General features: G+C 32.9%; 61 protein-coding genes and 4 pseudogenes (1 of these 65 running past the window's edge). 20 read left to right on the forward strand and 45 right to left on the reverse strand.

Features of this window, described 5'->3' with window-relative positions; translation table 11 throughout:
- The 11 genes and pseudogenes from MHB70_RS29985 to MHB70_RS30035 all read right to left on the reverse strand — a co-directional run.
- A pseudogene (locus MHB70_RS29985) lies at window positions 1-763 on the reverse strand (hypothetical protein); the annotation flags it as partial.
- Window positions 764-778: 15 nt separating this feature from the next.
- Window positions 779-1,864 (reverse strand): hypothetical protein, encoded by a 1,086-nt coding sequence (locus MHB70_RS29990; RefSeq protein WP_061529833.1) that lies wholly within the window; start codon window positions 1,862-1,864, stop codon window positions 779-781.
- 259 nt (window positions 1,865-2,123) lie between these two features.
- Window positions 2,124-2,423, reverse strand: coding sequence for a hypothetical protein (locus MHB70_RS29995; RefSeq protein WP_230306518.1), 300 nt, complete (start codon window positions 2,421-2,423; stop codon window positions 2,124-2,126).
- A gap of 43 nt (window positions 2,424-2,466) precedes the next feature.
- Window positions 2,467-2,775 carry a hypothetical protein gene (locus MHB70_RS30000; protein ID WP_033666312.1) on the reverse strand — a complete coding sequence of 103 codons (309 nt, stop codon included), beginning with the start codon at window positions 2,773-2,775 and terminating at the stop codon, window positions 2,467-2,469.
- A 24-nt stretch (window positions 2,776-2,799) separates the two neighbouring features.
- Complete coding sequence (locus MHB70_RS30005) at window positions 2,800-3,024, reverse strand: hypothetical protein (RefSeq protein WP_061529835.1); 225 nt, start codon at window positions 3,022-3,024, stop codon at window positions 2,800-2,802.
- Between the two features lie 29 nt (window positions 3,025-3,053).
- Window positions 3,054-3,497: a hypothetical protein gene (locus MHB70_RS30010; protein WP_061529836.1), complete on the reverse strand. Its 444-nt coding sequence runs from the start codon at window positions 3,495-3,497 to the stop codon at window positions 3,054-3,056.
- Window positions 3,498-4,051: 554 nt separating this feature from the next.
- Window positions 4,052-4,300, reverse strand: a complete 249-nt coding sequence (locus MHB70_RS30015; RefSeq protein WP_000514061.1) for a hypothetical protein — start codon at window positions 4,298-4,300, stop codon at window positions 4,052-4,054.
- A 103-nt stretch (window positions 4,301-4,403) separates the two neighbouring features.
- The gene (locus tag MHB70_RS30020; RefSeq protein ID WP_061529837.1) at window positions 4,404-4,979 is read right to left on the reverse strand and encodes a hypothetical protein; all 576 of its coding nucleotides are present in this window, start codon (window positions 4,977-4,979) and stop codon (window positions 4,404-4,406) included.
- Between the two features lie 34 nt (window positions 4,980-5,013).
- Window positions 5,014-5,472 carry a hypothetical protein gene (locus MHB70_RS30025; protein ID WP_061529838.1) on the reverse strand — a complete coding sequence of 153 codons (459 nt, stop codon included), beginning with the start codon at window positions 5,470-5,472 and terminating at the stop codon, window positions 5,014-5,016.
- Between the two features lie 158 nt (window positions 5,473-5,630).
- A pseudogene (locus MHB70_RS30030) lies at window positions 5,631-5,894 on the reverse strand (adhesin); the annotation flags it as partial.
- 102 nt (window positions 5,895-5,996) lie between these two features.
- Window positions 5,997-6,200, reverse strand: coding sequence for a helix-turn-helix domain-containing protein (locus MHB70_RS30035; RefSeq protein ID WP_061529840.1), 204 nt, complete (start codon window positions 6,198-6,200; stop codon window positions 5,997-5,999).
- Window positions 6,201-6,392: 192 nt separating this feature from the next.
- On the opposite strand from MHB70_RS30035, the gene MHB70_RS30040 reads away from it, so the two are divergent.
- On the forward strand, window positions 6,393-6,890 hold the full coding sequence (locus tag MHB70_RS30040; RefSeq protein WP_061529841.1) for a helix-turn-helix domain-containing protein: 498 nt from the start codon (window positions 6,393-6,395) through the stop codon (window positions 6,888-6,890).
- 327 nt (window positions 6,891-7,217) lie between these two features.
- Window positions 7,218-8,219, forward strand: a complete 1,002-nt coding sequence (locus MHB70_RS30045; protein ID WP_061529842.1) for a hypothetical protein — start codon at window positions 7,218-7,220, stop codon at window positions 8,217-8,219.
- A 474-nt stretch (window positions 8,220-8,693) separates the two neighbouring features.
- On the opposite strand, the gene MHB70_RS30050 is transcribed toward MHB70_RS30045, so the two are convergent.
- Window positions 8,694-9,314, reverse strand: a complete 621-nt coding sequence (locus tag MHB70_RS30050) for a DUF3967 domain-containing protein (RefSeq protein WP_061529844.1) — start codon at window positions 9,312-9,314, stop codon at window positions 8,694-8,696.
- Between the two features lie 278 nt (window positions 9,315-9,592).
- Here MHB70_RS30050 and MHB70_RS30055 point away from each other — a divergent pair, with 278 nt between their 5' ends.
- Together MHB70_RS30055 and MHB70_RS30060 are read left to right on the forward strand one after the other, a co-directional pair.
- On the forward strand, window positions 9,593-10,816 hold the full coding sequence (locus tag MHB70_RS30055; protein ID WP_061529845.1) for a ParM/StbA family protein: 1,224 nt from the start codon (window positions 9,593-9,595) through the stop codon (window positions 10,814-10,816).
- Between the two features lie 20 nt (window positions 10,817-10,836).
- Complete coding sequence (locus MHB70_RS30060) at window positions 10,837-11,193, forward strand: hypothetical protein (RefSeq protein WP_061529878.1); 357 nt, start codon at window positions 10,837-10,839, stop codon at window positions 11,191-11,193.
- A gap of 581 nt (window positions 11,194-11,774) precedes the next feature.
- On the opposite strand, the gene MHB70_RS30065 is transcribed toward MHB70_RS30060, so the two are convergent.
- Window positions 11,775-11,912 carry a Phr family secreted Rap phosphatase inhibitor gene (locus tag MHB70_RS30065; RefSeq protein WP_154698701.1) on the reverse strand — a complete coding sequence of 46 codons (138 nt, stop codon included), beginning with the start codon at window positions 11,910-11,912 and terminating at the stop codon, window positions 11,775-11,777.
- 1 nt (window position 11,913) lies between these two features.
- On the reverse strand, window positions 11,914-13,008 hold the full coding sequence (locus tag MHB70_RS30070) for a Rap family tetratricopeptide repeat protein (RefSeq protein WP_061529846.1): 1,095 nt from the start codon (window positions 13,006-13,008) through the stop codon (window positions 11,914-11,916).
- Between the two features lie 197 nt (window positions 13,009-13,205).
- Here MHB70_RS30070 and MHB70_RS30075 point away from each other — a divergent pair, with 197 nt between their 5' ends.
- Entirely contained in the window at window positions 13,206-13,409 is a 204-nt protein-coding gene (locus MHB70_RS30075; RefSeq protein WP_061529847.1) for a hypothetical protein, read from the forward strand.
- A 38-nt stretch (window positions 13,410-13,447) separates the two neighbouring features.
- On the opposite strand, the gene MHB70_RS30080 is transcribed toward MHB70_RS30075, so the two are convergent.
- Complete coding sequence (locus MHB70_RS30080; RefSeq protein WP_061529848.1) at window positions 13,448-14,659, reverse strand: replication initiation protein; 1,212 nt, start codon at window positions 14,657-14,659, stop codon at window positions 13,448-13,450.
- A gap of 1,001 nt (window positions 14,660-15,660) precedes the next feature.
- On the opposite strand from MHB70_RS30080, the gene MHB70_RS30085 reads away from it, so the two are divergent.
- Window positions 15,661-19,119 (forward strand): hypothetical protein, encoded by a 3,459-nt coding sequence (locus tag MHB70_RS30085; RefSeq protein WP_061529849.1) that lies wholly within the window; start codon window positions 15,661-15,663, stop codon window positions 19,117-19,119.
- A 193-nt stretch (window positions 19,120-19,312) separates the two neighbouring features.
- Here MHB70_RS30085 and MHB70_RS30090 read toward each other — a convergent pair whose 3' ends face one another.
- Window positions 19,313-19,477 (reverse strand): hypothetical protein, encoded by a 165-nt coding sequence (locus tag MHB70_RS30090; protein ID WP_000447319.1) that lies wholly within the window; start codon window positions 19,475-19,477, stop codon window positions 19,313-19,315.
- Between the two features lie 232 nt (window positions 19,478-19,709).
- On the opposite strand from MHB70_RS30090, the gene MHB70_RS30095 reads away from it, so the two are divergent.
- The 4 genes from MHB70_RS30095 (at window position 19,710) to MHB70_RS30110 (ending at window position 22,030) form a co-directional block, all read left to right on the forward strand.
- On the forward strand, window positions 19,710-20,006 hold the full coding sequence (locus MHB70_RS30095) for a hypothetical protein (protein WP_061529850.1): 297 nt from the start codon (window positions 19,710-19,712) through the stop codon (window positions 20,004-20,006).
- 1 nt (window position 20,007) lies between these two features.
- Complete coding sequence (locus tag MHB70_RS30100; RefSeq protein ID WP_061529851.1) at window positions 20,008-20,193, forward strand: hypothetical protein; 186 nt, start codon at window positions 20,008-20,010, stop codon at window positions 20,191-20,193.
- 99 nt (window positions 20,194-20,292) lie between these two features.
- Window positions 20,293-21,474, forward strand: a complete 1,182-nt coding sequence (locus MHB70_RS30105; RefSeq protein WP_061529852.1) for an FtsK/SpoIIIE domain-containing protein — start codon at window positions 20,293-20,295, stop codon at window positions 21,472-21,474.
- Window positions 21,413-22,030: a replication-relaxation family protein gene (locus MHB70_RS30110; protein ID WP_061529853.1), complete on the forward strand. Its 618-nt coding sequence runs from the start codon at window positions 21,413-21,415 to the stop codon at window positions 22,028-22,030. Before MHB70_RS30105 ends, MHB70_RS30110 begins: the two co-directional genes overlap by 62 nt.
- Window positions 22,031-22,069: 39 nt before the next feature.
- On the opposite strand, the gene MHB70_RS30115 is transcribed toward MHB70_RS30110, so the two are convergent.
- The 7 genes from MHB70_RS30115 to MHB70_RS30140 all read right to left on the reverse strand — a co-directional run bounded on the left by MHB70_RS30115 (window position 22,070) and on the right by MHB70_RS30140 (window position 31,098).
- Window positions 22,070-22,294, reverse strand: a complete 225-nt coding sequence (locus tag MHB70_RS30115; RefSeq protein ID WP_000676638.1) for a helix-turn-helix domain-containing protein — start codon at window positions 22,292-22,294, stop codon at window positions 22,070-22,072.
- A gap of 793 nt (window positions 22,295-23,087) precedes the next feature.
- Window positions 23,088-23,351, reverse strand: coding sequence for a hypothetical protein (locus MHB70_RS31240; RefSeq protein WP_445684678.1), 264 nt, complete (start codon window positions 23,349-23,351; stop codon window positions 23,088-23,090).
- A gap of 466 nt (window positions 23,352-23,817) precedes the next feature.
- Window positions 23,818-24,090, reverse strand: coding sequence for a CRISPR-associated endonuclease Cas2 (cas2, locus tag MHB70_RS30120; protein WP_080451837.1), 273 nt, complete (start codon window positions 24,088-24,090; stop codon window positions 23,818-23,820).
- A gap of 874 nt (window positions 24,091-24,964) precedes the next feature.
- Entirely contained in the window at window positions 24,965-25,825 is an 861-nt protein-coding gene (gene cas7c / locus MHB70_RS30125; RefSeq protein ID WP_061529856.1) for a type I-C CRISPR-associated protein Cas7/Csd2, read from the reverse strand.
- 2 nt (window positions 25,826-25,827) lie between these two features.
- On the reverse strand, window positions 25,828-27,741 hold the full coding sequence (gene cas8c, locus MHB70_RS30130) for a type I-C CRISPR-associated protein Cas8c/Csd1 (RefSeq protein ID WP_061529857.1): 1,914 nt from the start codon (window positions 27,739-27,741) through the stop codon (window positions 25,828-25,830).
- Window positions 27,742-28,461: a type I-C CRISPR-associated protein Cas5c gene (gene cas5c, locus MHB70_RS30135; protein WP_061529858.1), complete on the reverse strand. Its 720-nt coding sequence runs from the start codon at window positions 28,459-28,461 to the stop codon at window positions 27,742-27,744.
- 207 nt (window positions 28,462-28,668) lie between these two features.
- On the reverse strand, window positions 28,669-31,098 hold the full coding sequence (locus MHB70_RS30140) for a CRISPR-associated helicase/endonuclease Cas3 (protein WP_061529859.1): 2,430 nt from the start codon (window positions 31,096-31,098) through the stop codon (window positions 28,669-28,671).
- A gap of 218 nt (window positions 31,099-31,316) precedes the next feature.
- Between MHB70_RS30140 and MHB70_RS30145 the strand changes: the two genes are divergently transcribed.
- The 6 genes from MHB70_RS30145 (at window position 31,317) to MHB70_RS30170 (ending at window position 36,402) form a co-directional block, all read left to right on the forward strand.
- A complete protein-coding gene (locus tag MHB70_RS30145) occupies window positions 31,317-32,588 on the forward strand; it encodes a Y-family DNA polymerase (protein WP_061529860.1) in 1,272 nt (423 codons plus the stop codon).
- Window positions 32,589-32,603: 15 nt separating this feature from the next.
- A complete protein-coding gene (locus MHB70_RS30150; protein ID WP_061529861.1) occupies window positions 32,604-32,933 on the forward strand; it encodes a YolD-like family protein in 330 nt (109 codons plus the stop codon).
- A 512-nt stretch (window positions 32,934-33,445) separates the two neighbouring features.
- Window positions 33,446-34,312, forward strand: coding sequence for a phosphoribosyltransferase-like protein (locus tag MHB70_RS30155; RefSeq protein WP_061529862.1), 867 nt, complete (start codon window positions 33,446-33,448; stop codon window positions 34,310-34,312).
- A 3-nt stretch (window positions 34,313-34,315) separates the two neighbouring features.
- A complete protein-coding gene (locus MHB70_RS30160) occupies window positions 34,316-34,615 on the forward strand; it encodes a winged helix-turn-helix domain-containing protein (protein WP_061529863.1) in 300 nt (99 codons plus the stop codon).
- A 288-nt stretch (window positions 34,616-34,903) separates the two neighbouring features.
- Window positions 34,904-35,920: a retron St85 family RNA-directed DNA polymerase gene (locus MHB70_RS30165; protein ID WP_061529864.1), complete on the forward strand. Its 1,017-nt coding sequence runs from the start codon at window positions 34,904-34,906 to the stop codon at window positions 35,918-35,920.
- Between the two features lie 302 nt (window positions 35,921-36,222).
- Entirely contained in the window at window positions 36,223-36,402 is a 180-nt protein-coding gene (locus MHB70_RS30170) for a hypothetical protein (protein WP_080451838.1), read from the forward strand.
- A gap of 348 nt (window positions 36,403-36,750) precedes the next feature.
- Here MHB70_RS30170 and MHB70_RS30175 read toward each other — a convergent pair whose 3' ends face one another.
- The 3 genes and pseudogenes from MHB70_RS30175 to MHB70_RS30185 form a co-directional block, all read right to left on the reverse strand.
- Window positions 36,751-37,509, reverse strand: a complete 759-nt coding sequence (locus MHB70_RS30175; protein WP_061529865.1) for a phospholipase D-like domain-containing protein — start codon at window positions 37,507-37,509, stop codon at window positions 36,751-36,753.
- 143 nt (window positions 37,510-37,652) lie between these two features.
- Complete coding sequence (locus MHB70_RS30180; RefSeq protein WP_061529866.1) at window positions 37,653-38,513, reverse strand: TIR domain-containing protein; 861 nt, start codon at window positions 38,511-38,513, stop codon at window positions 37,653-37,655.
- Between the two features lie 113 nt (window positions 38,514-38,626).
- Window positions 38,627-38,795 (reverse strand): annotated as a pseudogene (locus MHB70_RS30185) (transposase); the annotation flags it as partial.
- A gap of 256 nt (window positions 38,796-39,051) precedes the next feature.
- On the opposite strand from MHB70_RS30185, the gene MHB70_RS30190 reads away from it, so the two are divergent.
- Window positions 39,052-39,465 carry a hypothetical protein gene (locus tag MHB70_RS30190; RefSeq protein ID WP_061529867.1) on the forward strand — a complete coding sequence of 138 codons (414 nt, stop codon included), beginning with the start codon at window positions 39,052-39,054 and terminating at the stop codon, window positions 39,463-39,465.
- 117 nt (window positions 39,466-39,582) lie between these two features.
- Window positions 39,583-40,074 (forward strand): hypothetical protein, encoded by a 492-nt coding sequence (locus MHB70_RS30195; RefSeq protein WP_061529868.1) that lies wholly within the window; start codon window positions 39,583-39,585, stop codon window positions 40,072-40,074.
- Window positions 40,075-40,221: 147 nt separating this feature from the next.
- Here the strand turns inward: MHB70_RS30195 and MHB70_RS30200 are convergent, their stop codons facing one another.
- From MHB70_RS30200 to MHB70_RS30245, 10 genes and pseudogenes are all read right to left on the reverse strand, one after another.
- Window positions 40,222-41,109 (reverse strand): DUF4238 domain-containing protein, encoded by an 888-nt coding sequence (locus MHB70_RS30200; RefSeq protein ID WP_061529869.1) that lies wholly within the window; start codon window positions 41,107-41,109, stop codon window positions 40,222-40,224.
- Between the two features lie 63 nt (window positions 41,110-41,172).
- On the reverse strand, window positions 41,173-41,349 hold the full coding sequence (locus tag MHB70_RS30205) for a hypothetical protein (protein WP_195911795.1): 177 nt from the start codon (window positions 41,347-41,349) through the stop codon (window positions 41,173-41,175).
- 147 nt (window positions 41,350-41,496) lie between these two features.
- Window positions 41,497-42,069: a tyrosine-type recombinase/integrase gene (locus MHB70_RS30210; RefSeq protein WP_061529870.1), complete on the reverse strand. Its 573-nt coding sequence runs from the start codon at window positions 42,067-42,069 to the stop codon at window positions 41,497-41,499.
- A gap of 713 nt (window positions 42,070-42,782) precedes the next feature.
- On the reverse strand, window positions 42,783-43,232 hold the full coding sequence (locus MHB70_RS30215) for an NUDIX hydrolase (RefSeq protein WP_061529871.1): 450 nt from the start codon (window positions 43,230-43,232) through the stop codon (window positions 42,783-42,785).
- A 130-nt stretch (window positions 43,233-43,362) separates the two neighbouring features.
- The gene (locus tag MHB70_RS30220) at window positions 43,363-43,932 is read right to left on the reverse strand and encodes a nucleotidyltransferase domain-containing protein (protein WP_061529872.1); all 570 of its coding nucleotides are present in this window, start codon (window positions 43,930-43,932) and stop codon (window positions 43,363-43,365) included.
- Between the two features lie 146 nt (window positions 43,933-44,078).
- Window positions 44,079-44,669 carry a histidine phosphatase family protein gene (locus MHB70_RS30225; protein WP_061529873.1) on the reverse strand — a complete coding sequence of 197 codons (591 nt, stop codon included), beginning with the start codon at window positions 44,667-44,669 and terminating at the stop codon, window positions 44,079-44,081.
- A gap of 345 nt (window positions 44,670-45,014) precedes the next feature.
- Entirely contained in the window at window positions 45,015-45,866 is an 852-nt protein-coding gene (locus MHB70_RS30230; RefSeq protein ID WP_061530491.1) for a hypothetical protein, read from the reverse strand.
- A 642-nt stretch (window positions 45,867-46,508) separates the two neighbouring features.
- The gene (hfq, locus tag MHB70_RS30235; RefSeq protein WP_061529875.1) at window positions 46,509-46,697 is read right to left on the reverse strand and encodes an RNA chaperone Hfq; all 189 of its coding nucleotides are present in this window, start codon (window positions 46,695-46,697) and stop codon (window positions 46,509-46,511) included.
- 79 nt (window positions 46,698-46,776) lie between these two features.
- Window positions 46,777-47,100 (reverse strand): annotated as a pseudogene (locus tag MHB70_RS30240) (transposase); the annotation flags it as partial.
- 248 nt (window positions 47,101-47,348) lie between these two features.
- Window positions 47,349-47,627 carry an AbrB/MazE/SpoVT family DNA-binding domain-containing protein gene (locus MHB70_RS30245; RefSeq protein WP_341343713.1) on the reverse strand — a complete coding sequence of 93 codons (279 nt, stop codon included), beginning with the start codon at window positions 47,625-47,627 and terminating at the stop codon, window positions 47,349-47,351.
- A 493-nt stretch (window positions 47,628-48,120) separates the two neighbouring features.
- On the opposite strand from MHB70_RS30245, the gene MHB70_RS30250 reads away from it, so the two are divergent.
- Both MHB70_RS30250 and MHB70_RS30255 read left to right on the forward strand, forming a co-directional pair.
- On the forward strand, window positions 48,121-48,318 hold the full coding sequence (locus MHB70_RS30250) for a helix-turn-helix transcriptional regulator (protein WP_002204018.1): 198 nt from the start codon (window positions 48,121-48,123) through the stop codon (window positions 48,316-48,318).
- 26 nt (window positions 48,319-48,344) lie between these two features.
- On the forward strand, window positions 48,345-48,671 hold the full coding sequence (locus tag MHB70_RS30255; protein WP_016513364.1) for a hypothetical protein: 327 nt from the start codon (window positions 48,345-48,347) through the stop codon (window positions 48,669-48,671).
- A 317-nt stretch (window positions 48,672-48,988) separates the two neighbouring features.
- Here MHB70_RS30255 and MHB70_RS30260 read toward each other — a convergent pair whose 3' ends face one another.
- From MHB70_RS30260 to MHB70_RS30300, 9 genes are all read right to left on the reverse strand, one after another.
- The gene (locus MHB70_RS30260; protein ID WP_061530702.1) at window positions 48,989-49,651 is read right to left on the reverse strand and encodes a restriction endonuclease; all 663 of its coding nucleotides are present in this window, start codon (window positions 49,649-49,651) and stop codon (window positions 48,989-48,991) included.
- Complete coding sequence (locus MHB70_RS30265) at window positions 49,644-50,621, reverse strand: DUF3991 and TOPRIM domain-containing protein (RefSeq protein WP_341343714.1); 978 nt, start codon at window positions 50,619-50,621, stop codon at window positions 49,644-49,646. The genes MHB70_RS30260 and MHB70_RS30265 overlap by 8 nt, the downstream gene beginning before the upstream one ends.
- 85 nt (window positions 50,622-50,706) lie before the next feature.
- Window positions 50,707-53,364, reverse strand: a complete 2,658-nt coding sequence (locus tag MHB70_RS30270) for a type IA DNA topoisomerase (protein WP_061530239.1) — start codon at window positions 53,362-53,364, stop codon at window positions 50,707-50,709.
- A gap of 15 nt (window positions 53,365-53,379) precedes the next feature.
- Window positions 53,380-53,514, reverse strand: a complete 135-nt coding sequence (locus tag MHB70_RS30275; protein WP_268258758.1) for a hypothetical protein — start codon at window positions 53,512-53,514, stop codon at window positions 53,380-53,382.
- A gap of 183 nt (window positions 53,515-53,697) precedes the next feature.
- Window positions 53,698-54,099 (reverse strand): GNAT family N-acetyltransferase, encoded by a 402-nt coding sequence (locus tag MHB70_RS30280; RefSeq protein WP_061530240.1) that lies wholly within the window; start codon window positions 54,097-54,099, stop codon window positions 53,698-53,700.
- Window positions 54,100-54,421: 322 nt separating this feature from the next.
- Entirely contained in the window at window positions 54,422-54,607 is a 186-nt protein-coding gene (locus tag MHB70_RS30285) for a hypothetical protein (RefSeq protein ID WP_061530241.1), read from the reverse strand.
- Window positions 54,608-54,753: 146 nt separating this feature from the next.
- Window positions 54,754-57,264 (reverse strand): LPD25 domain-containing protein, encoded by a 2,511-nt coding sequence (locus MHB70_RS30290; RefSeq protein WP_061530242.1) that lies wholly within the window; start codon window positions 57,262-57,264, stop codon window positions 54,754-54,756.
- The gene (locus MHB70_RS30295; protein WP_061530243.1) at window positions 57,257-57,532 is read right to left on the reverse strand and encodes a hypothetical protein; all 276 of its coding nucleotides are present in this window, start codon (window positions 57,530-57,532) and stop codon (window positions 57,257-57,259) included. Before MHB70_RS30295 ends, MHB70_RS30290 begins: the two co-directional genes overlap by 8 nt.
- 43 nt (window positions 57,533-57,575) lie before the next feature.
- Window positions 57,576-57,671, reverse strand: the end of a protein-coding gene (locus MHB70_RS30300) for a hypothetical protein (RefSeq protein ID WP_016107046.1). It continues 336 nt past the right edge of the window; the window shows 96 of its 432 coding nt (coding positions 337-432); its start codon lies beyond the right edge, outside the window — the gene reads right to left on this strand; it ends in the stop codon at window positions 57,576-57,578.

Raw genomic sequence — 57,671 nt, forward strand, 5'->3', positions numbered from 1 at the left:
CTGGATCTGTTGGCTTCTCTGGATCTGTTGGCTTCTCTGGATCTGTTGGTTTACTTGGATCTGTTGGTTTTTCCGGCTCTGTCGGTTTCTCTGGATTTGTTGGTTTTTCCGGCTCTGTCGGTTTCTCTGGATTTGTTGGTTTTTCCGGTTCTATAGGTGGCTTTGGTTTTTCTGTCCCTGTATTTTCCGTATTCCCATTCTCACCCTCCGTTATAATTGGTGGGTTCACAATTTCATCTGGTTTCTTCTCTGGTGGAAGAATATCTCCTATACTCGCTACTGAAGAATCAATATTTTGATCGCCAAATGCAAAATGATCTCCATTCACGCTGACTTGTGGCTTATTATCCGTAATAGCTGCAATCACATTATCTTTTGTTGTATCTTGAAGTGTTTTATCTGTTGTTTCCTTATCAAAGAGTGCTAGAACACGAGAAGTGGTTTCATCCCCATTTTGAAGATTACTTACAATAGATTTTTCTTTAAAATTAATTTTTGATTTATCCAGCTCTTCTAGTACATAAGCAACTTCATTATCCTTACTTTGAATTGCATTCTCTGTAATTGCTTCAAAATCATGTTTGTTCAGATCTTCTTTCTTTTCATCCGGTTTATTCTTATCTACCTTTTTTGTAATAGCTGTTTTACTTTTTGATGATTCCTTACTCCCAAACCAACTGCACCCTGTTGTACTTAATATCAATGAACCACCCAGAAAAACAATTCCCATTTTTTTGTACAGATTCTCATAATTTAAAGGCATGTTATTCTTTCCCCCTTAGATGTTCTGTATATCTTTATCAATTTTTTCAATCTTAGCTTTCTTTTCTTCTTCACTTATCGTAGATTGTTGAATATCCCGTTTCTCTAATTCTTTGACCTCTTTCATTACGTTTTTATTTCCTTGCGTTTTGGCAAAAGAATAACAATCTTCATATTTTTTTAGACTTACAAAAGCTTCAACAATGAGTTTTTCACGTCTACCGTCCATATTGACTTTCCCTTTAAGCTTAATTACCTCCTCATATTTCTTATTAAGTGCTGCTTTTTCAAAGTCGATTACATCATTTTTGACATCAATTTCATTGATTTTATTCATGTTGTCTATCCCAATAAAATAAGCAACCACACTTTCTGCAAATTTCGGCTCATATTGTAATGCCTTATTTGCCTTTCCATTTAATAAATAAGTAAATAAAACTGCCTTCTGACTATCTTTATCTAATTCTGTGTAATTGACCTTATCGAAGTATTTAACGGCTTCTCCATACTGTTGAATGGCTGCCTGTTGTAATCCTTTTACTACATATTGTTCAGAACCAGCATTTGCACTCGAAACTGGATCGGAAGAGAATAACTTAAAGGCAAATATGGCACCCGCTCCAATTAACACCATGCTCCCTATAACACTCGCAATAATCTTAAATCCTTTTCTATTTTCCTTTCCAGGCTTTACTTGTGGCTCTATTTCATTCGATGGACCAGAAGAGGGTTCTTCCTTCCTTACTGGTAATTCTTCTTGATATTCATATTCTTCATGAAAAGGAGAATCATTGATTTCCCTTTCTAACGTTTCTAACAGCTCCTTTTTTTGTTCCTCTTGTTCTGGATCTAATTGCATCACATTCATTTTTTTAGAAATGTGATCAAAAATGTGATCTGCATATCTCGAACCAAGTGATAACGTACCGTTATAAATTTCATTGGAATGACCATCTAACAAATCGAAATCAATATGTTCTTGCCGCCCTGCCTCTCTATAAACTCGTTCTAATCGCTTCGTTAAGATATAAGCTTCATGAAACGAATATTGCTTACCTGACTCAATTTCTGTTCCATTGCTATTCTTAAAAATGACAAACATGGCTTCTCCTTTCTTCCGTTTAATTAAAATTCACTTCGACTGATCTCTTGAATTATGATTTTCAGCTTTATTGGTTGCGTACTTATGATAGATACAAAAAACAGAAATCAATATCCAAATAACTATGAAAAATATCACAGCTCTTAAGAATACTTCTGGTTTTAGCATTGAGATAATTGGTTGTATATCACCAATAACCAGAGCACTTTCAAATACACTCGGCACCCCCATAATACCCCTCCTAATTTCTTAATAAAATTTAAATCTTATTAAAGTTACTTTTGGGGTCTATTAACAAAATTTTTTCTTTATTCAATGCCGATTTTAATATTTCTTTTGCTCTAGATAGGGTTTGCATTCCACTCATACCTCTTAACTTCCCTCTAGTTATGATAATTTTAAAATTTTCTAACCTGTTATTATCACAATTCCCACATGTACCATTTAAATTGGAAATATTATTTTTTTTACTACATTTTTTACATTTAAAAAGAATCTCCACAAGAAACATCTCCTTTTTAATAAAATTCCAATGAAAAAAGGCAACAAAAAAAGCCATACCCTTTGCATAGCCTCCTCATTGCCTTATTTATATTTTTTCACTATTTCATCCAGAAAAACGGGAATAAGATTTGACCAAATTTCACATTGCTATTTACGCTCTCTGCTAAGTATTGGCATCCCATTACGATAACAAGTCCGGCTGCCCCACCAATAAACCACCAAATACATTTATGTCTTCCTCGTTCACCACCCCAAATTAATAGATAAGCGCCCCAGCAAAATACAATTGCTGTGCTCACCATTGCTCCTCTTTGCATCCATGTAATAAATGAATTCCCCGTATTAATTAGACCATCCATCGCATCACCTAACACTAACATTTGAGCTATTGTTTCCAACATATACATTCACTCCCTTTTCATTATTTATGCTTATACGTTACTAAGCTGACTTAACTCATTCGGCTTGCTGTCTTCTTTTACTTCTGTTGATATTGCTTTATAAGCTTGTAAAGCTTTCATTACTAAATCTTGATTTTCTTCAATGTATTTCTGATGATGTAAATGAAGCCAATGGTTATAATCCTGACCATTGGCTCTTAATAAATTTGCTACCATATCTTTTTCTTTTTTTAATTCTCTCTGTGTAATCGCCACTATATCACCACCTTTCAATGATTATGTGATTACTTCTGATATTGCTCTTTGCAATTTTGAACAAAATAGGTAACTTCTTTTTCAAGTTCCGAAAGTTTATCAATTGTAAATTTAATCTCTTTTTTCACCTTACCTTTTTCATAATATGCAAGAGTATCCCTTCTTTGCGATAATCCCCAATCATGAGGGTTACTTGTACTTGGAATATCGTCACGATTTTCATCTAAACCTTTTACTTCAATCTTTTCTTTTTCAGCTATTTTTTTTACAAGGAAGATCCACTCTTCACTATGCCTCATGTTAGACGTTAGCATAACAAAACCTGTGCCATCTTCACTCATGAACTTCTTCATTTCTAACGGACTAAGTCCCATTACTTCCCCTTTTCCCGAACTAAAGACAAATGTTGAACCAATACCAATTGCAATTAACAGTCCAACAACAGCGGAAATGATCCACCCTTTACGACTCATGCATGTTCCTCCCTATGTCATATTTTTATAAGCGATTTTGAAGTGTGATGAGACACATTTTAACTTCAACATCTGTCTTTATTTTATAACATTTAAAGGAAAGTGGGATAGAAAATGGAAATATCATTTATGGCTGGAATGACGAACCCTGTATTGGCATGCGTATAGAAACTAACCCCGACCTAGCTTCTATAGGCCCAATACCGCACTACGTATTTTGGCATGAACGTAGAACCTTATGTATCTACTGTTTGTATGGTTCATCGCTTCTTCAGAATGTCAAAATGGGATATTCCTCACGATAACTAGCGCAAACAGATTTTTGATACAATGCATTTCCCAGTGGTCACAGATGAGTTTTACGTTCTTACTCACCTAACGATAATCGTATACCTAACCCCTCTAGTGACCTTTTGAGGGGTGGCACGCATATATATTGTATTTTCACCTTTCTACATCATTACTGAAAGGAAGAGATACACAATATATATCTAAATTGTCAAAGAACAACTTACTTTGTGCTATGTTCTCAGCACACTTCAAAATCGCTTTTTTTATTTACACTTTTGTTTTACAGCTACTAATTCCGCATGTTTATTTTTTCTTTTAGCAATTAAGTTTTGATGTTCATCTCTAACCGAGCGCACTTGATAATAAATTTGAGCCACTTTTTCAATGCTTCCTGTGCTATTTTCAATTGCGATGGTGCCTTTCAGTTCGTATGTTTTTCCATCAAAAGTTTTAACACTATGAGCTTGTGATGCCGCAATATCATAAAATGTGAGTCTTTTTTCTTTTCCCATATGAACGCCTCCTATTTTTGATAGAGAAGGGAGAAAAGCGCTTCTCCCTCGTCTAGTTTTCTAGCCATCTAGATAGGATGAAATAGTGAACGAGTGCTTTAGATCATGCTAGGATTGTTGTGTTGTACGAAGTGATAATGCGTTGTGCTGCCTCTTTTCCGTATATGTGCTGTAATGCGGATTGAGATTCAACTACGATTGAATGCTGAATGTGGTATGTTGCGCTTTCTTTCAAAAACTGCTCCATATGAGGGATTGGGTACAAATCATATTGATGAAATACCAGGTGAATCGGTCTTATATTCTTGCATTCTGTTAGATATTGAAGAAAATTTGATAATGCTTCCCCTCTCTCTTGATACGTACTCGTTTCCGTTTCTACACTGATGTACACAACGGATTTTTGTTTTAGATCCATTTGTAGTGTTTCATAACCAGTTAATAAATCATGTTTGATGATTTGAAATCCTTGTTTTCGTTTTTCTTGATGGGTATCTTCATAAAAGATGCCTTTCGGATCAAAAATGAAAATAAAATCATCTGCTGTTTTCTTCACACCTTCTATGACCGTTTTATAAGCTCCAAAACGAGCTTTTATGACACCTGCAACCTTTTCCCCTTCATTCAGTTCTTTCAACGCTCTAATCACCTTTGTATACTTCTTAGCTACGCCTAACATGTATTGCACTCCTTCCTATTTCATTTCCCTCTTCCTACTGAAACCAAAAATACTCTTTTTGTTCCTCTTGCTTTTCACGTTGATGTTTTTCAAGAATGTATAGCAAAGTGATAGTTATCGCATCCCTTGTTTCTTTTGAATAAAGACCTAGCTCATGGAAGATATGATATGCTGAATGCTCACTTTCGAGCGAATTTACTACCTCTACCAAGTTCGCTTCACTCTCATACATTTTTTCCGTGAACTCAATAACTTTTTTTACATCTAGGTAATATAGGTTTTTATGCCGTTGATCCAGATACAAAATACTTCCTGCCAATAATTTTGTAGCGGATTCTATCCAATAATCATGTTGCTTTAATGGTTTAATTACAGTTTGAGAGATTGAAATTGCTTGCATCAATTCTTCAGGTAACCAAGCACTCTTGCGCCGCATAACGTCTTCCCCAGGTTTCCCTAAATTTTTCATTTTACCGACGTAGATTTCTGACATTTCATTTCATCTGCCTCTCGGTTTCTTATATATTGCTCCCTATCCAAAGAACAACTGTCCAAATGGGAATTACGAGTATACATGCATTTCGACATCCAATAGCAAAGCCTAACGGATTTTCATCAATTTCGCTAAAATGAGCTTCACATTCTTTCATATTAAGATTGAGATTTCTTACAGTTTCTTACTGCAAATACAGCTCCAATTAAGCCGGGTACGACACATGCAAGACCAATCCATTTTATGTATGGATTTTCAGCTTTACCGCCTGTTGTCGGAAGATACGTTTCGATTTTCTTTGGTGTTTGTTCTAGTTGTGGAATGACAGGTTTTCCAGTTACTTTTGGTTGTTCTTCTACCTGTAGTTGTGGAGTTTCTGATGTAAGTGATGGCGGCTTCTTCTGCTCCTTCATCGTATGTTTATTTAAATTGTTAATTCTATTTGAATTACTAGTTTTTTTTACTATAATTAATTGTATATGGTTACTTTTTATCTTTATTTAACACTAGTAACTATTTTAAAGTTATTCCCGAATTCGATAATACGTTGGTACAAAAAAGTGTTCCACAGGCTTGTTAAAGAATTTTGAAATTTTTTCTGCCCGTTCTGCATTAACTCCAGATGTTCCTTGTTCTATAGAATGTAACACTTGGGGGCTAATGTTTAATTTTTGAGAAATGAACTCTAAGGAACAATTCCTAACCTTTCTCTCATATTTCAAATTCAATTTATAACCTCCTTTCGGTTACTCTTATATGTATCATATATCACTTTTAAAGTTAAAACAACTATTATTTTTTGTTTTTTATATTTTTATCACTTTTAAAGTTAAACATACCCTCTAAGGAGTTAAAAAAACCGTATATACTGTAAAAAAAGGAAATGCACATCATAAAATTAAGAGGGAGGAAAATAATAAATGAGTATTTTTGGTGCACGTGTAAAAACACTAAGATTAGAAGCTGGTTGGAGCATGAAACAATTGGGGGAAGAAATAGGACAGATCACCGGAACAAGTTTTGCTCAAACAACGGTTTCAAATTGGGAAAATAAAGGGGCTGAACCTCCATATAGCGTTTTAATAGTTATAGCGAATCTTTTCCAGGTCAGTACAGATTATCTGGTTGGCAATACTCAAACCATTCAAAACAGGGAATCGTCTTTAGAAGGACATCAAACAAAAATGGAGATTAATATAAAAGATACAGAAGATGAACAAAATCACGAACTACCTTTTATGACACATGACCTTTATGAAGATCTACTTACATTACCACTAAACAAAAAAGAACAATTAGAGAAGCAACTTCATGAATACACAGAATTTATTAGTTATAAGTATGACAAATTACAAGAAGAATATATGAATTTCAGAAAATATATCCAATACGAAATTAAAGCCTCCAGTTCAAATTAACCGGAGGCTTTAATTAAGTTACATTCTTTTATTCTTACATTAACGATTGATATCTCATAATAATAGTTATACAATAGGGCATATAAAGAAATATAACCTTATTAAGGTTAAAAAACAAAAAATAAACCCTACCACAACCTGTTTTTAATTGGCATATCACTTTGGCGGGTGAACCAATTAAAAACTCAATCAGAGTAGGGGGTTTATTTATTATTATATTTTCTACATATTTATTATAGCATGTGAAAAATATAATGTGAATAAAAACCTCTACTTTTCCAGCATTTTTCTGTTTATTTGTGGTGGAAAAAAACAGGAGGTTTTTTCGTGTTATTATATAACTTTTTGCTTAGTCGAGCAAAAGCTGAATTAAGTCCTCGAATTAAACATTTACCCAAAACACCAGGGACTATTAATCAAGCAATTAAGAAAGTTACTACATATATTGATAAAATTGTCCTTAAACATGAAGGTGTTACCACGAAAGATTACCTTACCAATAGACAATACGAAGCCTTAGAAACCATTTTATCTTATTTAGTCCAAGAAGGGTATGCCCAAGTAAGGCAAATTCGTATTAGTAAAAAATCCGGTATTTCTAAACCCATTATTAATTACGTGATGAATTGGTTACAAGATTTAGGAGTATGCCAACAAATAAAAGTAAGACGGCACGGAAAGATCGCTCCTTCCATTTACATCTTGACTATACATAATAATTATTTAAAAATCATTGAATACTTCAAGGTGAAATGGGCTTTAGCTATTGATATATGCTCCACTTTCACTGAGATTTTAAAGAAGAAAGCTTCACAAGAAAAAAGTGAATCTGAAGATGAAAATCAAATATCTGTTTCACCTAATGGATTAGATATTTTTGATATTGAAACGGGAAAACAATTACAATCTGAACCTACTTCTACTCAAAATCGAGAGGAAGATTTAAACACTTACTTAAGTGAAGATCAGAAAAGAGCATACCACCATATAATGAGTCAGCGTGTAACAAATTTAACTGAAAATGATGCTTATGTCGTTGCTTTAAGATTGCCACCAGATTTAGATAACTTAGGAACGTCTGGTAAGTGGGCTTTTGAAGAATCTGTTGAATGGTTTAGAGAAAACAATGCTGATTATAGCGCCCCAGCTCATTTTATGAAAATGTTTAGTGAGAAATTAAAATCTTATCAAAAACAAAGAATAATTGAATCTCAAAAACGTCTTGCAAATATGGGAATTGATAAAAAGAAAACTAGTACACTCCCAATCTATAATTGGCTCGATGATCCTAAAATAGATGTGTTATTACAAAAGTTAAACAAAAATTAAACAAATCTTTAATCGTAAAAAAATTATTATTATCTAGCCTTGCTTGAAAAAAATCATATACAGCAAGGCTATTTGTCATGTCTTTATTAGCGCCTCCACTATATTCATATGGTTCCAGACACTTAAAGAAAAAAATAACCCCAATTTGCATCTAGAACTTTCAGTTCCCTCCTAAAATTCCAATAAAAAATATTTCTTTTTTAAAAATATGCACTCTAGATTTTACCCACATTTTACCTTGGAAATTTACTAAGATAAAAATCTGGACTCCTTGTGAGAGTAAGAGTTAAAGGCTATATTTTTTTCTAATGTTTTTATTGGTTTTATTTTTTTAAACAAGATTTAATAAATAAAGCATTCTAATAAAAATTTGTAATTTTTTAGCGAGCCTTATCAAATTCATAAAATACAAAGGGAAGATTGTTAGTTATTTACAATCTTCCCTAAATTTCAATACTAATCTTTAAATCAGAACTACTTTTTAAATAGTTTAGTAAACCAGGATTTTTCCTGCTTGCTAGAGGTTATTAACTTTTTCGTTTCGTGTACCTCTCTAATTAGTTCTAACAATTGTTGATCTTTACTATTTATTTTAGAGTCGAAAACCTTCTGTTGTTCGTCAATCTTAGTAAGAAGTGCTTTATTAGATTCCTCTAATTCTTTCATATGTTGAATTAATTGTATATTTAGTGCTTCTTGATTTTGAAGATATACAGCAACATCAGTCATATTTTCATGCATCATTTCAAGAATCGGCTTATTCATAATATCGTCTTGTTTAGTTTCTTCATCAATCACAATATAATTTACAGTTCCCTTTAATACGTTCTCAATTACATCTGGTGGTTCTTGTGCATCCTTCAGATTGGCTATTAATTTAAAAAGCTCTAGGGATTCTCTCTGATATCTTAGGGTTCTTCCCTTTGTTCCTGGTACCGTTGGTAAGTATGGCTTAAATTGATCCCTCCAGGCTTGAATGGTTGTACGTGGTTTTTTAAGTATTCTTGCGATATCAGCAAGTGAATAGGTTTTTTTATACGTACTGTCCTGGCTGCCATGCCGCGATTCCCCAGTTTGTTCTTCCCCTATCGTCATTAGTCGTCATCACCTCGTTATATGTTTTTAATACGTTATTTTAAGTTAGCTGTTAATCGTTAATGGATAAAATCCAGGTTCGTCATGTTGTTGTATGTTCGTTATTCGTCTAATTCGATTAATGACAAGTGTTTTCCTTCGAATAAATGTCTCTAAAAATAAGTACGACTTAAGTCGTACTTATTTTTAGAAAACGGTTGTTATTTTGGTTAATTGTGCTAAAATATAATTAATAGTAATACTTAAGTCGTACTTATAGTATAGAGGAGGAAATTTAAATGAAAATCGGAAGAAAAGTAGCGGATTTCGGAAATAGTTTCAATAATTTTATGGTTGATGGTTATTATATTGAGCTTGCAACTAATGTAGTTAAGATTTCAAAGAAAAAAGCTGAAGATTTACTTGTTGATCGTATTTCTAGACCAGAAGATTTGTTAGATAGATTGCTTATCTCAACTGAAATTGAGGGTGAAGAATCTTATTATTTAGTAGGAAAATTAGCTGAAGATAATCAATTAGCAAACTCTCATGTAAATAAAATGCATGATAAAATTAATAGCCCTATCCCATACATAAGCTTTTTAGGGGCAATTGCATATTATCATGCACTTAACGCTGATAAAGACGATAATGAAGTTCAAATTGAAAACATGAATATGATGCTTCCAATTTGGCTTTTAAAGCGTGAAGAGAAATTTAGCATTGCCCACAAAAAGATGGAACAAAGATTTATTGGTGAACATAAAGTTAAAGTGTTAACACCAGGAATGGAAAGAGATTTAACGATTACGGTTAATACAGCAAAGTGTAGAAATGAATCAGAGGTTGCCAGACATTCATTAAAATATAAAATGGTTTTAAAAGATAAAAATTCAAATGTAATTAGTATTGAAAAACGTTATGAATCTGAGAAATTTGATGATTATGAAGTTGTTTTAACTGATATTGGTGGTGGATCGACAGATGCCGTACAATTAGGTAAGGGCCTTACTACACCTAAACACAGAGATTCGTTCCAAGTGATTGATATTGAGCCGTTCTTAGGATATCTAGAGCGTTTTAGAAAAGAAAAATTAATTCAATATTTTAAAGATCTAAGAACGTTAGAGAAATTTATTGTTAATAATTATAAAAATCAGGAGTATGTGCTTTCGAATGAAAATACTGGCGAAGAATATGATTTCACTACTGAAATTGTAGGTGCACTACAAGAATATGCAACAATTTTAGTTGCTAAAGTGTTGGATGTATTCATTCCATCAAGTACAAACACAGTATTGAAATTTATCTATATCGGAGGCGAAGCTCCAGTTCTAGAACCATATATCCGTCTTGCTTTATTAGAACATATGTCTGAAACAGCTGCTAAAAACAATCACTTCTTCTTGAACGACATTATTCAAAGCAACGAGAAGGAAGTATTTGCTCCAACATCACGTACAATTAACCTAGCTGCACTAGAATTAAAAGCAATTGATGAGATGAAGGGACAGTTAGCTTAGAATAAAGGGACGTGCTGATGATGGCTAAAAATAGAAAGATGGCATTACAAGCTGAGAATATGCCTGATGATGTATATAAGATCCTTAATGAAAAAGCTAGTAGTAGGCAATTAACAGCTTTTGTTGTTGAATTAGTACAAAATGAAAAACGTTATGAACAATTAATACAAAAATTAGATAATGTAGAACAAAGATTAAACTTGTTAGATACAGTTGAAAGTAAATTGGATCTTCTATTGAATAATGGATTTGTTTCAGCCACAGAACAGGAAAATATAAAAGCTGAAGAGCCAGTACTACAAGAAGGTAGAATTATTGATGCTAAAGAAGTTATTGGTGGGATTTCTAAGGAAGATAGCGAAGAGATAGATTTCTAAGAACATAACTAAATGAGTGAAATCAGTATAAGTAAAAAGACAACAAGACGAATAATCATATGAGGGAGTGCTTACTTATTAAAGAAAGCACTCCCTTTTTATATTATATACGAATTATCGTTCTAATGAGAACATACCTATATACTGAAAGTGGTGAGCTTATGGAAGCACCAGGAAATCACCAAAAAAAGCGAACTAAGATTCCAAAATCCTTTTCGCTTTTGATAATTATCTTAATTTTATTGTATTTGTTTCAATCAGTCGTTTTGCAAATTATAGGAATCTTGTTGATTATCACTCTTATATGTCTAGGCTTTTATTACCTCGGACATTTGTTATTTAGGATAATGGCTTTTATTATTGTAGTAAGTAGTGTTATATGTGCCATTTGTGTATTAGGATATTTTTTATAGCATTAAAATGTAAGTAAAATTATAACTTAAAAATGAGGAAACCGACTGAGAATCAGCAATTTCCTTTACTTTGATAAGGTTTTCAAGATTTAGGCATCTCTTTTATTTAATATAAGAAAAGGGAGTTATAATCATTAAATTATAACTCCCTTTTTATATAAACCATCTTCATCCAGTATTTCCATCTGCCATCATATATACGGAATATTTATGTGCATTCGGGTTTTCTGTACTTGGAGAATTGAACCCTAGAGTCATAATCCCTACTGCCATAATACTCATTAAAACAATTTTCATTTTCCTCATATTATTTTAAAGCCTCCTTTTCAAAAACTTTTTCCTTTGCCTCATAACTTAAGAAGAAATATGTACTAGCTTTTTCGAAATTTGCTTCGGTATGAAATTTTACAGCTAACAACTCACTATACTCTTGAACATACTCCCATAAATTTTCGCCTTTAAAGTAGTCCATTCCTGCTAGTACTACTTTTTCTAAATCTTCTGTTGAATTATTATTGCACAGTTCGTTCATAATTTTAAAACGATATTTATATTCAGTGAGTTCTAATGTATTTGAGATTTGTAGCCCATCTTTAATCAACTCTAGTGCGATCTCATTTTCATTTAAATTAATTCGTTGTTTAGCTTCAACAAAAAGTGCTTTATAATTCCCTGGCATTTTTTCATTTACTTCTGTTAAATATCTAATCGCTAAACGAGATTGTTTTTGATTTGCATACATTAAACCGATATTCTGTCGACCGATTAGAATATCACGTTCATTACCAAATTTACGGAACTGTTCTATAGCTGAAATGAAGTATTCTTCTGCTAATTTATACTCTTTTAAGTGTGTACATGCTAATCCTAGTAAATTATCACAATAAGCTAATTTTATCTCACAATCTGGATTTTTCAAAAAAATTTCTTTTGCAATTGTAACGTACTTAATAGCTAAAAGTGATTGGTAAATATGATAGTGGAAAACGGATAAATTATAATAAAATTCAGCTTTTTCTAGTTCATCTGGAATATGAATTAATAGCTTTTCTGCTTTGGTATAATGTTTCTCTGCCAAAGTATAACTTCCAACTGACTTAGAATGAATAGCTTTAAAGAAATGGTAGTAATATGCTAAAAAATCTTCTGGTGGCGTTTCAAAGGCCTCAATTTTATCAAAGCTTTTTTGTGAAATACTTAGATTGTTAATTAAATAGTTATAACGAAAATCTAACAGAGAATAATAAAAGAGTAAATTTTGATTTTCTTTTAAATTATTTATCTGTTTTTCGATCTCTTCTTTTAATATTTTTGAGTTCTCTCTATGTCTAGAACGAATTTGTAAATACCATTCATTAAGTAATTCAGTAAGTTGTTCATTTCCCTGTAACTGAACGTTCATATAATCCTCCCCATCACCTCATAATAAAAGGAATATTCTTATAATATATAATATCAAATAATGCAATTGTTCAGATTACCAAGAAGAATGTTTCAATAATTAACTGAATATTCAGTTAATTATTGGTTGTAATAATATATGCTATAAGTATATTATGCTATCTCTTATAGTATTAAAGCGTAAAAGGAATGAGGATTATGGAAAAATACCCAATTGAATTTACAATTACATCTCCTAATGGAGAAGTGTATCAACCCGATATTGTATACATTACAGCAAATACACCCGATGTTGCTATACAGCAAGTGGAAAATGAGATAGAGAATAGAATGGGTAAGTATTATACATATAAAGTGAAAATTTGTATGCAAAATGAGGAAGAACAACTTTCTTTATTTTAAAAAGTTCTTTCATTCTGAAAGAACTTTTTAAAATAAAATTAATATCTTTTCTTACTTCTATTCCTTTTAATAAATTCATAAATTTTATCCATAACAAACGTTTCTTTTTCTTTCCAAATAGCTTCAGCTTCTTCTAATGCAACTACTTTCACCAATTCTTCGATTGTTGTATCTTTAACTAAAAATGTAGCTACAGTCCCTGTAGATGTTGAATATTTAGTAATAACTGAATCTATAATAGTATCAATTTCTAGTAAAGTATTATTAGACTCATCTTCATTTTGAATACTTTCGTTTGATATTTGTTTATCGGACAGTTCTTTTAATCGAGAATTGAGAATAAATTCTACATAACCGATTGGTGAATCAATATCTGAACGAAAACGTATATCCTCGATTATCTCTAATACAATTTCTTTATGCGCTGCCCATTTCTCAAACACTTTTGGAAACACCTTTTCTTTACAGCGTTCTTCAAATCTTTTAATTTTTTGTTCGAATGTATTTGGCTGTTGAAATTTATCTAATTTCTTTTCAAAATGAACTAGATCAGAATCTTTCTTTTTCTGAGCGCGGATGATGAATCTAATTTTTTGTACTTTCCTACCTAATTTAATTTCCTCAAATTCAAAAGAAATATCTGTTTTTTGGTTTAATTCTTTTTGAGAGGGCTTCAACACACGTTGTTTGAAGTTTGCATAATTAGGGTATACATCCATTGCATCTAAGTAATATCTTAAATTTTCCAGACTAATTGTACGTTCTTTTAGATCTTCGTATTGCTTAAGTAATTCATAAATACGTATAGCATATGTACTTTTTAATTTAACAACATTAGCCAATCTATAGCTTGTAAATTTGCTACTTAATTCTAATAAGAATGGCTTTAATAAAGGATCGAAACGCATATCAATTGTCCCTTTATTTCTATTGTAAATTGCTGAAGAAAGCCAGGATACTTGTATTAATTCTTCCCCTGCCCGAATTTCAATTACTTTAGATAATAATTCCTTTGTAATTTTACTTAACTCTGTATATTTAGTAGATCCATTCAAACCAAGTAGATCATGAAATTGTTTAATTGGGAATGTATATGTTTTAAAATCCCGATCATTGGGTTCAATATTACTAGCCAAACATAGTAACATCTTTTGTTCAACTAAATTCAAACGTGAATTAGCTTCTATCAAGGTATTTGATTTAGAAACAATATTATTCTCTTTAATTTGTAAGTCTTGATTTATAGACATATCTAAATACGTCCTTCCTTTCTTACCTCTACTGCTAAATTAACTATAACAAATAAAGACCTTTTGTTATAGTTAATTTTTTACCAATAAAACAATGGATTTCTGAATATAAGATATTTGAGTACTTACATAATTATCTTATGTAAAGTGCTCAAATAATGAAAATTAATCTTTATAAAATTATAAGAATATATAGAATGTAACCAAATTTGTTATCTTTAGAACCACTTTTGTTATAGATAGATAACCAAATTTGTTATCTTTAGAACCATTCTTGTTATAGATGGGCAACCAAATTTGTTATCTTTAGAACCATTTTTGTTATAGGTTAAACCAAATTTGTTATCTTTAGAACCATTTTTGTTATAGATAGGTAACCAAATTTGTTATCTTTAGAACCATTTTTGTTATAGATAAAACCAAATTTGTTATCTTTAAAACCACTTTTGTTATGTTTAAGTGCTATAATCCCTTATATATCAACATGTTTCAGCTTCCTAAAACATATAAACATATAAAACATATAAAACAATTAATATATAAAACAAACAAACATAAGAATGTTGTTTGCTTTATATATTAATTTTTATTACTGTAATATTTCTTACCTTAAAAGAAGAACCATTTATAAAACCAAATTTGTTATTTTTAATTTATACCCTATATAAGTACAGCTAAAGAATATGTTTCAGTTCAATATCATCCGTAGTTTCATATGCATATATCACAGATTGTATAGAAGCTATATACACCTGTTACTAATCCCCGTTTTGACTGAATTTAAAACTATCTAGGTTATGGGGAAATTTGAATCGATATTAATAAAAGTAGATTGCTTTACATTAGATGGCACTCAGGGGGGTGTCTTTTTTCAAGAAAAGATCCCTACACAAAGTGTAGCAATCAAAAGCAAAACAACTTTATAAAGTTGTTTTGAGCTGATGGATCTTTTTCATGTAAAATAGATATAATATCATAAATTTTCAGAAGAGGGTGTTTTCTTGAGTGCAATCAAAATTGAGGATATTTATCAAGAAGTACTGGATGGTAAAAGAAAACAGTTTCCACCATATACATGGAGTGAAGATATAAACAGAAATTTAGTCAAAAGAGTAATAAAATACTTAGTAGAGATAGTCCTTAATTGGGATGACAATATGTTAAAAGAAGGATGGAATAAAAAACTAATTAAAAAATACAAACTAGATGGTGCTGTTTGTATGATTTATCGAGGAAGCCCCTATGCGATGTTGAATGATGCATATCCAGATCGATTTAAAGAATGGGAATTTAAAATGGCTCCTCTTAATTTTTGGACAAAAGAAAAAGGATTAGAAGCTTTAAAGTGGACTATTGAAACAAAAGAGAAGCTTACAGATGAACAATTATTACAAGTGTATGGGACTAAATGGCTAACTCGACATAAAATAATATCACCATGTGCTAAATTTTTTAATCATAGCCCTTACATTATGCTAAATGCTTTATATCCAGGGAAGTTTCGGGAATGGGAAATGAAACATACTCCAAGTAACTTTTGGACAAAGGAAAATGCTTTAGAAGCGTTACGATGGACTATTGAAGAAAAAGAAAAATTAACAGATGAACAGTTATTTGAAGTGTACAATATCAATTGGTTGAAACAACATAACTTAGCCCCGGCTTGTCAAATTCATTGGAGAAATAGTCCATACAGCATGTTAAACGCCTTGTATCCGAATCATTTTAAGGAATGGATGTTTAAAGTTACACCAAGTAATTTTTGGACAAAAGAAAAAGGATTAGAGGCTTTACGTTGGACAATCGAAGAAAAAGAAAAGTTAACAAATAAAGAACTACTATGTGTATATAATCAACCATGGTTAAACCGACATAAATTAAATACACCAATGAAAAGATATTGGAATGGAAGTCCCTATGCTTTTCTCAATGCCCTATATCCAGGGATGTTTAAAGAATGGGAAATGAAAATGGCACCTGTTAATTTTTGGACAAAAGAAAAAGGGTTAGAAGCTTTAAAGTGTACGATTGAGGAAAAAGAAAAATTAACAGATGAACAGTTGTTACGAGTATATGGAACAAAATGGTTACAGGAACATAAACTCAGTACCCCTTGTAATAAGTATTGGAATGCGAGTCCCTATGCAATGCTAAATGAATTATACCCAGGCCGTTTTAAAGAATGGGAATTAGAGAATGTTCCTACAAATTTTTGGACAAAAGAAAAATCAATAGAAGTTATCAAATGGAATATTGAAAGTAAAGAGAAGTTAATTAAAGAAAATTTAATACAGATTATCAATACAGAGTGGCTTAAAATGCATCGGTTAATAACACCATTTAATAAATATTGGAATGGGAATATTTACGCAATGCTGAATGAATTATACCCAGGAGATTTTAAAAAATGGGAAATGAATAAGGTTTCTAATAATTATTGGACAAAAGAGATTACCTTGAAAGTGTTTAGAGAAATATTACAGGAAAAAGGAAATGTATCTAACGAAGAATTTTTACAAAAATATAATATGGAATGGATTAAGCGAAACGGACTAACTACTCCCCTAGCAATGTATTGGAGTAATAATCCATACAATTTATTACATGATGCATATCCAGTTCGTTTTACTCATGAAGTAATAAAGGCGTATAAGCGAATTCAGCAACTCCGTTCTGTAGTCCCTCAAGATGTGGAACTTGGTCATAGAAGCTCAAATAGTGTATTAACAATAGAAGAAATTTATCAAGAAGTGTTAAATGGAAAAAGAGATAGTTTTCCTTATTATGTTTGGAGTGAAGGCGATAAAAAACTTTTGGCAAGAAGAGTCACAAAATACTTAATTGAAGTAATTTTGAATTGGGATACAGAAGAGATAAAAAAAGGTTGGAATGGAAAGGTTATTAAAAAATACAAATTAAACGGTATGGTAACCCTAGTATACAATGGAAGTCCCTATGCAATGTTAAATGATTTGTATCCAAACCGCTTCAAAGAATGGGAGTTAAGTTATACCCCAAGTAACTTTTGGACCAAAGAAACAGCGATTGAAGCGTTACGATGGACAATTGAAGAGAAAGAAAAACTAACAGATGAACAGTTGGGTAAAGTATACAGCCAAAAATGGCTGGTGAAACATAAATTAGCTTCACCATGCTATTTGCTTTTTAATAGTAGCCCATACGCAATGTTAAATAAGCTATATCCAAACCGCTTTAAAGAGTGGGAGTTAAGTTATACCCCAAGTAACTTTTGGACAAAAGAAACGGCAATTGAGGCATTACGATGGACTATTGAAGAAAAAGAAAAGTTAACAGGTGAACAATTGCTAAAAGTTTATAGTGATAAGTGGCTGCAAGAAAAAAGAATACTTACACCTTGCTGTAAGTATTGGAACTGTAGTCCCTATGCAATGTTAAATGAATTATATCCAAACCGTTTTAAGCAATGGGAACTTAAGAATGTTCCTTCAAATTTTTGGACGAAAGAAAAAGCACTAGAAGCATTACGATGGACTATTGAAGAGAAAAAAAGATTAACAGATGAGCAACTTAAAAAAATTTACAATATAGCATGGGTGAAAAAACAGCGACTAATTACGCCTCTTATGACATATTGGAATTTAAGTCCATATATGATGTTAAACGAATTATATCCAGGCCGTTTTAAAGAGTGGGAATTTAGTGTGGTACCTAGAAACTTTTGGACCAAGGAAAAAGGATTAGAAGCACTACGATGGACAATTGAAGAGAAAGAAAAACTAACAGATGAACAGTTATTACAAATCTATAGTAATCAATGGCTGGTGAGACATAGACTTGTGACACCATTAAATAAACATTGGAACAACTCTTATGAAATGTTAAACGATTTATACCCAAATCGTTTTAAAGAGTGGGAACTACAGAAGGTCTCTAAGAATTTTTGGACGAAAGAAAAAGGATTAGAGGCATTACGATGGACTATTGAGGAGAAAGAAAAACTAACGGATGAACAGTTATTAAGAGTATACGATATAACATGGATGAAAAAACATAGAATAGGTATGCCAGTTTATGAGTATTGGAGTAACAATCCGTATTTGATGTTACATGACCTATATCCTAATAAGTTTTCGAAAGAAGTTATGAAAACTTACGTGTCAATGCGTAAGTGGTTTAAAGACTTTTTTGAAACGGAAGGGTATTCAAAAATACTAAATTTAGTGTGGGAAAATAGCTATGTACATGGTGATACATTTGTTTTTACAAACGTAAAAAGAGAAGAAGTTATTCAATTTTTTTACCAAATTAAAGGAGCAAGTTCTATTGAATCACGTTATAACGAACCTAAAGGAAGAGAAGAGTGGTATTGTACACTAAGTAAATGGCATCCATTTGTCTTAAAGTTAAAAGAGCTAGGTTGGAAGGATACTGAAGACAGCACAAATAGTCCACAAAATAGGTATATGCCTGTTAACTAAATGAAAACGATGGATATCATATTTTCGAATGGAACCTGTATAGATTGCAAAACACTTTCCACATGATATAATATAAGTACAAACAAAGGTATACTCTAGTCAATAAAATCATACAATAAAAAAAGAGAGCAACATGCGCTAACATGTGCTCATCTTTTTACGTAACCATAGCCGTTAGGGTGATGGTTATCGTTTAACGTTTTGTCTTACGAGATCCACCCTTTTTCTTTTGCTTGCGACGGCGATAAGAAAGGGTGGATTTCTCGTTTTCTAAATACTTTTTCTTAAAAAGGTGTGCTACGCTTTCACGTAGTACGCCTTTAATAATTTCTTTAAGAAATTCGAGAAATGTTTCCATGGCTTTATTCACCCCCTTCCCCCACTACAAGTGGAAAGAAGAGAAATGACAACCATGCACCCTAACTTTTCCGGTTACTAAGACATTATAGCATAGTTTCCGATTGTTGGAGATTATTGTCGAACGTCATTCTTAAATATAGAATGGCGTATTTTTTGTGTACAAATTCGAAAATACGAATCATCATCATATGTATTTAATGTATCTAGAAAACTATATGGATGGTGAGAATATGAGTCAGTATCAAATGTTATATAGTACACCGTATCTCTACTCTTCAGAAACGCTCAGGCAAATGTACAAAGGAACCAAGAAAGAAGACAACATTTATGCAATACGCGAGCACATGCTACGGCATGAAGTATACCTGGACCGACAATACCGAGGGTATTATTATTTAAGTCAAAAAATCGAAGAGGATCTATATGGTGATGAACTTGCTGTCTCCTGGAATCAGCTATTAGATGAATATCAACTTTTTAAGGACGGTAAAGGGAATTTGTCCATTAAACCAAAAGGATGGGGTTAATATGACTATCATTGGAGAGCTAGGGATTGTGTATGGCGTGACGGGAGCTTCAGTTTTAGGAATAAAATTGCTGAAGAAGAAAGGCTTTTATCTTCCAGGTTGGTTGCTACGTGCGGGTCTTAAATGCTTACTAATTGGGAGCGTTTGGTACGTTCTAATGGATATTCTAGATATGTTTCTACGCTAGCATTACATCTGGTAGTTGAAAATGATTATAATAGCGCATCTTAAACGCTTTTTCTAAGCTTCCATACAGGCTCAACTACCTTAAGGAGGTATGGAGGGAATGTTGTCACTTTTATTAATCCCAGCAACGTTTATAACTGTATCTTATTTTTACCAAAGTAATGGATCGAATGATAAGAAAAAAATTGCAACGTTTTTTGAAATTACAAAGGTATGTGTTCAGCATAAAGGTGAATTACAATATCCCATTTTTATCAAAGAAATTAAAGATGATATAAGTATGAATTATGTTTATAAGTTACCACTTGGTGTACCTAGTCAACTAATCCAAAAGTTAGCTGAAGTATTAGAAGAAGGTCTATATAAACCTGTTAAAATATCGTTTCATCAAAGAGAGCTTCATATTCGAGTATTTAGCCAAAGAATACCTGAAATGTGGAATTGGTCTAAGGATCTATTAAAAGAGCATACATGGAGAGTTATGGTGGGGAAAGCGTTAGATAAATATGTATATCATGATTTTGAGAAAACACCGCATATGTGTGTAAGTGGAATGACTCGTTTTGGAAAGACAGTATTCTTAAAAAATGTGATGACTAGTTTAATTTTACAACAATCTCAACACGTGAAATTTTTTATTATTGATTTGAAAGAAGGGTTAGAGTTTAGCCCTTACAAAGAGTTATCCCAAGTTGTAGAAGTCGCTGAAAACCCGAAACAGGCATTAGAAATGTTGGGAAGAGTACGTGAAAAGATGGTAAAACAGATTGAAATGATGAAGAAGTCCTATTTTACCAATATCATAGACACATCAATTAGAGAACGTTGCTTCATCATAGTAGATGAAGGAGCAAATCTTTGTCCGACACAAGGATTACCTAAAAAACAACGTGATGTTTTATTTTTGTGCCAGGAGATGCTATCTGAAATCGCAAGAATCGGAGGTGGTTTAGGATTCCGGCTCATATTTTGTACGCAATATCCAACCTCTGATACATTACCAAGGCAAATTAAACAGAATGCTGATGCGAAAATAGGCTTTCGATTACCAACGGCGGTCGCTTCACAAGTTGCTTTGGATGAACCAGGTCTTGAAGATTTACCTTCTCTTCCAGGAAGAGCATTATTTAAGACTGATCGTACAGAAGAAATTCAGGTACCTTTTTTAAAGGATAAAGATATGTGGGAGTTACTAAAGCAATACAAGGTGGTGAAGCAAAATGAGGCACCAAAAACTCAAACAGAGAGCCAGACAGATCGAGATTTTATCGAGTTTAAATAAGCTAGAATTTGCTTCTAGGAGGCAATTGCAAGCAATTCATGCTCTAGGTAGTATTCGAAATGCAAATCGTGTATTAAAGGATCTACGGCAATATTGCCATGTTACCTCGCATAACCGTGAGTATGTATATTATCTCAATAAAAAAGGTTATGCTTTGTTAGGCGTAGACCCAAATGAACGAAAAAAGAAGCATCAACTTGAACACACTCTTTTACGCAACGAGGCTTGGATGTGGTTAGATTTTCCGGACTGGAAGACAGAGCAAGTTATAAAATTTAGATACCAAAATGAAGAAAAAACAATTGTACCAGATGCATATTATGGAGTGGATCAGATACCGCATTTTGTTGAGATTGATAGGTTGCAACATATGAAAATAAACGAAGAAAAAGTAAAGTACTATGGTTTAATTACAAAATTGTATAAAAAACAAAGGGATGTCATACCTAACATTCTATTTTTTACAATTTCAGATTATCGTGAAAAGAAACTAGAGGAGTATGGGATAAAATATAATGTATACATCCGTACATTTTTAATAAAAGACGTACTATAAAGCTAAAAAGCACAAGGTAGATTCTACTCCTTGTGCTTTTTACATGTCCCAAAAATCAGTTATTTTTGCACTCCTGTCCACCTTTTTAATTGCTCGAAAGATTTTCTGAATAACTGGGAAGCTTGGAATATGAGATTTATTATTACATAGTCTTGAAATTGTATTACGACTAACACCAGTTGCATTTTCTAATTCCTGTTGTTCTATTCCATTTTGATCTAACCATTTTCCTAGCTTTGTACGATTTTTCTTTTTTCCTTTCATGAAAGTGCCTTCCTTTCTTTAATCCTATTTAACTGTTATTTTTGACACTTTCAATGTAATTTATACACATTCACCGAGGATGGTGCATATGTCTTTCCGTTGGTGCATACAATAAAAATAGATGGAGAGAATAATAGAGTTTTTGTAATTATTTTGTGGAATATAGCATACATAATAATAGCTACAAGGTGCGGATACACTGAAATATAATTGCACCTTGTTGCAAAGGGCATGATTAAAAAATTAAAAGCTGAAACCTCTTCTGTGAGAAGGGATTCAGCTTTTTTATTTTCATTTGAATAAACGTCGAGAAGATTCGTAAGATGAGCAGGAGAAGGATAAGAGTCGAAATATGAAATGTTATAGATTAAGCAGTAGGTAGCTCAAAATGGTTTCAATCCATGGACCTACAAGAGGTGTGGCATTAGGAAAGCGATTAGGCGCTGATAATTGTTAATTTTAATCCACACACCAAGGAGAGGTGCGAATAGATCTACATAGTGTAAATGTGTTCCACCTGCATTATTTCAATCCCCGCACCAATAAGAGGTGCGACAAGACTTACTGGAATAGATCGCTGTGTAATTGAAATTTCAATCCACGCACCTATGAGAGGTGCGACAGCAAAAACAGTTTTCGCAAACTACAAGTACTATAATTTCAATCCACGCACCTATAAGAGGTGCGACTTAGGGCGAAACTATGACGGTATCATAACCGAATGATTTCAATCCACGCACCTATAAGAGGTGCGAAGCTCTCAAATACAATGGACCAACGGTGCAATGTAATTTCAATCCACGCACCTATAAGAGGTGCGACCTGTATCGGCCCTAAATTTGATTACGGTTTCTTTTATTTCAATCCACGCACCAATAAGAGGTGCGACATTTTGTGTGTGGAAAAAGTCAGCTTTTTTCGTGATTTCAATCCGCGCACCTACAAGAGGTGCGACATGGTCTTCGTACAATCGTTGGGCATACGGAAAAATTTCAATCCACGCACCAATAAGAGGTGCGACCCGATAATTTGAATTGCTCAATATTAATCGTTTCATTTCAATCCACGCACCTATAAGAGGTGCGATGGGCAAGTTCTCTTCGACTTCATCTAATTCCAGTTATTTCAATCCACGCACCAATAAGAGGTGCGACCACAACCCCGCATACAGCAACCCAGTAGGACTTAAATTTCAATCCACGCACCTATAAGAGGTGCGACAGGTAGACATTGCGGATGGCAACAATAAGCTTCCATTTCAATCCACGCACCTATAAGAGGTGCGACTTGGGGAACACCTAAAATACGCGGAAGAGGAATGGTATTTCAATCCACGCACCTATAAGAGGTGCGACACCGATTTGTGTTCAAAATCATACCCAAATACGTTAATTCTGGTCAAAAATATACCATTTTTTTATTGTATAAAGAAATTTGTATAGAAAATTATAAATTTTACTCATAAATTATGAAGATTCAGGTGCGAATGTACGAGGAGTTTTATGTGTGCTATACGTTCGCACCTAAAAAATCAAAGGACTTTCTAAATCAATTGATTCTTTTACACCAATATGCGTGACTTTATTTTTATAGTTATTACCTAACTGATAAAATCTGAGACTATCCTCATCTTCATCAATAATTTTAATTAATTCCATTTTTAAAGTAGTAAATTTGGTTACATCTACAACACATTCAAACACTGAGCTTTGGGCTCTTTGAATATATACCAATAAGAGTTGCGACAGTTCAGAACAAAGCTGTATCGGCTTGGAACGTAATTTCAATCCACGCATCTCCTATAGGTGCGACACCGATTTCATAATAGATAAAAGGAGCTGTTCGATTTCAATCCCCGCACCTATAAGAGGTGCGACGTGGCCGGAGCGTTTTTCTAAGATCAGCCTCGAAATTTCAATCCCCACGCCAGCACGAGTTAAGAGAATCTAGGGATGTCCACTAAGCGTAGCAACACTGATTTCAATACCTCCCCAACAAAAGGTGCGACATTCAATCTAATTGTGGAGGGACTACATAGATACATTTCAATCCCCACACCCGCAAGGGGTGCGACTCAAATAGTTTTTTCTTATTTTGATAAAATTGTATTTCAACCCCCGCACCTAAAAGAGGCGCTACTTGTCATAACCGGATATAAGGAATTGTTTTTAGGATTTCAATCCCCGCCCCTACAGGAGGTGCGACGAACCACTACCGACGCAAACGATGCAGGTAAGATATTTCAATCCACGCACCAATAAGAAGTGCGACCAAATGCATTAGAAAGTTGGAAATGCGTTTATATATTTCAATCCCCGCCCCTATAAGAGGTACGACTTGCTACAGCCTTTTTATGGTTGTTTTTTGGAATATTTCAACACACGCAGCTCTTATAGGGACGACTAATTACATATTCATAAATTGCTTTGCTGTCCTGATTTCAATCCGCGCCCCTACAAGAGGTGCGACAGATCTAAGGCAAAAGTTACGGTGGTTTGAAGCATTTCAATCCCCGCACCAATAAGAGGTGTGACTAAACATCTGGTTGAATTATAAATAATGTATTAAATTTCAATCCGCGCACCAATAAAAGGTGCGACTTTCCTTTAATAAATTGATAGAGTAGTTCTTTATAAGTATACTTTCTTTCAACTATTCTAATGCTTTTCATTATAGTCCATCAATAATTGCAACTCTTAAACCGTCTAATTCATGTATCAAGATGGTATAGTCATCAATTGTTTTAGGTTCATCAATGTTCCGTTTAATATCCAGTAAACGATGTACTTTTGCAGAGGAGTATTGACCAATTTTTGAATTATGATCCCACCAACAAACTTTATGTACTTCTATACTTCCTTCAGGGCGTGCTGCTGACGCGTCATTTTCAAACAATGTAACAAGTGCATTTTTAATTTTTTCCGCATCCTCGTTAGTAAAGCCTGTCTTTTCTGCTAATTGTGTATTAATACTTCCATAAAAAGCATAGACTCCAAAATCAACACGATGCTTCATCCCCATCGTATCTGAACCTTTATCCTTCCCAGGCTCAGAATTTACACTTTTCGTAATCTGCATACTAGTAATATCAATCGGATCAACACTCGTTGCCGTATGAATGGAAACAGGTCCTCTTACTCCAACAGAGACACCTTTTCCAGCCCCCCCTTTAAAGGCAAAAACTTGTCCAAAGCTTCTTACATCAATCCACTCTTTACATGCGATTGCAGCAAATTGTTCATGAGAATTCTCTTTTGATTTTAACGCTTTGACTAAATCTGCATTTGTTTCTGCTCTTTCTCTTAAACTATTAAATTGGTCTACCTTCCTATCATTTGATTGAACAAAAATGGATTCTTCCATATCCTGAAGACGATTTCTAATCTTTCTTTTAATGGCTACATCAGAGATTTCACCATGTCCATCATAATTTTGCCTTGGACGATTCCCGTTTAAGGGATCTCCATTTGGATTAGCCTTTGTAACTGATAGAACAACTGCAAAATCGATTTTGTGATCTAAAGTTTTCATTTTCAATTCTCCTCTCCAGTAGTTAATGAATCATTTAGTGAAACATTCTTTTCTTTTTTTTGATATAACTCATGCCGTTGACTATAAAAGCCTAACAAGTATTTTCCGGATAGTGGTTTATTATTAAAATCTTCGATTTTTATTTTTGAGCCAACCTCATCAATTAATTTGTTATAATACCAAACTTTCTCTCCTAAACGCGCTTGATATGGCTGTAGAGCCCCCTGAATTGTCCTCCATGTTCTTTCTGGATGTTGAGAAAAAGAATTCATGTATCGTCTAGCATTTGTAGCGCGTTGATCACTTGTATTTAAAGCATTTCTTTCTAAAACATCCGCAATTGCAAGAAGACGGCCGAATAGATAATCACGATCATTATTTTCCTTATCTAGTACCACTTGATATCCCTCCATTGTATTAATTAATGCACATGCAATGCTTAGTGTTTTTTCCCATTCCCATTTTTCCATTGATAGAGGTTTGGATGCACGCTGCAAGGCATTTTTAACAATGTCCAAAGGGATTTTTCTCTCGTCTATAATGCAAGGCAGCATACGCTCCATCAAACCTTTGACTACTTTCTCGTTTGCTTTTGGCCCATAAACAGCAAATGCAATATCTTTCGTTGATGGTGCACCATAAAATTTTACAAATTCATTATCTGTATTTTTACGGTAGCGATGTTCCCATACACAAGTAGAATGCCAGTTCTTTAACCTGTCTAAATAAAGATTTTTATCTATATTACGGTAGTAGAGAACTGCCAATCTACCTGTCGTCGCTGAATCAAGCAAGAGAATATTTACATTGCCATTGGATGATAAGTTATTTTTATAGCCATCAATTGCCTTAACAACTTCATTGGCAAATTGTTCGTGTGTATAAGACTTAATTTCTCGCTTTTTCGTTACTCTTACATCCATTGAAAAAATGTTGTAACTGTCTTCTACAAGATCTGGAATATCTTCCGCATCATTACCCCACACAAGAAATACGCGTTGATCAACGATTTTTCCTTGCTTATTAATAAGCCATTTTAATGCATTATGTGCTTTTTGAGATACGTCGTAACTGATATTAGCGACATCCTTAGCCTTTTGAAATCTTCCTCTAAATGTAAATCCACTTGCATCGTTGGCAGAAATCAATTTTGCCTTGTCCCCTGGATTTCTGATTTTATTGGTATGTTTGTCTGTACTTGGCATCATTTTTCCTGTCACATAACAATAATCATCTTTACCCAAAAAATCATTATAAAATTGGATAAAAGAATCGTACATTAGAGGATCTTTCCAAACTTTTGTCAGCATGTCATTTGGAGAATACACATTAAACCTAATAAAAGCGCTTTCTTGATTACCTGTAACCGTTGAAAAGATGGGGGGTTTTTCACCCAATAATGCCTCCGCGCTTTCATTCCATGCTTCAATTAATTGTCCATTTTCATCAACATGCAAAACTTTGTGTTCTACTAAATCTCTTATTAATTGTCTTTTGCTCAAATAAGTATAGATACTTTTTACTTTATCTGTAGCATAGGGAGATATTGCCCATTTTTTTAATTGTCTTATGTAGGCTGAGAAAGGTTCTTCTTTTTTGATTTTCCCCCCATAGGTAAGAAAATCACCTGCCACATAACTCAATTTATCATGTAATGGATAAGGAGCTATTTTTGATCCAGCCCTGTTTGCGGAATCCTCTGTACATGGAATTAATGTATTGGAATCAATTTTATCAATGATTTCTGCGGTGTGAAATTCACCATCTTCTGTAATGGAAACCTCGATATGAGCTGTTTGAGTGGTATGAGAGATAGGTAGTAATGTATATTCTTGCCCATTATATTTTTTTTCAATTTTCCCGACACAATCTAAGTTTGATTGATATGTCTCGTATAAATTTAATAGCCAGCTCATTTATTCACCGCCTATTTCTAATTGTTTTATAAGTTCCTCAACTGATTCAACGTTTGAACGGTCAAAAACCTTTGGCTCCATCTTCGATATTTTACGAACTTGTGTACATTCTTCTGGTCGAATGAATTGAATGATTCCATCCCTCATTATCGGATTCCATAAGCGAACTTCCAATTCATTTCTACCTGTTTCATCTGGATAATTGAGCCCATGAATCATGACTCCTAAATGAATATCTCCACCATAATTATCATAAAAGCCTGTTCCTTCACCAAACACACAAGGCTCCACATATCCTTGACACTCTCTCGTTCCTAAAAAAATGTCTCTCCGCCCTCCGACTTTAAGTGAACGTTTTAGGATGTTATGATGCTTAAATTCGTTACGATCAAAAGTTAAATCTGGTCGATGAGGATTAAAGATAAAATGAGCTTGGACTTGATATCGTACATTCTTTAAATATGTGTAATTTGCAAGTGTATTTCCACCACCATATTCAATTGGACGAACACCTTTAGATTCCATTTTGATTGGATTCATAATTCTTATTTTATCTACGATCATAAGGAGCGTTGGCTTCCAGTAAATCGATTCGACAATCCCTTTCATAGCTTGATAAGTTGGTACTTGATAAGTTAATTTTTCTCCTCCCATTTTCATTAAGGGATCTGTGAAAAGGGCATAATCACCAAATACTTCAAATTCAATAGAATTTCTCAAAAAATCCCCTCCTCTTATAATTTATTGACTTTTTAGATAAATTAACAATACCTTTTTTATACAATATTGGCAATACTTCTTAATTATATACTATACGAAAATTAAAAATTTTTCGTTAATATGATATAATGAATTGTCACTAGTATTTAGTGTGGATTGAAAGGTATAGTATATGATTAAAAACCTATCTTAAATAAAGATAGGTTTTTAAAATATTGTGGTCTTAAAATCGCTCTCATTGTGAGTATTCAAACCATATTCTTCACTATAAGCACTTTCTTTCAAAGCTAAAATCTTTCCATCAAGATAGTATACTAGTCCATTGTTTTTAATTAATTGTTCTTTTTCATAGTTGAATAAATTAACGGTATACTGCTGTGCCTTTCGTAATAATCGACCTAGATCCTCAATGGAATTACTGCCATTTAATTCTGCGATGATATCCTTTCCTTCTTCATATGGAGCGATAACTGAAGAGGTTAGATTATCAATGACGTTGAAATGTTCGGCTGCAGTCCGGTAGCTATTTACAATAAATAACGGAATTGCCTTTTTGGCGTGTTTATGAAAATAGGCTTTATAATAGTCGTTATCTATTTTGGGTGCAGATAATAGCTCTGTCATGTTCTTATCTAGCTTAGGAATAAGGTAATTTAAATCAGATTCAAAATCTGTATAGTATTCTCTAAAATACCTTTTCATTGCCTCTCTTGATAAAATATGCCCCCCATGTGATTTATTGTTACGCTTCAAATCCACTAGAATTTTTTTTGTATTTTTCTTTCCAATTTTAATTTCCTTTAACCGACTTAGGTTTTCCTCTTCATAATCAATTACATAAACATTCTGAATGCCCTTTTCCCCATGACGATTACACCTTCCTGCGGCTTGTGCTATAGAGTCTAACCCAGATAAGGATCGAATCACACACTCAAAACTCACATCTACACCAGCTTCAATTAGCTGTGTACTGATGCAAATGATTTTTTTTCCATCATTGAGGCGTTTCCTAATTTCTTTTAAAACTCTCTGTCGATGGGCTGCACACATTGTAGTGCTTAAGTGGTAAATCGGAACATTAAATTCTTGCCTCTGTAATTGTGTATATAAATCTCTGACTACTGATTTTGTATTTAAAATGATAAGTATACTTTGTACTTCTTCAATTTTTTTATTTATAAATGTTGTAAGTCTATTTTTATTAAACGTTTCATTAGTTGCTTTATCAATGATTTCGACTCTTTTAAATGATTCAATTACATAATCGAGATTATTAATCATTTCAGAATCTGTATCTATATCTAATTTTTGTTCTACAAAGTCCAAAGCGGGTTGAGTGGCGGTACATAGAACTAGGCTGGAACAACTATGTGTTTTTAAAAAATTCAATGCTTGATTAAATAATGAAATGCATGAAATTGGTACTTTTTGAACTTCATCAAAAATAATAATTGCCTCACTTAAATTATGAAGTCTTCTAGTATTTCGACTTCCTTTTGCGTAAAACACATTTAGAAATTGAACCATGGTTGTAAAAATAATGGGCGAATCCCAATTATCTTTGGCTAGGTTTAATTTTTGTTGGACGTTAATAATACCGTCTTCACTTTCATCATTTTCATTAAATTCTTCAACTATATTGGAATGATGCTCTAAAATATTTGCATCATCTTCTAAGATTCTTCGAACTTCTTCTGCATTTTGTTCAATAATTGTTGTATAAGGAACAACATAAATAATTCGTTTTTTATTATGGAGCTTGGCGTGTTTTAGTGCATATCTTAAACTTGCTAATGTTTTACCACCACCAGTTGGAATAGATAATGTATATATTCCCGATGGTCTCTCAGCAAATTGGTCACACTGATCTGACATATTTGCTCTTAGAATATTGATGGGGTTATTTGTATTTTGTTGTTTTTTAAATGAATTGATTTTTATCATGAGTCTTTCGTAGTATATATCGAACAACTTGTTTGAATTTATTACGGATTCTATAATTTTATTTTCTTCAAATAATCGGGTGTTTGTTCTGTCGGCATCAATTAATGCACTGAAGATAAATTTAGTTAAAAACATTAATTGTTTTTCAGCATTTTCGGGGGAGTCTTTAAGCAAAAAATTTTCTAGTTCTACAGTGGCTTTTTCAACATACTCATGAAAATCCATTTCGCTCATAACATATTCAAAAAAGTATTGCTTTGTCTTTTCAAATTCCTTCAATTTTTTATCACGTACTCTATTTAAATAAGGTGATTCTAATTCAGGATTTAAGAAATCTTGAAGATAACCGTGGTGAGAAATTATAGCATTGCCTACTATTTCAGCTAGTACCCCCTGGTAAGGAATACTATTTTCTTTATGGAAGAATTGATATAAAAGTTTTCCGCCTGCTGTTGAATGATCTACACTTCCTCTTTTTGACGGAGAATCAGGGTTATTTACTGCATCTATTATGTATTCTCTAAACTCATTAGTGTATTTACCCAAATCATGGAGCATGCCTGCTAAACCAGCCAAATTTTTTATACCAATTTTTTCTCCATAGGTTTCAGCTAATTCCTTTACTTCTAATAGGTGCTTTTCAACAGTCTGTATTTGCTTGTCATTCTCGCGGATGTGAGCAATATAGTCCATTATATCTCCCTCCAATATATAGCGTTAATAAGCATCTTCTCCTACCATTCTAACATTTAAAGGGATAGACATGACTTAAGGATGGGATGTCTATCTTCGTTATTAAGTCATAACTTAATAATTTCACGTACCAAAATTTTAATTTAATAATAGTTGTATAACACAAAACAAAAGGTTTATAATAAGAACAAACGTTCTGTTTTTTGGAGGGTGAAACAATGTTTGATTACTCGAAATGTATGAATCGAATGATTTTCTGCATAGACCTTTGTTCATTTTTTGCCAGTTGTGCGTGTGTAATGAGAGGATTAGATCCTTTAAAAGTAAAATTGGCTGTCGTTGGTGATGTAAATAGAAAAGGATCAATAGTGCTTGCCGCCACTCCCGAACTTAAAAAAATGGGCATTTCTACAGCAACAAGATTGTATGAAGTCCCAAAAGATCCGAACATTATTATTGTGAATGCAACAATGAGAAGTTTCGTTGAAATTTCAAATCAAATTACGGAAATCTATACAAAATATGTAGCGCTTGAGGATCTACACGTTTACTCGATAGATGAATGCTTTCTAGACATGCAACAAACAGCGCACCTTTTCGGACGTGATCCAATTGTAATTGCTAAAAGAATTCAAAAAGAAATATATGATACAACGGGTATAACTGCATCTATTGGAATTGCACCTAACCTATTTCTCGCCAAGGTTGCTCTTGATGTAGAGAGTAAACATTCAAAATCAAGGATTGTTAAGTGGTCATACGAGGATGTTTCAAAAAAGTTATGGGGAATCAAGCCTCTAAACAAAGTATGGGGAATCGGAACGGCTACTGAAGAGGCATTGCACGGAATGGGGATATTTTCCTTGAAGGATGTTGCAAAAGCACCTAAAGAGCATCTAATAAGGCGGTTTGGCAAAATAAAAGGTGAAGAGTTATATCGCTTTTCTTATGGTATAGATGAGAGCCGGATTGCAAATAAATACATTCCTAAAAGTACCTCTATAACAAAAGGACAAATCTTATTAGAGGATTGCTTCAGCCCAAATAAATTAAAATTACTTCTCCTAGAACAAATTGAAGAAACTTGTTTTCGTTTACGATCTATGGATAAATGCTGTCGTACGATTGAGCTTTCTATAGGCTATAGTAAATACATCGGCGGGGGCTTTAAACGAGCGATTACCTTGGACGAGCCAACTTGCTTAACGGAAGATGTCTACGCTGCTTGTTTAAGCTTATTAAAAAAGTTTCACTCTGGTCATCCGGTGCGTCAAATACACATCACACTAAAGAATTTGACCAGGGACGATGCAATTCAAATGTCATTGTTCGAAGATACTTCACAAAAAGATACTAAAAGGAAATTAGCAAAAACAATGGATAGTATACGGCATAAACATGGTAAAAATTCAATTATGAGAGGTATCAGCTACATTAAAGGGGCTACACAAAGGGAAAGAAACGGAAAAATAGCCGGACATAAAGCATAAGGAGGAATACAGAACATGATTGATAGAGGTATGATGCGCTGGGTGCCATTTTCAGCAATAAAAGAACAATTTGAAGGATTAAATGAGTTGTATGAAAAACAAAGCCATATCCCAATGCCAATTTTAGATGAACAGCAATTAGAATCTTTGAACCTTACTGTCTGTGAAGCAATCGCTAAAAATAAGCAAGTTCATATTTCTTATCATAAACAGCACAAATTGCATTCAGAAATTGGCTATATTCATTTTCATGACTTGAATCGAAATGAGTTAAGAGTTATGAACCAAGATGATAAGGTATTATATATAGACATTCGTTATGTAACGGATATTAAATATACATAATGGAGAAAAATTTAGGGATATCTATTGAAGACATATTAATTATAAAAAGTAAAACTAAGTTAATGACTATTTATAATTTGTAAAACTGACCATTGAATATCCATATAAGAAGCCAGTGATACCATGCTAGTATCACTGGCTTTCATGAGTTTAACTTGTATGTTTTGTAAAACTCATTTCAGATGTTGCGTTGAAATAAAGTATGTTCAAATACAATCGTTTTTGCGAATTCAATTTCATTCGCAAACGTCTGAGAAATTAATGAACACTCGTAAATTTTTTATTAAAGGTTTACAAACATTTTTTATGAAGAAAAGCCCTATATTAACAGGACTCCATTTCAATTTTCGTACTACAAATTTTTCCGACATACGTATGGACGGAACTATTAAATATGTTACCAACCGATATTAGATTTTTATGATAAAATAAAATGAAAGTTTAAAATCGCATGCGTTTCTATTAATAATAATTTAACAGATTAAAAGAAGATAAATGAGGTTAACTTAAAAATGTCTAGTATTAAACAGAATGAACTCACTGGAGAAATGTTATTAAAAATCAGCCAAATTTTCAAACAACATGGTTGGCCTGTGGAAGATAATAGGGAAATGGAGTACAGTCTTTATAACAGGTTTTGTAAAACCCTTAGAATGTTTGATAATGAACAACAAGAACTAATAATTGAGTTGACTAGAAATTATTTAAAACTTGGCTTTGAAGATTACTTAGGAGCACTTAAAGTTGTTCTGGAGAATATGTATAAACAAAATCCTGACATATTTACAAGAAAAATTTATATTATGCCGTTAATAGCTCCTCAAGATATTGGGAAAACTAAAAGTTCTACAATGATGGCCTATCTCTTTCAAAATATTGATTTAAAATATAAACCTTACTTTGCAAATAGAGATATAATAATTGTAAATACTTTTGAAGGTCTACCCAAAAAATTAAATACAGCTAATTCATCTGTTGTATTTATGGTAGATGATTTTATTGGAACTGGGGATACAGCCGAGGCGGCATTAAATGATTTAATACATAAGGGAATTAATAAGGATAAAATTGTTGTTATTTCTTTAGTGGCACAAGAACAAGGATTAAATAAAATCCGATCTTTAGATATAAAAACCGATACAGCTTATTTAAGAAAAAAAGGTATTAGTGATTACTATCCATCTGAGATATCAGGGAAATATATATCACTTATGAAAACTATTGAGGAAGTAATTAAACCCCACGACAAACATATGTTAGGATACAAAGAATCTGAAGCGCTGGTTACAATGGTAAGAACACCTAATAATACTTTCCCTGTATATTGGGAAACAGGTAAAGGCAAGAATAAGATGCAACCACCTTTTCCAAGGAGCTAAATTATGACAGAAAAATATATTATTTTGTTATTACAACTTGTAAAAACAAATGGAAGTGTAAGTAGTTTACTTGATTTAGGATTAGAGTACTCTCAAATAGCTATATATATAAATTATTTAGTTGAAGAGAATCTTGCAACTAGTAATAATGATGGGAAGTTGGAATTAACTGAATTAGGTTTAGAGAAACTTAAAAAATTAACTAAAATTGAAAATAATAATCTGTGGATTAGCCCTCAAAACGAATTTAAGATTGAAAAAATGAATAAGTTTGATATATACTTACCAAAGAGTATAAAATAATTATAAACCTAGATAAACTCATTAGACCTTAACAATATTAATATTTAATTGTGGCTTTGGCGAGTCGCCAAGGTAGGAAGAACTTATTTTCAAGCCCATTCTAAAAGGTGTTCATCCAGCAGGAGCTGTTCAGAGCCACCTTTTAGAGCACCAGACCTCTCTTCGTTCGGTCATGGTGGTGCTGTTTATATTGAAGCAAAAGGCGCGCTTCAACATAACAGCAAAGGATAGCATTGAGCGATTGTAATGACGTTTATCTAGGTTTTATATTTGTGAGGAAATTGGTTTATGAATTGGAAATCTTACAGTAAAGCCTTCTCAAAAAAAGCTAAAGAAAATAAATATGATGAAAATTACATAAATAAATGTTTGAATTATGCAAAACCTTTATTTGAAAAAAAATTACCTATTATTTATGATCAAGAACATCTTTCATTATTAGTTGGATATAGTGAAGAATATTTATTAAAAGCTTCTAATGCTTCAGATCGATTTTACAGAGATTTTTTCATCCCAAAAAAGAATGGTTCTTCTCGTCAAATATTTGAGCCACTACCAAATTTGAAGGATATTCAAAGATGGATTTTAGAAGAAATATTGTATAAATGTCCAATTAGTGATTATGCAAAGGCGTATGTACCAGGACGGTCAATTAAGGATAATGCACGTTTCCATAGAAGACAAAAGAAAGTGCTAACTTTAGATATAAAAGATTTTTTTAATTCAATAAGGTTTCATAAAATTTATCTTTTTTTTCTTAATCTTGGATATAATGAATCGCTTTCCGTGATGCTAGCTAATTTATGTTGTTTAAACGGATCGCTTCCTCAAGGAGCGATTACAAGCCCAGCGTTGTCAAATTTAATTTTTAAAAGTATAGATAAAAGAATATCTGTATTTTGTAAATTAAATAACATTAGATATACAAGATATGCTGATGACCTTACTTTTTCGGGAGATTTCAACCCTGGTATGATGATAAAATTCGTTAAGAATATTCTTGTAACAGAAGGATTCCAATTAAATAATAAAAAGACTAGAGTAAGGTTACAACATCAAAGACAAGAAGTGACTGGAATTGTTGTTAATCAAAAATTACAGGCACCAAGGAAAATGAAAAGGGAACTCAGACAAGAGATACATTATATTGAAAAATATGGTTTAGATTCACATTTAGAGCAAAATCAGATTAAAAAGGCCAATTATATTAGGCACCTATTAGGAATCGCACATTACATACGGCATATTAATCCAAGGGATGAAAAAATTAATAGTTATATAGAAAAACTGAAAGTATATTTATAGATATAAGGATAATTATCTAATTAAACTTGGATGATTATCCTTTTTATGTTTTTGGTTTGCTAATTTCCCGCCCTCAGTTTTTCTAAGTGCTAGATGTCTTATTCCTTTTAGGGGTCTCCACACATGCCCATCAACTTAAGGATTTAGGATTACCCCAATAACAGCTGCCTTTTCGAGCTTAGTTAATTGCATCTATCCTCACACCTTATCATTATTCAAAATAAAAAAGCATCCACTATGTGAACACTTCATGTTATTATGGTTAAGCTATATTAATTCATATTGATATGTAGGTGAAACAAATGGAAAATAAAGAACCTCAACAAGAATACGATCTAAGCAAAATATACGCATACACAGAATTCTCCGATAAGATTAGCGGTCGCTGTGATAATTGCGGCAATACCTCATTCAAAAGTTCCGTTAAAGATTTCATCTTTTTAAGAGAATGTCGTCAATGTGGTATGAAGAAAATCATATAGCCCTATCCAGGGCTTTTTTCTTTGCAAAATAAAATCGTGATATTTCAATTGCTCATCAAACAAAGTTTATATAAACTTTGATTTCTATTAAGATTTTAGTTTCTTTTAAAGATCTATTGTAGGTTATTTAAACTGAAAACAAAAAGAACTTGTGTGCAAAGATAATAAAGGTGTTTAATTTAACTTTTATAAATACAGCGACCACCTATCCAATCTATCAGTAGGTGGTTTTAAAATTGTTAAAAAGATCCGATTCACTTTCATTCGACGATTTTCTAGAGATAATAAAGTTGTTTAATCTTTGGAGAACGAATTATGAATAATCGCCCCGTTAAGCATTTAAATTTATCAGGCATTATTACGAAATATTTCTTTGAAATTTTCCGTATATTGTTCAGCCAACTGTCTATCTACTGAAACGGTCAAATGTTCTTCATTATGGCTAGCTGTAGGTGTCCAATTAAATGAACCCTGTAAAACAATAGAATTATCAATAATACAGTACTTAGAATGTAATCGATTATAACCGTTATACCCCCACTTATTTACAACAATTGTTTCAAATTTTTCTTTCAATTTAGGAATCATACTCTGGTTTTGTTGTTCATTGGAAATAAGAATACGGATATGAACTCCTTTAGTTTGTTGATTATACAACTCTTGGTACAGCGCTTCATCTGTAAACCATGCAATACTTATCCAAATTGAATGTTTAGCCATTCGTATACTTTGAATAATATCATCACGAATTTTTGAGAAAATCGCCTGGTTAGATCGAATTTCTAAGTCATCTAGACTAGATATTTGTTTAGATCTAATATTTATGTCGTCTAACTCATATCTATTATCTTCGGAATAACAGTCAAAAATCAAAGGTCTAAAGCTTTGCTGTAGATTACGTGCCTTTGTTAGTAATGGAATTTTTACACGAATATTTACATCTTCCCTAAAATGTCCAGGTTTATTAGCAAAAACTCCTGAGCTTAATAATTCTATCTCTGAATAACTTAAAATAGTTAATAATTCATCTACATCATTGTAGTTTTCTGAATCGTATTTCAATGTCCCAATCATCGTTGAATAGAGTTTTAATTCACGTGGATTCATTTATACAGCTCCTTCAATAGATACCTTATTCTGATTAGACTTATATTCACTTTCAATGAAATAACTCTAATATAAATTAAATAGCAAATCAAAAAAAGAAAATTGTACGTTTAGGCGCAAGTGACCCCTGATAATTCATAATTTCATAGGCGATTCAAATCAATTTTATAACCTGAATCTCTTAATTCTCTTGCTAACGGAAATTCCCAGGTTCCATCAGCCCCCATTGTGATATAAACCACTCCAGAAATATCATTTGGTGTTTCAACTGTTTCACGCACTAATGCGGCTACATTTTGTCTCCCGATTTTCCCCATTAAAAATCCATGTTCAAAGACCACATTTTGTCTAGCACGAGGTTTTAAATTATGTTCTTCTCCGCTTTTTGACCCTAGATCACATGGGGTATATAAGACAACACCAAATCCTAAATTTGAATGAGCTTCAATTTTTTCAATTATCGTTTTTCCTTGGTTTGTTTGTTGGTGAAGTATAATTGGTTCTAATCCTAATTTTCGAATGAACGCCTCAACTTTCGTTTTAGCAAGGTCATCATGCCCATGCACAATAAAGACCTTTGTTCTATCAATTTTAGGTTCATCTTTTGAAACTGTATCTTTTGTAGGCAAATATTTATCATCGCTTGTATGTTCTTCCTCCTTTAGCTGTTCCTTTGCTAAAGCGAACATAATTTTCGTTACATCCATTGTATAATCATCATCGCTCATTATATCTGTAGCTACTGGATCCGTATATGGGATTTCATACTGAATTCCTACAAATTGTTTTGAGGATATTTGAGACTGTTTAATAACGATTCTATTTATACTTTCAGATTTAATAAAGTACCCATCAAAATGTAGTTGTTCATTTTTTAAGTACGGTATTATAACTTCGTTTATAACTTCCTCTGGACTGTTCTTATCTAATTCATATTTGGCTCCAAGTATATTTTTTTGGTGAATTTCTGTGTGATAATACACACGTTCCCCCTTTACAAGCATCTATAATCCCTCCGTAAACATTTGTAATTTTAATAATATAAAACATATATATATATCTATAATTACACTACACTATTTATAGGGTGTAAAGGATTTTAAAAAATGGTGATCCTTACTTCATGAAGAATCTCATCAGGTTCATACTTTCTAGGTTTTCTATAATGTGTTTTTACAAACTGTGTATATTCTCTACGTAACCAATTAGAAATATGTTGCCTTTGTTTTTGCTTGAGATGTGACCATTTTTTATTTGTTTGAAGGATTTTTTCCATTTACTTTTATAGGGTCCCCCCCACATTTTAACGAAAATATACGCTAAGCAAATTTCGACATGAAAATAACCTAATTTTCTACTCTAAGAAAAATCTATTAGGTGGGTTGATAAAACTCACCCTATTTCTGAACTTAGTTTTATCAATCAGATATGGTATATAAAATTATCTACATTAACTTTTTCACCTCGGCTTAGAATAAAACAACTTAACTTGAGAATACTGTGCGTATTGGATTTTTATTTTATGTATTTGGAGGAGTGTGTATGATGAAACCACCTGTTCATCCTTTATTAGAAAATATTTCTGATAATATTGGTACTGATTTATATGTTGTATTATCAGGATATATTGGAGATTCAGAGGAAGATAATCTTGTTCGTTTGTATTCTAGTTTGGAAACGTCTCATTATATTGATATCCCTTTAGATGCGGTTATAAATTACTCTAACCCTAGTGTTTCAACAGGAAGAGTTAAAGTTTTCATTCGTGGTTCAGCTTATATAAAGCTTGTTCAAGTTTTACCTATAAGAGCGGATGAGGTTTTTAATGGTGATGAAAATCCTGGAGATGATAATACAGTAGATCCGCCGCAAGATGTTGGTGGTAATGGTTATACATTACCTAAGAGATTTAGAATGATAAATCATTTTAAAAAATTATTTAAAAGATTTAACTAATTATCGTTATTGAGGTACAGACTCATGCCCATTAATTTAAGATGTTTTAATACTGCATAAATAAAAATTGATGGTAAATCCAAAAATATACAATTTTAAATTAGGAGAGACGATAAAATGTTAAATCGTTTTGATTATCCAAAAGGGTTTGGCCCAGATAATTCATTAGGTTTAGATATTAGTAATTCATTTATGGTTGATATTCCATCTGGATATAGAGGGACTTTTACTTCAAAGATTTCAGGTTCTGATAGACAGTGGTTACAAGCGATTTGTATATATTCAATGTTAAGTGGAGCTAAAGTATCTGAGCTTGGGAATTATCCCAGACGGCTTCATACAGCGTTTGTTATCAAAAATAATAATTCAGAAACCATTTCTTATCTTCTTACTGGATGGCATAAACCTTCGGATCCACCTACTTCAGGAATTTCATGGCAGCAAACGGGTACCATAGGTACGAGTTATACAGATGTAGAAGATGGACTTGAAATTTACATTACATTTAATCAATATGGAGACTCCAATTCAACAGAAAAACCACATTTAAGAAATGAGATGAAAGTTCTTATTGAGCCAATTACTAGAATAGTACGTCCTGGATCTTGACCCTTTACATACTGTGCCAGGATGTACTATATGGAATATAAAAATAGCCTGATTCTTCTTGGAGTAGAAAATTAGGCTATTTTTATGTCGAAATTTGCTTAGTGTATATTTTCGTTAAAATGTGGGGGGTACCCCCTATAATACTTTTTATATTTTTCTCCATTCTTTCACAAACTCTAGATCTGCATCACTTTGAATAATCAACATTTTTTCTGTATTTTCTATAATTCTTTTGTTAATTCTGTTAACATCAACATCCGACAAATATGTAATTTGGTTGTATGGAGAAAACTCACCTTCAAAGGGGGTTGCACCTATACAGACAGTAGGCGAAATAGGAAGTACATAATCAACTTCTTCAAATTTGTTGACTAGAATAGGTCTATCAGAAAGAAAAAATTTTTTCTCTCCACGAGTTTTGTAAATTCGTAATTGAAAATTATTCATTAGATGTTCGAATAACACTTGAAGTCCGCCTTCTGGACTTGTTTTTAAAGAATGCAAAGCAATCTCCAATTCGTCTCCTATAAGATGGTTCTTAGCAAGTTTTACAGCGTTTTCTGCAGTAGTGGTCATAAGACGATAGAATATTGGTTTCATAAAATCAGGAGTCTCCTTTTTCCCATAAACCATATTCTTTAAATGGGGACTTCGAATCAATGTGAAAATTAAATGTACAAGTAGATTAGTCTCGTTCCTTTGCCATTCTATTGTCTCAAATTTCTTTTTGAACTCAACATCCACTTCATCAGATGCTAGTAGGGGAACAAATTCATGAAAACTATGTGCAATTGAATTTTCAATTTTACTATAAATGTCCTCTATTTCATTTCTATTTACATATTCTCCGTCAAGATCCTTTACTTCATATAAATCATTTTCTTGCATAATATTTTTCGTACTCATTTTCATAATTTTAAAAGGAGTCGTTTTTAAAATTACTGTGCGACAATAACCCTCAGCAATTTCAAATGGTTTTATAGAGAACCGAGGGATATAATGCTGTTTTTTCACAAATTCCTTTTTTTCTGCCATGTTAAAGTAACAAATCCTTTCCTGCTATCTTTCTGGAAATAATCTTATCATAATAATGTTATGTTACTTTTGATTTGGCTTTATTTCTTTCATTTGTATTTGAAAAATGTCACTATCCGTTATACCTAATACTTGCATTTCTTCCTTTAATGAACGCCAAGATTCAATTTTTATTGATTTTGTAGTCCTGTCTAGCAAGGTATATTCATGTATAAAATATGACTCCTCATTTTTCTTCATCTTAAAACCTCCATCTCACCTGAAAAATCTGTAGGTATATAAATTTAATGTATTAAGTGCAATTTTTTAACCCTTGTTCTCGTTAGAGTTTGCGTAGTATGTATGGTATCTTTTTAAAAATACGATACATTCCGAATCTAATTTAAATTAAATTCGGAATGTATCAAGTACATTATCTTTTTCTTCTTTATTAATTCCAATGTATCTTAGTGTAATCTGTGGTGTACTATGATTCAATATTTCTTGTAACATAGCAATATCCTTTGTTTGCTTGTAAAACCAATATCCAAATGTTTTACGCATGGTATGGGTACCTAAAGATTCGACTCCGGCAAAATCTCCGGCTTTTTGTAACTGTCGATAGGCTTGAATTTTACTAATGGGTTTATCCCCTTTTCGAGAAGTAAATAACCAGGGACTTTTTAGACTTTCAGCGTATGGAAGTACTTCCTCAAAAATGGACGTAATATTTATGATACGCTCCTTTTTTGTCTTTCCTTCTTTCACCTTAAATTCTTTCCGTTTTTTTCGCTTCAGTTTTAAAATTTCACTCGTTTCCATTTTAAGTAAGTCACTTACACGTAAACCCGTATTAATACCAATTAGAAATAAAATGTAATCACGATCTGAACAATGACGTTTAAGAGACCATTTCATGTCTTCGAGCTGTTCTTTGCTTCGAATTGGTTGTACATCGATTAAATGTTGCTTTTTATCCATCTGTTTTTCAATCCCTTTATTTTCAACGTTTTGAATGTATACTTTTTTTGTCTATTTTATAATATCAATGAAATTAGATGGAAGTCAATGTTTAAGCGGAAATGAAAGTAAACTTTTGTCTAAAAGTTTACATTGGAGTTTTGAATCATTTTGTAATAAATTTCTCAATATAGATAAACTTTTTAATTAAGGTTATAATATTCAAAATTAACAAAAAATAAATTATAATAAAAATATGATGATTATTCCTTTTTGTTTACTCCTTGTGCTATAGATAAGATCGTGTTCCCGGATCTTATCTTTTTATTTTTGGATTTTAGATACAAAAAAGGAATCCTTAATAGCTTAAGGATTCTGCAACAGGAAAGAACAAACATATAATAATAAAAAGAATTACTTATATTATAGTTTATATAGTAATAATATAATATTGAGAAATTTTCACATAAGCCCAGTATGTGGGTGGGACCCCTTATCAAAATTATGTTATAGAATTAAATCCCAGATTGGCCCCTCATACCCAGATTTGTTTCCGGACCCCAAATAAGCGCATACACTACATCGACTCGTTCCATTGCTTCTCCTCCATTAAATAATTAAAATCATTATAAATGGTACTCTAATTAACGTACGTAAAAAAATCCCTGCCGCATATGTAATGTAGCAAAGATTTTTTAAGTTATTTAATTCTCGTTGCACTTCTGCTTTGCTAGCTAATACTTTAATTGTTTTAACAGCCTTTTGTTTAATTCCCACAATGCTGTTTTGTTGCTATCCCATTTCAAAAGCTTTACTGCTTCCTCAAAGCACAACCATTTATAATTGAAATGCTCTCTGGACAATTCAATACTTTTTATAGGAACTTTAACTCCAAAAGAAAATTCTTTTATTACATAAACATCTTCTCCCCAAAAAAAATCTCCAACTACATCCTCTACTGGTAATGAAAACACAGAATCTAGTTTCACATATGGGCATTCTCTTATAATACCAGCCTCTTCAAACGCTTCTCGTTTTGCTGATTCAATAGGGGTCTCACCATCTTCCCCACCACCAGCTATTCCTTGCCAATAACCATAATCACTTCGTTTAAAAATGGCATATTGAATAGAATTATTGGTTATTATATAAGGAAATATCAATACTTGATATGGCGCTCTCATTGCTTAACCTCCTTGTACAAAGATAATGAAGTTGTTTAAAAACATATAATTTCTGCAAATTTATTTATAAAAATGATAATAAAGTACTTTAATTTCATTGAACTAAAAGCACCTGCAAGTTAAATAAGTTTTAGATTAAAAACTGAAGCCACTTATGTTCTGGTTCGTGTACTTCTAAAGCATATCGCAGCCATTTTTTCTTCTCATTATCAAGATAATCCTTTATAGCGATAAAGTCTTGATGGTCTTTTTCCCTTGTATTCTTCGCCTTATATAAAAGTACAATTTCTGGATTTAGGTATGGAATACCTGTTTTAGTAGTACTCCAAACGGAATTGAGTGGATAAGAAATCCTAAAGTCTCTTCTGAATATCCAATCACTTCCGTTTGTTTCATTAAGAAGAATTTCTATTTTATCTCCGTTTAACATATTCGAAGCATGTATTTCATGAATTGGCAAATCTAAAAATTCATTTTCCCAAGTATGAAACTTACCCTTAATTACCTTTTTGAACTCCCATTCATTAAGATACTCTTTCAGATATTGTTGATCTTTTCGAAAAACAGCAAACTCTATATCTTTATGTTCTCTTGTCTCTTCACCAATAAAAAGGTCAATCGCCCACCCTCCAGCAAAAAACCACGTTTTATCAAAGCTTGACATTAATGAATTGATACTCTGGCATTGTTCAAACGACATATAAATCCCCCAAAGAAAAAAGTTATCTGAAATCTATTCTCTTTTTGTTTATCGTAAATTAGTTATTTAATATAAAAACAATAAATGCAAATAAAATCAAGCTATGATACGTTTTTACACGTATCTCAGCTGAATCCCATTTTCGCCTATATACATTCTAAGTGATTCGTATCGTTGATAAAATGAATTACCTTTTCTTTATCCGTAAGTTCAATCATACTAATCCCTGTATCCCCTACTTTAAAATAGTAATCCATGTTAATTGGCATTTGGAAAAAGGCGCGTAATATACTAGTAATTACCCCGCCATGAGCTACAATTGCAATCCGTTCATATTTATTTTCTGTCACAATTTTAGAAAATATCGTTTCAATTCTCATTCGAAACTCTATGAATGATTCTCCATTTTCAAAACGATCATGAAGAAATTTTGGCTCCGGATACTTTTTCGCTTCTTCAAAAGACATGCCAGCCTGTATACCATTATTAAATTCCATTAATTCTTCTTCAAATTTCACTGGACAACCAATAGCTTTCGCTAATGTTTCAGCAGTTTCTCGCGCCCTCTTTAATGTACTTGCCCATATAAAATCTGGTGGAAAGTCATTTTTCACTTTATGTACTAAACCTCCCACTTGTCTTCTACCCATTTCCGTTAATTCAAAATCTGCTCTTCCTTCATGCACGTTTAAAATATCCGCTTCCGATTCCCCGTGCCTAATTAATAGTATTTGCATACCGTTTCCCCCCTTACATCTTTTAAACCAAATGGATATATTATCATATTTTACCGATTTATTCAAATGAATAAGAAATCCTTACTTTTAATAACATATTCTTTTACTTTAGAAAATCTATTTTCTCTTCATACTACCAGTACTCTTTCCTCAACAAAAACAATACAAATTTGAGATTTGATTCATTATCACACTTACGTAATGGGGTAGTATCACCAGCATTTTGGAAAAAAACCACGCTAAGTAAAAACATATAATAAGCTGTCCATATGGACAGCTTATTTACATAATTCTCGTTATTGGAAGTTAAAAATTCTTAGTTTCTTGCTTAATTAAAGCACTACATTAATCTAGAAATTCAAGTGATTCCAATTTTTCAATTATCATTGACTTATATTTGATAGCTTCATACTGTGAATTATCAATTTTTGTCTTTTTTATATTTAACATATCAAATATTTCTCTTTCAATATCTCTTCTTGCTTCTAAAACTTTAATTGTTCCGTCTAAACCGTGATAGCCTTTCATTTTCCCATACCCTTGATTTGTATAATACTCAATAAATCCAGCAGACCATTCTTTTGCTCTTTCATTAAATACCTTTCTGAATGAGAATTCCAAATCATCTTGTTCTATATAAAACAATACTGGATTTAATTTCTCTATGATTTTCGCTAATGCATTAATATAACTTATAACTTTCTCTTTTTTTTCACCATATTTAACCATTCCGATTGTTAATGGATTTTGTATGAAGCAACATTCAAAAATATAGGTTTTATTTTCGTTGTTGGCTATTTCAACAAAATCCCTCCATTTTTCAGTTATTAATTCAATATTCCTTTCTAGCGGTAATTCATAAATATCATTTTTGAAAATGATATTTAATAAACTTTCAGGAAAATTAGAGCTGTATTCATTTTTAATTTTTTTATATGGCAATAAATAATTGTTTCCTCGCTTCGTGACTCTATCACTAATTACTTCCTTAAAATCACCACTAATCACTAACAAACTTTCGAATTCACTTTTATCAAAACAAGATACCCCATCATAATCAGCAGGGTGGTCTGGATTCCCTTCAAGAAATAACTCAACGTCAATATTTTTTTCAATTAGAATATCGTAAAGCAAGTTTGCAGTGGTGGATTTCCCAAAGCCAGGAAGCCCTTCTACTATGATTAATTTTGTATTCAAAAAAATCTACACCTTTCTAAGACAAAATAAAAGATTTTAAATTAAAAATAAATTGTCCACTGAACTCACCCTCGCCTCTTTTTCTAAATTTTACCATCTAAATAATACGATAGTAAAGAAGTTTTTCTTGTATACCATATACATACTCGGTTAACATAACGTCTCATTATCGGTAGCAAGAAAAAGGCGAACTCCCTTTGAAAGTAGGGATTCGTCTTTTTCTTTTTCTATAACCCTATTCATCTTTTTATACATTCCTATCCTAGCGAGGGTTCAGGGCTCTTGTTTATTACTGGATTAGCCGAAAAACTGTATAAAATCCTGCATGTTCTTAGCGTAGGTTTTTCCAAAATGCTGGCGTTACCCTTTGTAAATTCGTAATACAATATAACAAGACAAGGATTCTGCAACAAGAAAGAACAAACATATAATAATAAAAAGAATTACTTATGTTATAGTTTACATAGTCATTTAAGTCAGTAACAAAGTAACTCTGGATAAACATCCAAATTTGAAACCAAATATTATTGAATGGATATATAATTATTATTGAAGAGCAATCTGTAGGTCACAGGTTTATGTCAAAGAGGAACGCACTTATTTTAAGTGCGTTCCTCTCCTTTTATAACCTACAATCATTTTTTATATAGCAAGTGTAGAGATTGCTTGTTTGTAGATTAGCTGTTGTTTACCATGAACCATCATTAGGACGGTAAATTTATCTGTTGCAAGGATCTGCCCACGTACTGGAACGCCATTCTTTAAAAATACAGTAACTTCCCCTTTTTTCGCTTTCAATTGCTCATACATATCTTCTTGTAAATTAAACATGAAATGCGCCCCCTGGTTTGTTTGTATTTACTTTTCTTCTAATAGGGTGTTTTTGCCCATCCCCTCGAAAAGGGGGAATTAATACCTGTTGCTTTTCACTGTTGGATATTTGTGATTCCCATTCACTTTCTATTTTTCTAAACCATCTTCCTATTTTGCTTAGATAATATCTTTTTACTTCACCATAAGGAATCCAAATTTCACGTTCCTGTATTTGATTCATCACTTCATGAAGAATCTCATCATGTTCATACTTTCTAGGTTTTCTATGATGTGTTTTTACAAACTGTGTATATTCTCTACGTAACCGATTAGAAATATGTTCTTTTTGTTTTTGCTTGAGATGTGACCATTTTTTATTTGTTTGAAGGATTTTTCCATTTACTTTTATATGGTTTTTCATCGAAAATCATCTCCTATTACTAGCAAAACGAATATATAACTATCGTATCACATTTTAATTGAAATACTGCTCTAGGTACATATTTCGCAAGAAATCTATCCAAAATATACAATACATTCTCCATTTAGCTGATTAAGTCTACACAAGATTAAATGTAGACTATTATTATACTGTTTTAGTTTTTTAAAACATTACGGTACGTGAAATTATTATGTTAACCATAAAAAAAAGCCCATTGAAAGGAGCACTTATTTGACAAGGTACTGTTCTAATTCTTTTATTAATAGTTCTGCACCTTCTGGACTTAATGAGATCTTACCCTTTGCTAATGCTATGTTACGATTTGACACTTCTCCTGTTAATGCACAAACATGACCAGGCTGATACTTCTGTAAAATGATGTCTTCCCCTTCTACAAAAATCTCTAATGGTGATTTTTCTTTAATCCCAAGCGTATTTCTAAGTTCCTTTGGAATTACTATACGCCCTAATTCATCCACTTTTCTAGTTACTCCGGTTGCTTTCATCCAGCATATTTCCCCATTTCATTATCAATTTGTACCCAAGTTATTCTTTACTATTGTAACAGGCTTTCACCATACATGAGAAACATAATTAACCAAAAACAGACAATCATAATAAGAACCTCTTTAACCCCTTGCTGAAAGGAAATACAGCCTTCTCTCATTCTACATCCCCCTTTTCTCTACAACTTTTTATCTGTTGGGTGTTTTTTCCCATCTCCTCAAAAAAGGGGAATAAAAAAAGATCTTATCTTTAGCATAAGAGAAAAACAAGTGACAGATGTGGATTTGAAATAAATTTTAATCGCTTATAACAAAGTTTAACCGTTTTGTATCACTATAACCTATTTTTACACGTATCTCGGCTGTACCCCAAAGTAATTAAAATATACTTTGGGTTTTGTTTTTTCCAAGATAAGGTGTAAATATATCTTTACATTTATGATATTTTTATATAATCTATTAGTAAAGATATCTTTACATTGTAGGTGAAACGATGGCTGTAAAAAATAAAATTAAAGAACTACGAGTACAACATGAAATTACACAAATTCAAATGGCGAAAGACTTACAGGTTACAAGACAAACGATTGTAGCCATTGAAAATAATCACTACAATCCAAGTTTAGAATTAGCACTGAAAATAGCTCATTACTTTAATCTGAAAATGGAGGACATTTTTACACTTGAATAAACTTGAAATAAGGGAGCGAGAGAACAATGCGGATACAAAAGCAAGACGAAATGGAACAATATCATGTAGCTAAGGCCAGTAAAAATGCGTTCATGGTCTATACTGTTTTATTACTCATTTGGTCGTTATACGATAACTTTAGAAATGGTCATTTAGGAAATGCTTTTTTGATTTTATCAGTAGGGAATGCAGTGTATTTTTTGACACTGGTTGTACAAAAAAGAAAAATAGAACGCTTGGAAGAGACAGATGATTCTGATACAACAATAAAATTTGTAAAAAGAAACAAGCATTTTATCATGTGGGCAGTCATCTTAATTGTTATAATTGTTATTGGATTACTTACAAAGTAGAAGAAAAGGATAACTCCCGAGAACGAAAATTATGTAAATAAGCTGAAGAATCGAAACGAAGCAATTCGTCAGATCGTAGACAAAGGGTTAAGTCGTAAATAATGACTACCCTTTTTATTTTTTCCTGAAAAACCTAAAAACGCATATAAATTCCCTTTCTCCCTTTACATGCGTTTTTATAACAAATACGACTTATTATATTAACACCTCCTTCAAAACTCCATACAAGCAAATCTGAAGGGTCATTTTTTAGTTAAACTGATTTTTTTCATGTATTCTTTATACAAATAAAAAAAGAGCCGGATTTTCATCACAGCTCATGTATGAATTGGTTCTGTATGTGTACATGTGGGATATTGTGAACAGCCAAAAAACTTATTACCTGTTTTATTCGAATTTCGAATGACTAAATCATGTTTACATGTGGGACATTTCCGTTCTGCAGGTTTTACCCCTTGATACACATCTTCAGCCGAATATTCGGGATTGATTTTATTAATCAATTTTTGAAGTTCTACACGATCTATAAGTTTCACATGGCATGCCTCTGCTAACTCTTTCGCCTGTCTTGTATACACACTGTTCGTTACAACCCAGCCCTCGTGTGCTTTGTAATAGGCCTGTGCTGCATATATCTCTTGTACAGCACTGATGCCGACTCTATTTTTCATCCCGTAGCGTTTCGCCTGGATTACAATACTATTTTTCCCCTTCAATACCAGATCCGCTCCGAAATCATTTGACTGCTTTGTGACTGTTGGAGAATAACCCAACTCTCGAAAGAGAGCTTTTAGGTATACTTCAAATTGATGTCCGTCCATTTTGTCTATATAGCGAATACCAGACTTAGCCATTCGCTTTAATATTCTTCGCTCCTGGATCTTCCGGTACATGAATTTACAAATACGAAAAAGAACATAAAGGATAAAACCATACATCAAAATTTGTAATACGTTTGGCATTTCTGGTAGATTAGACACTTCGCTCCACCTCTTTAATTGGTTTCATTTTCTTTGGTTGGGCAGTTTCTTTTGCCTGTTGCTCATTCACTTGTTTCTTCCGGACATCGTTCCAATCTTTTTCATTCGTTGGAATATCCTCTTTAAGATCGACAAAGCATTTCATTGTCTGGATGAAGTCTTTCCCAGCCTTATCATTATCAACTGCCATGATAACCCCTTTAATATCGTGCCCTTCTTTTTTCGCATCCATTAAAGATTGAATCACTGTTTTGGACTTCAATCCATGCATAGAAACCAGGCGAGCGTTTTGGATATTATTTTGTTTAATGCTCCAATGAGATAACATGTCGATTGGATCTTCATAAAAATAAATCTTATCCGGTTTACCTACATCAACCGTAAAACCGGCATTGATTTTTTCATAATTCGGGACAATTTGCTTAAAGCTTCCTCTTTTATTCTCCATTTTGACCGTACCTTGACGGTTCATTCCAATGACTTGCCCTTTGCCTCCTTCTTCTCTCCATTTGAACACCACGTTATTTTTCTTATCCTGGGCGATGAGATCCTTTTTGATCAGCCAATTCACCAAGCGGGGATCTATTTTCCGTTCATGAATTAGATATTCTTTTATCTCTGTTTGCTTATTTACTTCCAGGTGTTTGGGATAACTAAATGGCTGCTGCTCTTTTTTGCGCTCCTCTTCCGCTTTTGAACGATCAAACTCTTTGTAGTCCCCCTTCTGAATGTCCATCACAGCTTGTGGGAATGTCATGTCATAGTACATCATGGCAAAGCTAATCGCACCATATCCTTTTTCCCCTCGGCTATTCCAGGCGTACTGATTTCCTTTAATGATGAGGCTATCATGCTCCGTATGACGATAATAGTTTCCTTCTTTCTTAAATGTTTCTCCTTTTGCTTCCAGATATGAAATCAAGTCAACTTTTCTTGCTTTCATCGCATCCTCCGCACTGACATATGCCATTACGGAATCCCCCCTTTACTCTATAAAATGAAATAAAAAAGAGGACTATTCCGTTTCCTAGTCCTCTTTTACATACATTCAATTTTTATTTGCCAAATAAGAATTTTAATCGTTTCTCCTGTACGCTGTATGATAAACGAGCGTCAAATTTCTTCCCGTTTTTGTTTGAGATAAACCCTTTGATCTGATCCGTTACATTCTTTTCTAATAACTTTTTCACATGGTTACTACTTAAATTTTTACCAGAGAATGTACCAAAAATAATGAAGTCACAGCCTTTTTTGTATTTCTCGCATAAGTAGTTACTTTTCCCTACAAGAACTCTACTCTTACATAATGGACATTTGCCAATGGTACGATCTTCAGTCGTTGGAAAACGGAATTTCAAACTTCCGTCCGCTTCCATATAGATAGCTGCTGTAAATTCCCCCTTTTCTCCTTGAAAGCCATTGATAAAATCCGTTGTTTTATACTGAATTAACTTTTTCATCTGATTACCAGGTATCACTTTCCCTTTCATCTTGGCTGGTAACATAAAATCACATCCGTTTTTATGCTCCGTGCAACCATAAAATGTTTTACGATGAAGCATATCCCCTTGTTTACATTTTGGACATTTACCAAATGACAGCTCCTCTTGCGTTGGGAACTGAAATTTAACTTTTCCTTCATGTAACACTAAATAAGCGGAAAACTCCTTCTCATTGGACTTAAATCCTTTTAAAAGATCTGTTTTTTTATCCTCAAAAAGCTTTTTCGCTTGCGCTTCGGGAATCGCTTTTTCTTTAATTTTTTTCGGTAAGGAGATTTCACATTCTGGATAATTACTGCAACCATAGAAATTGCCTTTATGAAGGATTTTTCCTTTTCTACAAGGGCATTTGCACACTTCAATTTGCTGATTCCAGGTATTAATAATGCTATCCGACACCTTATCATCCATTGCGCCTAATTGTGCCACCGTGTCTTTTACAAACGTATTGGTTTTCTCTACAAATTCCTCATATTTCATTTCTTTCTTTTCGATCATGTAGATCATCCCTTCCATTTCAGCCGTATAAGCTGGATTTTTGATTTCATCTACCGGAAAAGCATCTATAAACGCACGACCAATATTAGTGGTTCGAATCTGACTGTTGGTAACATCAATATAGCTTCGCTCTAACAGTTTCGGAATAAACGTTTCTTCCGTTGCGACTGTCCCAATCCGTTTTCCTTTCATAAGTTCTTTCAAATGTTCATCATCTAATTTACGCCCTGCCGTCTCCATAAAGGTCAAAATGGAACTTTCCGTATGAAAGGCTGGTTTCTTTGTTCGAGACTCAATCAAGTCATACTGAACGATTCTGAAAGAATCTCCTTCTCGTAAAATAGGTATCTGAAATGCTTCAACTGATCCCTCTTCTATATCCTCTTGAAATACACTTAGAAATCCTTTCTCTTGTAGGATCTTTTCTTTTGTACTGTATGTGTTGCCCTCTTGATCTATAAAATGTACCTCTCTTACCAGGTAGATTGCTGGTTTCATAAAATTCCCGATAAATCGTTTTACAATTAAGTCATATAACTGTTTTTCTAATGGATTTCGGTTGGTCCCGACATATAATTTTGTTGTTGGGATAATGGCAAAGTGACTACTGACTAATTCATCATTAAATGTAGTGTGTTTTTTTGTAATAGAAGATGGGATTACTTGTTGTACAAGATTTGTATAGGAGCTTTTTTCTAATGCTGCCCTTACTTCCTTCACTCGTTCCACTTGTTCTGTAGGTAAGTGCCTAGATGAAGAACGAGGATATGTGATAAAGCCTTCTTCATACAAACTTTGAATATGTTTTTTTGCTGTTTCCGCATTTATCTTCAGTTTGGCGTGAGCATCTTTGTAGATATCCGTTAAGTTATATAGTAATTTTGGTTTCTTTTTTCTCGTACTCTCTTTAAATTCCGTTACGATTACATTCGTTTCTTTCAAGCTATCTCCAAGCTTTTGTAGTGGCGATGGATCTATCAGTTGATCTTCTGTTTTCATTACTGGTGATAAACCATTTTCCGTTAGTAGCTTTAAATTGTAATAGGTTTGTTCTTTATAGTTTTGGATAGCGATTTCTCTCTGACGGATTTCATTCAAGATACACATTTGAACACGACCAGAAGCCAATAAGAATTGGTTTCTTGCTAGTTTAGATGTACAGCCCCTTGTAACATTAATTCCTAGAATATAATCCAGGTATTGCCTCGCTTTAGCGGATTGAGCAAGCCCGTCATAGTCTGTTCCTGGTTCTAATCGGTTTAATGCTCCTTCTAATTCTGCGGCCTCATAGGAAGAAATAAAAAGACGGGATTCTCGCTTGTTCACACCTGCATGTTCAACTATCTCACGATAGATAAGCTCACCTTCTCTATCTGCATCACAGGAGTTGACCACATGATCTACATCGGGACGATTTAAAAGCTTAATTAATATTTGAATTTGTTCAAGACTATCCGATTTCGCTTTATATTCCGGCTCTAAAATGATTGGCAAGTGATCAAATTTAAATTCTTTGTACCTCTCGTCCATCTCCTCCGGATGTTTTAGTTCTAATAAATGCCCCCGGCACCAACTAATAATGTAATTTTCATTTTCATAGTAGCCATAATAAGGCTTGCTCCCTGGATATCTTTGTGAGTTTCTAAATCTAGGTGATTTTAATAATTCAACAGCTACCTTCGACTTTTCAGCAATAAACAATGTTTTCCCCATACGTAATACCTCCTATTAATCTGTAATTTCAGTTTCACGCTTCCATTTCTTATTTCTCCGCTTTTTCACCATTATCTGACCGAATAATAGCAACGCGTTCAAAAAGACAGATACAAGGAACATACAGCCTGCAAACAGCCATACATTCATGTCATTCACTCCTTTCGGGATAGCACCAACAAAACGCGAATTTCGTACGCTAAGCAAAATTTTATAAAGAAAAAGACGATTTCCTGTACGCTAAGGAATCGCCTTTTTATGTTGTTGCTTAATATTGAGTGCAGCAAAACAGTACAACTTTATTTTTAATCCACATTAAGTTCAATAAGATAATTAGTTTCTAAATTCACATAGAAAACGTTCTACACCTGGATACTTTTCACCTAAACTTGTTATCTCGAAACCGTATTTCCGATAAAAATCCACTGCATCATTATCCGTCTCAGCATAAATCAATGAATATTTATTAGATACATAATTAATCATAGCACTGCCAAAACCCTTACCTCGTTGAAATGAAGATACTGCAATATGCTTGATTTCACACTCTTTTTCACTATTAATTTCAATACCCATACAGCCAACGATTTCTCCTTCAAGTTCAAAACTATATAATTTTCGGTTTAATAACTTTAAATATTTTTCGTATTCTTTCTCAACTTTAAAATCTGATGTAGCAAAGGATAAGAGTTTCCTAATAGATGGATGAATCGTATTCAAATTAACTTCTTTCATAAGCATCCCCTTTAAATCTTCCTATTCATTAGATAATTCTTTACTTAACATAATTGCGTTTTTAAGCCAACAACTTCTGTTAAGATTAAGCGCTTTTCTTCATAATCTATTTTAGATTTTAACATAAATATCCATTCTAAATGAGTCCCACAAACGACCGTTTAAGGAATTCTATTTAGTTCTAATAAAACTGAAAGAAATACAGTCAAAATCCAGCTCCAAAACTCATTATCAAAAACAAAGTCCTATAACAAACATTAAATGTCATTTATGGGACTTTGTTAAAGTGCGGTAAAACTAATTTTTTTAACTTAAAAATTCCTTACCGTACGAAATTCGTGTTTAGTTGGCGAGCCTCCACATATAATGTTTTTGGTTCCGACAGCAATTCACGAACGGCTTGAATTTCTTCGTTAGATAAAGAAATAGAAACAAGCTCTTTTGGATCTCCTTTTTCTGCCCAAACGCCCTTGTATTCAATGTCTACGATTTCTACAATGTTTCCCATTCTTTTTCACTCCTTTCGTTCTAAAAACAAGAAAGAGGGCTTTTACATGTACCCTCTTTCATTTATAGACATAAAAAAATCACTTTCCGTTTTCTCAATTGAGTAACAAAAAATGATTCAATCTGGTTTTCCTGTTATAAAATTTTTCATCGTTCCATTTCCATTGTTTCCTTTTTTCTACTTAATTTCTTTGTAACCTTTGACTGGTCTACATTACCTGGATCAATAGGCTCTCGCTCCTTTTCTTTTTCCTTGTTGTTCATTTGTTTTCCGTTCAATGGCTGAAATTTTTTATCAAACTCCATTTCCTTTGAAGTTGTAGACTGATTCATCGTTATTCCTTCTTTCCCAAGCTTCTCATCCACTTGGTTTTCTAATTTCACAACGTGTTCCTGGCTTACTAGCTCATTATCAATCGAAACATATTTCGTTGTATAATACCGTTCTTCAGCTTTTACACGAGTGACAATACTATCAATATTATCTGGTGTTTCTTCATATTGTGAACGTCTGTATGCTTCGAATTTTCGGCTTAAATCCTTATCTAACGTAGTTGGCTCCTTTTCTTTTGAAGGTTGAATTTGTTGATCTAAAGAGACAATAGGTGCATATCCATCTGTCTTCATTTCTTTATATAATTCCACTTCTTTTTCATTAAATGAGTAATCTTTTTGTCCCTCCGCTTTATCAACTAAGAGTCCATATCGTTCATCTTTTACGATTTCATCTAGACTCATATTTGCATCTTTTTCATAAACAACAAATGACAAATTCCCTCTTTCATCAAAGATAGAACTCTGAACCTTTTCATATAGATCTGGTTTCAAAATGTTATCTAAATAGACATTTTCTCGTTTCCCGTTCTTTTCCATTAGGGAAACGTATAAATCGTCCCGATCTGTTTTATCTTGATTCCATACAGACAAATAATTGATATCTTTCGTAACTGCATCCATCATGTGGATTCTTGCCAGTTCTTCATCTTGTATACCGTTTGCTAACACTTCAATTGTAACTAAGTGGTTGGGTGCCTCTTTTGATTTTTCTAATGTACTTTCCTGTGCTTTTTCCATCGGTATTTCTTTGTTATTTCTATAATTCATCACTTCATCTCGTAAAGCTTGTTTTACTTCATCCGATAAATACCTTTTCTCGTTTAATACTTGTTCATACGGTGTCTTGTAGTCCCCATCCCCCATATCCAAACGATCCATACTCACAAGCTCCATTCTCCCAAAATCTCTATCTACTTCTTTTGGAATGGCAATATGATAACGAGTTTTATCATATGGTACGTATTCATCCCTTTCTCTTGCTTCCTCTTTTGCTTTTTCAATATTTTTAATGACTTCAGCCATTTTTTCATTGGCCTCTCCAAATGGAATCAACTGACTACCTTTAAAATTTTCGTTTTCGCTCCACTGAACTAACATAGTTGGACGATTTATTTCATCTTGATTTAGTGCTGCATACTTTTCTTGATTAGCCTCATTAAATGCCTCGATAAATTCTTTATCACTCAATTTTTCTGCACCTTCTACAGGCTCAAACGCTCGATTTTTATCTACTTGCTCCCTTAACTGGGTAACGGAAACGAGTTCTTGTGTCGTATTACTCAGACTCATAAATTCCACCAATAAAATATTCTTTTCATCCTGTTTTTCATTTCCTTTTTCCATACTTCCCACCTCTTTTTCATTTATTTGTTGTTTTTCTTTTTCCAAACTACTTTCAATCGTTTCGATGAATTCAATGGAGGTTTCATGTACTTCTTTCAACAACTTCGTTTTATCTTTTATTTCTTTTCCTTGCGTCCAGCTCGCCAAATATCCTAACGAATATTCGCTTGTATCAATCCCAAAATAAGAAGAAACGGCATAAGCTGTCATTTCTGCTTGGAACTCTTTTTCTGGTGCTGTATAATTCATATGCGTCTCCGCGGTATGAAGTTTGGCATGTGCCAATTCATGAAGTAAGGTTTTTACATTTTGCAATTCACTGTTTCGTGGATTCAAAGCAACCTCTTTTGTTAAGGTGTAACTAACTCCCTTTGCGACCCCAAGTTCTTGCTTCGGCTCAATAATTTTTACACCGTTTTTTTCCGCAATGGCTTCCATTCCTTTATACAAACTCTGGTAATCCGTAACGCTCCCTTCTAGCCAACGATTCGGAAAAATACGAGGTAGATCTTCCGCTTTTGCGTTTGTTTGAGACAGGTCAAACACATGACCGACAGCAAAATATAAGCGACCTGGTTTCACTTCTACGCTTTTAGATTCAATTTGTTTTTTCTCTTGCTCATTTGCTTTAGTTACTGTTTTCCAAGTGCCTTCTTTCTCCTTAAATTTTGCTACAGTTCGGTTTGGAACAAGGATTTTTATTCCTTTCTCACCCTTCTTAACCGGAAATCCTTTTTCTTTCCAAAAAGAAAAGGAACCAACTGCACTGGCTCCCTGGAATTGACTTTGTATTAATGAAATATTAGATGGTGAATAGTGATAAAACTTTGCCATAAAAGTTAAATACTCTTTTAAATCTTCCGGTGTACGAAAATAACCTTCTACGCTTTTTTCCATCTTTTTTGTTAAAGCTTGCACCGCTTCTTTCTTTTCTTCTGGTGATTTCGTTTGATACTTTTTCTTATAACTTTTACTCATGATCTTCTCCTACTCTTTCACTCGCTTTTTGTAATTCCTCCATTTCTTCTTCATTCCATCTCTCAGCTGTATCAAAGAAAAGCTCATGAGTTTTTACATTAACCGGAACTAACATATTTTCTTGATTCATGACATGGACTGCAAGTTCTTCCTCTTGTTCTCGTGTAATTTTGATTGTTAGTTCTTCCTCTTTCACAAGTAAAACAAGTTCACCTTCTCCAACCTCTTTAATGACCCCTAATGCGATATCTTCATGAAATAATAACATCCTACTAACCTCCTGTTTTTTTTATAAAAAGAAACAATGTAGCTTACGTCACATTGTTCTTTGATGCCTCATGATCTATACGTTTTTGTCTTGCATGACTAATCCTTTCCGCTACAACTTCTTTTGCTATCTTCACACT

The sequence above is a fragment of the Bacillus sp. FSL M7-1020 genome (assembly GCF_038050415.1).
GTDB classification, from domain to species: domain Bacteria; phylum Bacillota; class Bacilli; order Bacillales; family Bacillaceae_G; genus Bacillus_A; species Bacillus_A toyonensis.

What these genes read in the sequence shown, in the direction of transcription:
- MHB70_RS30090 (WP_000447319.1), bottom strand. Translation starts at nt 19,477, where the DNA reads ATGGAAACATTTCTCGAATTTCTTAAAGAAATTATTAAAGGCGTACTA.
- MHB70_RS30215 (WP_061529871.1), bottom strand. Translation starts at nt 43,232, where the DNA reads ATGAGAGCGCCATATCAAGTATTGATATTTCCTTATATAATAACCAAT.
- MHB70_RS30250 (WP_002204018.1), top strand. Translation starts at nt 48,121, where the DNA reads ATGGCTGTAAAAAATAAAATTAAAGAACTACGAGTACAACATGAAATT.
- MHB70_RS30255 (WP_016513364.1), top strand. Translation starts at nt 48,345, where the DNA reads ATGCGGATACAAAAGCAAGACGAAATGGAACAATATCATGTAGCTAAG.
- MHB70_RS30280 (WP_061530240.1), bottom strand. Translation starts at nt 54,099, where the DNA reads ATGAAAGAAGTTAATTTGAATACGATTCATCCATCTATTAGGAAACTC.
- MHB70_RS30200 (WP_061529869.1), bottom strand. Translation starts at nt 41,109, where the DNA reads ATGGCAGAAAAAAAGGAATTTGTGAAAAAACAGCATTATATCCCTCGG.
- MHB70_RS30290 (WP_061530242.1), bottom strand. Translation starts at nt 57,264, where the DNA reads ATGAGTAAAAGTTATAAGAAAAAGTATCAAACGAAATCACCAGAAGAA.
- hfq (WP_061529875.1), bottom strand. Translation starts at nt 46,697, where the DNA reads ATGTTTAATTTACAAGAAGATATGTATGAGCAATTGAAAGCGAAAAAA.
- MHB70_RS30195 (WP_061529868.1), top strand. Translation starts at nt 39,583, where the DNA reads ATGTTAAATCGTTTTGATTATCCAAAAGGGTTTGGCCCAGATAATTCA.
- MHB70_RS30210 (WP_061529870.1), bottom strand. Translation starts at nt 42,069, where the DNA reads ATGGATAAAAAGCAACATTTAATCGATGTACAACCAATTCGAAGCAAA.
- MHB70_RS30170 (WP_080451838.1), top strand. Translation starts at nt 36,223, where the DNA reads ATGGAAAATAAAGAACCTCAACAAGAATACGATCTAAGCAAAATATAC.
- MHB70_RS30225 (WP_061529873.1), bottom strand. Translation starts at nt 44,669, where the DNA reads ATGCAAATACTATTAATTAGGCACGGGGAATCGGAAGCGGATATTTTA.
- MHB70_RS30010 (WP_061529836.1), bottom strand. Translation starts at nt 3,497, where the DNA reads ATGAGTCGTAAAGGGTGGATCATTTCCGCTGTTGTTGGACTGTTAATT.
- MHB70_RS29995 (WP_230306518.1), bottom strand. Translation starts at nt 2,423, where the DNA reads ATGGCTTTTTTTGTTGCCTTTTTTCATTGGAATTTTATTAAAAAGGAG.
- MHB70_RS30065 (WP_154698701.1), bottom strand. Translation starts at nt 11,912, where the DNA reads ATGAGGAAAATGAAAATTGTTTTAATGAGTATTATGGCAGTAGGGATT.
- MHB70_RS30040 (WP_061529841.1), top strand. Translation starts at nt 6,393, where the DNA reads ATGAGTATTTTTGGTGCACGTGTAAAAACACTAAGATTAGAAGCTGGT.
- MHB70_RS30165 (WP_061529864.1), top strand. Translation starts at nt 34,904, where the DNA reads ATGAATTGGAAATCTTACAGTAAAGCCTTCTCAAAAAAAGCTAAAGAA.
- MHB70_RS30155 (WP_061529862.1), top strand. Translation starts at nt 33,446, where the DNA reads ATGTCTAGTATTAAACAGAATGAACTCACTGGAGAAATGTTATTAAAA.
- MHB70_RS30175 (WP_061529865.1), bottom strand. Translation starts at nt 37,509, where the DNA reads ATGAATCCACGTGAATTAAAACTCTATTCAACGATGATTGGGACATTG.
- MHB70_RS30100 (WP_061529851.1), top strand. Translation starts at nt 20,008, where the DNA reads ATGACTATCATTGGAGAGCTAGGGATTGTGTATGGCGTGACGGGAGCT.
- MHB70_RS30025 (WP_061529838.1), bottom strand. Translation starts at nt 5,472, where the DNA reads ATGTCAGAAATCTACGTCGGTAAAATGAAAAATTTAGGGAAACCTGGG.
- MHB70_RS30095 (WP_061529850.1), top strand. Translation starts at nt 19,710, where the DNA reads ATGAGTCAGTATCAAATGTTATATAGTACACCGTATCTCTACTCTTCA.
- MHB70_RS30285 (WP_061530241.1), bottom strand. Translation starts at nt 54,607, where the DNA reads ATGGGAAACATTGTAGAAATCGTAGACATTGAATACAAGGGCGTTTGG.
- MHB70_RS30145 (WP_061529860.1), top strand. Translation starts at nt 31,317, where the DNA reads ATGTTTGATTACTCGAAATGTATGAATCGAATGATTTTCTGCATAGAC.
- cas7c (WP_061529856.1), bottom strand. Translation starts at nt 25,825, where the DNA reads ATGAAAACTTTAGATCACAAAATCGATTTTGCAGTTGTTCTATCAGTT.
- MHB70_RS30020 (WP_061529837.1), bottom strand. Translation starts at nt 4,979, where the DNA reads ATGTTAGGCGTAGCTAAGAAGTATACAAAGGTGATTAGAGCGTTGAAA.
- MHB70_RS30265 (WP_341343714.1), bottom strand. Translation starts at nt 50,621, where the DNA reads ATGGCATATGTCAGTGCGGAGGATGCGATGAAAGCAAGAAAAGTTGAC.
- MHB70_RS30015 (WP_000514061.1), bottom strand. Translation starts at nt 4,300, where the DNA reads ATGGGAAAAGAAAAAAGACTCACATTTTATGATATTGCGGCATCACAA.
- MHB70_RS30205 (WP_195911795.1), bottom strand. Translation starts at nt 41,349, where the DNA reads ATGAAGAAAAATGAGGAGTCATATTTTATACATGAATATACCTTGCTA.
- MHB70_RS30295 (WP_061530243.1), bottom strand. Translation starts at nt 57,532, where the DNA reads ATGTTATTATTTCATGAAGATATCGCATTAGGGGTCATTAAAGAGGTT.
- MHB70_RS29990 (WP_061529833.1), bottom strand. Translation starts at nt 1,864, where the DNA reads ATGTTTGTCATTTTTAAGAATAGCAATGGAACAGAAATTGAGTCAGGT.
- MHB70_RS30000 (WP_033666312.1), bottom strand. Translation starts at nt 2,775, where the DNA reads ATGTATATGTTGGAAACAATAGCTCAAATGTTAGTGTTAGGTGATGCG.
- cas8c (WP_061529857.1), bottom strand. Translation starts at nt 27,741, where the DNA reads ATGAGCTGGCTATTAAATTTATACGAGACATATCAATCAAACTTAGAT.
- MHB70_RS30190 (WP_061529867.1), top strand. Translation starts at nt 39,052, where the DNA reads ATGATGAAACCACCTGTTCATCCTTTATTAGAAAATATTTCTGATAAT.
- MHB70_RS30150 (WP_061529861.1), top strand. Translation starts at nt 32,604, where the DNA reads ATGATTGATAGAGGTATGATGCGCTGGGTGCCATTTTCAGCAATAAAA.
- MHB70_RS30075 (WP_061529847.1), top strand. Translation starts at nt 13,206, where the DNA reads ATGGAAAAATACCCAATTGAATTTACAATTACATCTCCTAATGGAGAA.
- MHB70_RS30220 (WP_061529872.1), bottom strand. Translation starts at nt 43,932, where the DNA reads ATGTCGTTTGAACAATGCCAGAGTATCAATTCATTAATGTCAAGCTTT.
- MHB70_RS30105 (WP_061529852.1), top strand. Translation starts at nt 20,293, where the DNA reads ATGTTGTCACTTTTATTAATCCCAGCAACGTTTATAACTGTATCTTAT.
- MHB70_RS30055 (WP_061529845.1), top strand. Translation starts at nt 9,593, where the DNA reads ATGAAAATCGGAAGAAAAGTAGCGGATTTCGGAAATAGTTTCAATAAT.
- cas2 (WP_080451837.1), bottom strand. Translation starts at nt 24,090, where the DNA reads ATGCGTGGATTGAAATTACGTTCCAAGCCGATACAGCTTTGTTCTGAA.
- MHB70_RS30275 (WP_268258758.1), bottom strand. Translation starts at nt 53,514, where the DNA reads ATGAATGTATGGCTGTTTGCAGGCTGTATGTTCCTTGTATCTGTCTTT.
- MHB70_RS31240 (WP_445684678.1), bottom strand. Translation starts at nt 23,351, where the DNA reads ATGAAACGATTAATATTGAGCAATTCAAATTATCGGGTCGCACCTCTT.
- MHB70_RS30160 (WP_061529863.1), top strand. Translation starts at nt 34,316, where the DNA reads ATGACAGAAAAATATATTATTTTGTTATTACAACTTGTAAAAACAAAT.
- MHB70_RS30080 (WP_061529848.1), bottom strand. Translation starts at nt 14,659, where the DNA reads ATGTCTATAAATCAAGACTTACAAATTAAAGAGAATAATATTGTTTCT.
- MHB70_RS30060 (WP_061529878.1), top strand. Translation starts at nt 10,837, where the DNA reads ATGGCTAAAAATAGAAAGATGGCATTACAAGCTGAGAATATGCCTGAT.
- MHB70_RS30070 (WP_061529846.1), bottom strand. Translation starts at nt 13,008, where the DNA reads ATGAACGTTCAGTTACAGGGAAATGAACAACTTACTGAATTACTTAAT.
- MHB70_RS30140 (WP_061529859.1), bottom strand. Translation starts at nt 31,098, where the DNA reads ATGGACTATATTGCTCACATCCGCGAGAATGACAAGCAAATACAGACT.
- MHB70_RS30110 (WP_061529853.1), top strand. Translation starts at nt 21,413, where the DNA reads ATGAGGCACCAAAAACTCAAACAGAGAGCCAGACAGATCGAGATTTTA.
- MHB70_RS30050 (WP_061529844.1), bottom strand. Translation starts at nt 9,314, where the DNA reads ATGACGATAGGGGAAGAACAAACTGGGGAATCGCGGCATGGCAGCCAG.
- MHB70_RS30270 (WP_061530239.1), bottom strand. Translation starts at nt 53,364, where the DNA reads ATGGGGAAAACATTGTTTATTGCTGAAAAGTCGAAGGTAGCTGTTGAA.
- MHB70_RS30245 (WP_341343713.1), bottom strand. Translation starts at nt 47,627, where the DNA reads ATGAAAGCAACCGGAGTAACTAGAAAAGTGGATGAATTAGGGCGTATA.
- MHB70_RS30115 (WP_000676638.1), bottom strand. Translation starts at nt 22,294, where the DNA reads ATGAAAGGAAAAAAGAAAAATCGTACAAAGCTAGGAAAATGGTTAGAT.
- MHB70_RS30180 (WP_061529866.1), bottom strand. Translation starts at nt 38,513, where the DNA reads ATGCTTGTAAAGGGGGAACGTGTGTATTATCACACAGAAATTCACCAA.